The sequence below is a fragment of the Streptomyces sp. NPDC048506 genome (assembly GCF_040651315.1).
In the GTDB taxonomy this organism is placed as follows: Bacteria; Actinomycetota; Actinomycetes; order Streptomycetales; family Streptomycetaceae; genus Streptomyces.
Genome location: NZ_JBEZIX010000037.1, coordinates 1 through 57,671, shown reverse-complemented (window position 1 = coordinate 57,671; position 57,671 = coordinate 1). Strand labels below are relative to the sequence as shown.

30 protein-coding genes and 2 pseudogenes (1 of these 32 running past the window's edge) are annotated in these 57,671 nt (G+C 72.8%); 15 read left to right on the top strand and 17 right to left on the bottom strand.

The window, feature by feature from the left end:
• The 5 genes from AB0C96_RS27605 to fabD all read right to left on the bottom strand — a co-directional run.
• Positions 1-7,786, bottom strand: partial view of an SDR family NAD(P)-dependent oxidoreductase gene (locus AB0C96_RS27605; protein ID WP_362920883.1) — the 5' portion only. 15,728 nt of this gene lie to the left of the window's left edge; the window shows 7,786 of its 23,514 coding nt (coding positions 1-7,786); it begins with the start codon at positions 7,784-7,786; its stop codon lies off the left edge, out of view.
• A 64-nt stretch (positions 7,787-7,850) separates the two neighbouring features.
• A complete protein-coding gene (locus tag AB0C96_RS27600; RefSeq protein ID WP_362920882.1) occupies positions 7,851-17,492 on the bottom strand; it encodes an SDR family NAD(P)-dependent oxidoreductase in 9,642 nt (3,213 codons plus the stop codon).
• Complete coding sequence (gene asnB, locus AB0C96_RS27595) at positions 17,489-19,483, bottom strand: asparagine synthase (glutamine-hydrolyzing) (RefSeq protein ID WP_362920881.1); 1,995 nt, start codon at positions 19,481-19,483, stop codon at positions 17,489-17,491. The genes AB0C96_RS27600 and asnB overlap by 4 nt, the downstream gene beginning before the upstream one ends.
• A 4-nt stretch (positions 19,484-19,487) precedes the next feature.
• Positions 19,488-19,742: an acyl carrier protein gene (locus tag AB0C96_RS27590; protein ID WP_362920879.1), complete on the bottom strand. Its 255-nt coding sequence runs from the start codon at positions 19,740-19,742 to the stop codon at positions 19,488-19,490.
• 9 nt (positions 19,743-19,751) lie between these two features.
• The gene (fabD, locus tag AB0C96_RS27585; protein ID WP_362920878.1) at positions 19,752-21,584 is read right to left on the bottom strand and encodes an ACP S-malonyltransferase; all 1,833 of its coding nucleotides are present in this window, start codon (positions 21,582-21,584) and stop codon (positions 19,752-19,754) included.
• A gap of 398 nt (positions 21,585-21,982) precedes the next feature.
• Between fabD and AB0C96_RS27580 the strand changes: the two genes are divergently transcribed.
• A complete protein-coding gene (locus tag AB0C96_RS27580) occupies positions 21,983-25,519 on the top strand; it encodes a BTAD domain-containing putative transcriptional regulator (protein WP_362920876.1) in 3,537 nt (1,178 codons plus the stop codon).
• Between the two features lie 138 nt (positions 25,520-25,657).
• Here AB0C96_RS27580 and AB0C96_RS27575 read toward each other — a convergent pair whose 3' ends face one another.
• Entirely contained in the window at positions 25,658-27,979 is a 2,322-nt protein-coding gene (locus AB0C96_RS27575) for a LuxR C-terminal-related transcriptional regulator (RefSeq protein WP_362920875.1), read from the bottom strand.
• A gap of 376 nt (positions 27,980-28,355) precedes the next feature.
• Here AB0C96_RS27575 and AB0C96_RS27570 point away from each other — a divergent pair, with 376 nt between their 5' ends.
• The 7 genes from AB0C96_RS27570 to AB0C96_RS27540 all read left to right on the top strand — a co-directional run bounded on the left by AB0C96_RS27570 (position 28,356) and on the right by AB0C96_RS27540 (position 36,128).
• The gene (locus tag AB0C96_RS27570; protein WP_362920873.1) at positions 28,356-28,838 is read left to right on the top strand and encodes an ATP-binding protein; all 483 of its coding nucleotides are present in this window, start codon (positions 28,356-28,358) and stop codon (positions 28,836-28,838) included.
• Positions 28,839-29,107: 269 nt separating this feature from the next.
• Positions 29,108-30,565: a solute carrier family 23 protein gene (locus AB0C96_RS27565; protein WP_362920871.1), complete on the top strand. Its 1,458-nt coding sequence runs from the start codon at positions 29,108-29,110 to the stop codon at positions 30,563-30,565.
• Between the two features lie 102 nt (positions 30,566-30,667).
• Entirely contained in the window at positions 30,668-31,600 is a 933-nt protein-coding gene (locus AB0C96_RS27560) for a xanthine dehydrogenase family protein subunit M (protein ID WP_362920869.1), read from the top strand.
• On the top strand, positions 31,597-32,091 hold the full coding sequence (locus AB0C96_RS27555) for a (2Fe-2S)-binding protein (RefSeq protein WP_362920867.1): 495 nt from the start codon (positions 31,597-31,599) through the stop codon (positions 32,089-32,091). Before AB0C96_RS27560 ends, AB0C96_RS27555 begins: the two co-directional genes overlap by 4 nt.
• Positions 32,088-34,562 (top strand): aerobic carbon-monoxide dehydrogenase large subunit, encoded by a 2,475-nt coding sequence (gene cutA, locus AB0C96_RS27550; protein ID WP_362920866.1) that lies wholly within the window; start codon positions 32,088-32,090, stop codon positions 34,560-34,562. The genes AB0C96_RS27555 and cutA overlap by 4 nt, the downstream gene beginning before the upstream one ends.
• Entirely contained in the window at positions 34,559-35,194 is a 636-nt protein-coding gene (locus AB0C96_RS27545; protein ID WP_362920863.1) for a carbon monoxide dehydrogenase subunit G, read from the top strand. The genes cutA and AB0C96_RS27545 overlap by 4 nt, the downstream gene beginning before the upstream one ends.
• 31 nt (positions 35,195-35,225) lie before the next feature.
• Complete coding sequence (locus tag AB0C96_RS27540) at positions 35,226-36,128, top strand: carbon-nitrogen hydrolase family protein (protein WP_362920862.1); 903 nt, start codon at positions 35,226-35,228, stop codon at positions 36,126-36,128.
• 92 nt (positions 36,129-36,220) lie between these two features.
• Here the strand turns inward: AB0C96_RS27540 and arcC are convergent, their stop codons facing one another.
• The 5 genes from arcC to AB0C96_RS27515 all read right to left on the bottom strand — a co-directional run bounded on the left by arcC (position 36,221) and on the right by AB0C96_RS27515 (position 44,679).
• Positions 36,221-37,174, bottom strand: a complete 954-nt coding sequence (arcC, locus tag AB0C96_RS27535) for a carbamate kinase (protein ID WP_362920860.1) — start codon at positions 37,172-37,174, stop codon at positions 36,221-36,223.
• Positions 37,175-37,213: 39 nt separating this feature from the next.
• Positions 37,214-38,458 (bottom strand): CoA transferase, encoded by a 1,245-nt coding sequence (locus tag AB0C96_RS27530; protein ID WP_362920858.1) that lies wholly within the window; start codon positions 38,456-38,458, stop codon positions 37,214-37,216.
• 208 nt (positions 38,459-38,666) lie between these two features.
• Positions 38,667-40,535, bottom strand: coding sequence for a hydantoinase B/oxoprolinase family protein (locus tag AB0C96_RS27525; RefSeq protein ID WP_362920857.1), 1,869 nt, complete (start codon positions 40,533-40,535; stop codon positions 38,667-38,669).
• 4 nt (positions 40,536-40,539) lie between these two features.
• Positions 40,540-42,672 (bottom strand): hydantoinase/oxoprolinase family protein, encoded by a 2,133-nt coding sequence (locus AB0C96_RS27520; protein ID WP_362920855.1) that lies wholly within the window; start codon positions 42,670-42,672, stop codon positions 40,540-40,542.
• Between the two features lie 249 nt (positions 42,673-42,921).
• Positions 42,922-44,679 carry a PucR family transcriptional regulator ligand-binding domain-containing protein gene (locus AB0C96_RS27515; protein WP_362920853.1) on the bottom strand — a complete coding sequence of 586 codons (1,758 nt, stop codon included), beginning with the start codon at positions 44,677-44,679 and terminating at the stop codon, positions 42,922-42,924.
• 94 nt (positions 44,680-44,773) lie between these two features.
• Between AB0C96_RS27515 and AB0C96_RS27510 the strand changes: the two genes are divergently transcribed.
• Genes AB0C96_RS27510 through AB0C96_RS27500 form a run of 3 tightly spaced genes read left to right on the top strand, consistent with a single transcriptional unit; the run spans position 44,774 to position 48,707 of the window.
• On the top strand, positions 44,774-45,805 hold the full coding sequence (locus AB0C96_RS27510; protein WP_362920851.1) for a DUF2877 domain-containing protein: 1,032 nt from the start codon (positions 44,774-44,776) through the stop codon (positions 45,803-45,805).
• Positions 45,802-47,289: an FdrA family protein gene (locus tag AB0C96_RS27505; protein WP_362920850.1), complete on the top strand. Its 1,488-nt coding sequence runs from the start codon at positions 45,802-45,804 to the stop codon at positions 47,287-47,289. The genes AB0C96_RS27510 and AB0C96_RS27505 overlap by 4 nt, the downstream gene beginning before the upstream one ends.
• Complete coding sequence (locus tag AB0C96_RS27500) at positions 47,286-48,707, top strand: DUF1116 domain-containing protein (RefSeq protein ID WP_362920848.1); 1,422 nt, start codon at positions 47,286-47,288, stop codon at positions 48,705-48,707. The genes AB0C96_RS27505 and AB0C96_RS27500 overlap by 4 nt, the downstream gene beginning before the upstream one ends.
• A gap of 41 nt (positions 48,708-48,748) precedes the next feature.
• Here the strand turns inward: AB0C96_RS27500 and AB0C96_RS27495 are convergent, their stop codons facing one another.
• Positions 48,749-49,852, bottom strand: a complete 1,104-nt coding sequence (locus tag AB0C96_RS27495; protein ID WP_362920846.1) for an XdhC family protein — start codon at positions 49,850-49,852, stop codon at positions 48,749-48,751.
• A 234-nt stretch (positions 49,853-50,086) separates the two neighbouring features.
• Between AB0C96_RS27495 and argG the strand changes: the two genes are divergently transcribed.
• Positions 50,087-51,541: an argininosuccinate synthase gene (gene argG, locus AB0C96_RS27490; protein ID WP_362920844.1), complete on the top strand. Its 1,455-nt coding sequence runs from the start codon at positions 50,087-50,089 to the stop codon at positions 51,539-51,541.
• Positions 51,542-51,903: 362 nt separating this feature from the next.
• On the top strand, positions 51,904-52,344 hold the full coding sequence (locus tag AB0C96_RS27485) for a nuclear transport factor 2 family protein (RefSeq protein WP_362920842.1): 441 nt from the start codon (positions 51,904-51,906) through the stop codon (positions 52,342-52,344).
• Positions 52,345-52,473: 129 nt separating this feature from the next.
• On the opposite strand, the gene AB0C96_RS27480 is transcribed toward AB0C96_RS27485, so the two are convergent.
• From AB0C96_RS27480 to AB0C96_RS27465, 4 genes and pseudogenes are all read right to left on the bottom strand, one after another.
• Positions 52,474-53,055 (bottom strand): HAD family acid phosphatase, encoded by a 582-nt coding sequence (locus AB0C96_RS27480; RefSeq protein WP_362920840.1) that lies wholly within the window; start codon positions 53,053-53,055, stop codon positions 52,474-52,476.
• A 65-nt stretch (positions 53,056-53,120) separates the two neighbouring features.
• A pseudogene (locus AB0C96_RS27475) lies at positions 53,121-53,240 on the bottom strand (IS5/IS1182 family transposase); the annotation flags it as partial.
• Positions 53,241-53,298: 58 nt separating this feature from the next.
• Entirely contained in the window at positions 53,299-53,898 is a 600-nt protein-coding gene (locus tag AB0C96_RS27470) for a Type-2Aa cytolytic delta-endotoxin (protein WP_362920839.1), read from the bottom strand.
• Positions 53,899-54,316: 418 nt separating this feature from the next.
• The gene (locus AB0C96_RS27465) at positions 54,317-55,315 is read right to left on the bottom strand and encodes a DUF5937 family protein (protein WP_362920838.1); all 999 of its coding nucleotides are present in this window, start codon (positions 55,313-55,315) and stop codon (positions 54,317-54,319) included.
• A gap of 67 nt (positions 55,316-55,382) precedes the next feature.
• Here AB0C96_RS27465 and AB0C96_RS27460 point away from each other — a divergent pair, with 67 nt between their 5' ends.
• Together AB0C96_RS27460 and AB0C96_RS27455 are read left to right on the top strand one after the other, a co-directional pair.
• Positions 55,383-56,291, top strand: coding sequence for an aldo/keto reductase (locus tag AB0C96_RS27460; protein WP_362920836.1), 909 nt, complete (start codon positions 55,383-55,385; stop codon positions 56,289-56,291).
• 52 nt (positions 56,292-56,343) lie between these two features.
• A complete protein-coding gene (locus AB0C96_RS27455) occupies positions 56,344-57,495 on the top strand; it encodes an IS630 family transposase (protein ID WP_362920922.1) in 1,152 nt (383 codons plus the stop codon).
• A 41-nt stretch (positions 57,496-57,536) separates the two neighbouring features.
• Here the strand turns inward: AB0C96_RS27455 and AB0C96_RS27450 are convergent.
• Positions 57,537-57,671, bottom strand: a pseudogene (locus AB0C96_RS27450) (IS5/IS1182 family transposase); the annotation flags it as partial.

The window sequence follows — 57,671 nt, the reverse complement described above, 5'->3', positions numbered from 1 at the left end:
CGGGCCGGTCCGCGCGCACGGCCGTGATGAGCGAGGGAGCGGAGGTGGCCGGGTGGGTGATCGCGTCGTCGTCGTAGATCCCGTCGATGCTCCGGGGGTCGGTGGCCTTGAGCAGTGCGAGCTGCCGGTAGGGGGAGGCCAGCAGCGCGTCGAACGCCGCCATGCCCTCGTCCGGTTCGATCGAGCCCAGGCCCAGCCGGGCCATCCGCTGTCGGTAGCCGTCGGCGGTGACGGCGCCGACGCCGGCCCAGTAGCCCCAGTTCATCACCTTGACCGGGCAGTCGAGCCGGGTGGACAGGTGCTCGGCGAAGGCGTCGGCGAAGGTGCAGCCGGCCGCGTAGTTGGCCTGCCCGGGTGCCTTGAAGAAGGCCTGCATCGAGGAGAAGAACGCGACGAACTCCAGCGGCTGGCCGGCGAAGGCGTCGGCGAGGTTCACCGCAACGTCCGCCTTGGCCGCGTAGGTCGCGCGGAAGCCGTCCTCGTCCATGCGGGCGAGGGTGCGGTCACCGAGGACGATCGCGGTGTGCAGGACGCCGCGCACGGGTCCGTGCCGCCGCACGATCTCGTCGCGGGCGCGGCGCAGGTCGTCCGGGTCGGTCGCGTCGGCCTGAATGTAGTCCGGCTTCGGGCCGTACGCCGCGAGGGCGTCCTGCCGGGCGGCGATGGCGGCGTCCAGCGGCCGACGGCCGATCCAGACCACCCTGGCCCCGTGACGGTACATCATGTGCTTTGTCCACACGGCGCCGATGCCGCCGGCGCCGCCGATGGCCACGATGACGCCGTCGCCCGCGGGCGGGGCGGTCGCGGTGGCCGGCCCGGACAGCTCCAGCAGGCGTTGCCGGTACCACTCGCCGCGCCGGTGGGCCAGCGGCTCGCCGCGGGGGTCGGCGGGCAGCGCCAGCAGCGCCGGCCACGGCACCAGGGCGCCGGCCTCGACGTCGGCCACCCGTACGCGCCAGTGCGGGTACTCCTTGGCGAGGGTGCCGCAGAGGCCGTGCACACCGGCCTGGGCCGGGTCGGCGCCGGTGTCCCCCGGCAGCAGGCGAGCCTGCCGGGTGACCACGGTCAGCCCGAGTTCACGGGCGTCGGCGCCGCCCGCCAGGAGCGCCTTGACCAGGCGGAAGACGGCGAGCGTGGCCTGGCAGGACTCCGCCCGCGACGCTGCGGGGTCGGCTGCCGGAGCGAGCCAGAAGACGTGGTCGGCGTCGGCGGGCAGCCGCGCGGCCAGGTGGTCGGCCGACTCGTCGTCGTGGGCGTCCAGGACGACGGCGTCGGGGTGGTGGCGGCGCAGTGCGGCCTGTTCGCCGGCGCTGCCGCCGATCAGCACGACGCGGGCCTGCGGGTGGGGCCGGCGCGGGGCGGCGTCCGCGGGCAGGGCGTCCCACACCGGTGCCAGCAGCGTCGCACGCGGGGCGTCGCCGACGGCGGGTGCGGTCAGGTGGCGGAAGGAGCAGCCGCGCAGGCTCACGGCGGGCCGTCCGTCGTCGTCGTAGAGGTCGATGTCCACTTTGGTCACGTTCCGGTCGGCCGCGGGGGCGTAGCCCTCGGTGTGGCGCAGATGGGCCCACATGCGCGCGGTGGTGGGGGCGAGGACGTCGACGGCGTCCAGCGCGAACGGCAGCGACGGGGCGCCCGGCCGTTCGGCCAGAGTGCCGGTGGCGTCGCCGTGGAGCCCGACGACGGCCTGGACGGCGCTGTCGAGCATCGCCGGATGCAGGACGAACCCGCCGTCCGGGGTGCCGCCGGGCAGCACGAGGCGTGCCAGGACCTCGCCGTCGCCGACGGCCAGCGTGTCGATGGCGCGCAGCCGGTCGCCGTGGCGGATGCCGACGCCGTCCAGGGCGTCGCGGCACTGCCGCCCCGACAGGGTGCGCCGCCCGCAACGGGCCCGCAGCGCCGCCAGCGGCTCCGGCGCCGGCCGGCCGGGCGGGACCAGGCGGCCCTGGGCGTGCACGGCCGAGTCGTCGCGCAGCACGCGGAAGGCGTCGCCGTCGAGGTCGACGCGCAGTTCGGCGCCGCGCTCCCCGACGGGGAACGGCTCGGGCCAGACGACGTCGCGCAGGCCGAGCGGTGCGAAGGAGTCGCCGGTGGCGGCCCGGCACGCGACTTCCAGCGACAGCACGCCGGGCAGCACCGCCCGGCCGGCGACGTGGTGGTCGGCCAGGAAGAACTCCTCGCCGCTGAGCCGGATCCGGTACGCGGCCGGGTCGGTCTCCCCTTCTGCCGCCGAGCCCGCGGCGGCCTGCGGGGCCGGGGCACCGGTCCAGTAGCGCTGCCGCTCGAACGGGTAGGTGGGCAGCGGCACTTGACGGCGCGAGGCGGTCGGGAAGCTCTCGGTGAACCGGTCGGCCTCGCCGCGGACGTAGGCGTCGGCCAGTGCGGCCGGCGTCAGGGCCCGCCCGCCGTCGCCGGGGCGCGGGTCCGCGGTGGTCTCCCCTTGTGCCACCGCGTCATCGGGCATGCCGCTCAGCCAGGCACGCAGACGGGCCGTCAGCTCCGGCAGTCCGGCGGCGACGACGGCCAGCCGGTGCGCGAAGTGGTTGCGCCCCGCGGCCAGGCTGTAGGCGACGGCTCCGGCGGGCAGGCCGGGTTCGCGCTCCAGGTGGGTCAGCAGCCGCTCGACCACGGCGCGCAGGGCGGCCGTGGTGCGTGCCGACAGCAGGAAGGCGTGTGCTCCGCCCGTTTCGGCGGGCCGGGGGGCGGGGTCCTGCGGGTACTCCTCCAGCACCACATGCGCGTTGGTGCCGCTGGCCCCGAACGAGCTGACCGCCGCCCGGCGCGGGCCGCGGGCGGGCGCCGGCCACGGCTGCGCGGTGGTGGTGACGGTGAACGGGCTGCCGTCGAGCGCGACGGCCCGGTTGGCCGCGCGGAAGTGCAGGGACGGCGGGATCTGACGGTGCTCCAGGGCCAGCAGCGCCTTGATGACGCCCGCGATGCCGGCGGCGAACTGCGTGTGGCCCAGGTTGGTCTTGATCGAGCCGAGGATGGCGCTCGCGGCCGGGGCACCCTCGAACGCGCGGGTGAGGGCGCGGAATTCGATCGGGTCGCCCAGCTGGGTGCCCGTGCCGTGTGCCTCGACGAGCTGGATGCCGCCGGGCCGGACGCCGCATCCGGCGTGGACCTCGCGCAGCAGCTGCTCCTGCGACGCCGCGCTGGGGGCGGTGATGCCGTTGGTGGTGCCGTCCTGGTTGATGCCCGACCCGCGGACGATGCCGTAGACGTGGTCGCCGTCGCGGCGGGCGTCGGCGAGCCGCTTGAGGACGACCGCGCCCGCGCCCTCACCGGGTACGAAGCCGTCGGCCCGGCTGTCGAAGCTGTGGCAGCGGCCGTTGGCCGAGAGCATGCCCGCGCGGGACGCCGACTCGTACAACCGCGGGGTGGTCTGGATGAAGACTCCGCCGGCGATCGCCATGTCCGCGGTGCCGGCGCGCAGGTCGCGGCAGGCCAGGTGCAGCGAGACCAGCGAGCTGGAGCAGGAGGTGTCGACGGTGAGGGCCGGGCCCGTGAGGTCGAGGTGGTAGGCGATCCGGGAGGCGACGACCGAGCCCATGGTGCCCCACAGCGCCTGAGCGGGCGGGTTGGCGTCGAGCTGGTCGTGGTAGTCCCCGCTGTAGCAGCCGACGTACACCCCGCAGTTGCGGTTGCGCAGGCGTTCCCCGGTGTAGCCGGCGTCCTCCAGTGCGTTCCAGCACTGTTCCAGGAAGATCCGCTGCTGTGGGTCCATGGTGGTCGCCTCGACCCCGGAGATCGCGAAGAACACCGGGTCGAACCGGTCGATGTCGCGGACGAAGCTGCCGGAGCGGCAGGTGACGTCCGGGCCGAGCGGCCAGCGGGTCACCGGTTCGACGAGGTCGTCGCCGGCCATCAGGTGGTCCCACAGGGCGCGCGGGTCCTCGGCGTCGGAGTAGCGGGCGGCCATCCCGACCACGGCGACCGCGGCGTCCGTCGCCGGGTCGGCGGACGGCCCGGTCTCGGGGGACGCCTGGGGCGCCGGGGACGTCTGGGGGCGTGGCGCGGCGCCGTGGGCACCCGCGATGAACGCGTGCAGGCGCTCGACGGAGCCGTGATCGAACAGGTCTGTCGTCTCCAGCTCGGTGCCCAGGGCGGTGTTGAGCGTGTGCACCAGGTGCACGCCGAGGATGGAGTCCAGCCCGTAGTCCGCGAACGGGCGGCGACGCTCGATCTCGGCGACCGGCATCTGGAGGGCCTCGCCCAGTGCGTCGAGCAGGACGCGCTCGACGTCCTCGGCCGCGGGGGCGGCGGCCTGCGGCGCGGGGGCGGCGGCCGGCTGCTCGTTCGTGGCCGGACCGAACCAGAAGTGCCGGCCCGCGAAGGGATATCCGGGCAGGTGCACACGCGCGGGCGCGTCCTGGCCGGGGTGCAGGCGGGTCCAGTCCAGCGGCATGCCCTTGGCCCAGAACGCGGCCAACTCGCTCCACTCGCCCGCCGCGATCCACCGGTCGGCGAGCTCGCGCAGCTCGTCCTTCTCCGCCAGCGCGGCCAGCGTCTCCCGGGTGACCTTCACCTGGCCCCGGTACCAGGGGCCCTCGGCCGGTGGACCGGCGAGGAAGCCGAGCAGCTGTTCCCGCCACTGCTCGGGGGTCTCGGCGACGAAGCACAGCCGCTCGTCCATCGCCTCGCGGCCGGTCTGGAGCGTGGCCGCGACGGCGGGTAGGTCCACGTGGCCGGTGGCCTGGAGCCAGGAGGCGAGTCGGTCGACCCGGGCGTGCAGGTCCTCGGGGGTGCGGGCGGACACCGGCAGCAGCACCGGGCGGTCGGGGGTGGCCGGTGCGGTCGGCGTGCCGGAGGTGCCCTGGTACTCGGCGACGATGACATGGGCATTGGCTCCGCCCGCGCCGAAGGAGGAGATCCCGGCCGTGCGCGGTCCGCCGCCCTCGGGCCGCGGCCAGGGGGCCGCGGAGGTCTGGAGGGCGAACGGGGTGGCCGCGAGGTCGATGTCCGGGTTGGGCTGCTCGGCGTGCAAGGTGGGGACGAGCTCGCGGTGCCGCAGTTGCAGGACCACCTTGGTCAGGCCCGCGATGCCGGCGGCGGCTTCGAGGTGGCCGATGTTGGACTTGACCGATCCGAGGGCGCACCCCCCGGAGCCCACGGCATCGGGGGCGAAGGCCTGCGTCAGACCGTCGATCTCGACGGGGTCGCCGAGCCGGGTGCCGGTGCCGTGCGCCTCGATGCAGCCGACGTCGGCCGCGGACACACCGGCGTGGTCCAGCGCCTCACGGATCAGCGCGGCCTGCGCCCGCGGGTTGGGCACGGTGTAGCCGTTGGTGCGCCCGCCGTGGTTGATGGCGGACCCGAGGACGACCGCGTGGATCGGGTCGCCGTCGGCCTCGGCCCGGGACAGCGGTTTCAGCAGCACCGCGCCCACGCCCTCGCCGGGCAGGAACCCGTCTCCGCCGGCACCGAAGCTGCGGCAGTGCCCGTCGCCGGCGAGCATCCGGGAGCGGCACAGTTCGACATAGGTGGAGGGGTGCAGGTAGAGGTTCACCCCGCCGGCTACGGCCAGTTCGCAGGCGCCGTGCCGCAGGTGCTCGCAGGCCTCGTGGATGGCGGTCAGGGACGCCGAGCACATGGTGTCGACCGGCATGCTCGGGCCGCGCAGGTCCAGCAGGTAGGACACGCGGTTGGCCAGCGACCCGAACGACGTGCGCGGTGCGGGCGGTAGCCCGTCCGTCGCCGGCGGCCGGTTGCGGTCGAAGCCGGTCTTGGTGATCCCGGCGAAGACGCCGACCCGCGAGCCGTGCTGCTCGGCGAGCCGCTGCCGCGTGTAGCCGGCGTCCTCCAGCACCGACCACGCAGTCTCGACGAAGAGCCGCTCCTGCGGGTCCATGTCGGCCGCGTCGCGCGGTGCGATGCCGAAGAAGGCGGCGTCGAACCGGGCGAAGTCATCGAGGAACGCGCCCCACTTGCTGTAACTGGCGCCCTGTTGCACGGCGCGCTGGGCGTCCGGTTCGTAGAAGCCGTCCAGGGACCACCGCTCGGCGGGGATCTCGCGGACGCTCTCGCGGCCCGCGCGCAGGTTCTCCCAGAACGCCTCCAGCGTCGGCGCCTCGGGGTAGCGCCCGCTCAGGCCGATGATGGCGATGGGCTCGTCCGCGGCGGCCGGCCGTCGCGGCGTCACCAACTCGACGGCGGAACGCGGCGGTTCGGGGCGCGTCGCCGGTGCCGCGGTGGTAAGGGGTGCCTGGCCGGTGGCGGGTGGCGCGGCGACGGGCGGAGCCTGCGTCGGGGCGGATGCCCCGGCCCGGGCCGCCGGGTCGCCGAGCCAGCGGTGGCAGCCGTCGGCGTGCTGCTCCACCAGGTGGCCGGCGAGCTCGTTCAGCGTCGGGTACTGGTAGAGCAGCGTCTTGGGCAGGGCGCCGAACCACCGCGCGAAGCGGCGGTTGAGCCGGGTGACGGCCAGCGAGTCGATCCCGAAGCCGTCCAGCGGCGCGGCGGCGTCCAGCCGGGCCGGGTCCAGCCGCACCGTCTCGGCCACCAGCTCCTTCAACCGGGGCAGCAGCCGCGCCCGGAGGTCCTGCGACCGCGTCGCTCCGTCGCCCACGTCGCTGTCCACGTCGCTGTCCTCGTCCTCCGTGTCCATGACCATGAGGTGTGGTGTGCCGAGCGCCAGCGCGCCGTGCAGCGCACGCAGCGCGGTGTCCGTGCCCAGGGGGCGGCCGAAGCGTGCGGTGAGCGCGGGCACCTCCTCGGCCGGGACGCTCATGCCGCCCTCGCGCCACAGCGGCCAGCCGATCGAGACGCTGAGGCCGTGCCGCTCGCCCGCGGCGGCCAGTGCGGCGCGGTGGGTCTGGTAGGCGTCGAGGAAGCCGTTCGCGGCCGCGTAGCCGGCCTGCCCGGCGTTGCCGAGCGTGCCCGCGCCGGAGGAGAACGCCGCCAGGAAGTCCAACGGCAGGTCCCCGGTGGCCTCGTCGAGGTTGACCAGCCCTGCGACCTTGGGCGCCAGGACCCGTTGGGCGTCCTGGTGGGACGCGCGGATCAGATAGCCGTCGTTGATCGCGCCCGCCGCGTGCACGACGCCGTCGAGCCGGCCGTACCGGTGCACGATGTCGCTGACCAGCGCCGCCACGGCAGCGACGTCGGTGACGTCCACCCGGTGGTACTCGGCCCCCGGGCCGGCCTCACCCGCTGCGGAGCGTCCGCAGGCCACGATCCGGGCACCGGGGGCGTGCCGCGCGACGTCGGCGGCGAGCAGCCGCCCGACGCCACCCGCTCCCCCGCTGATCAGGTAGACGCCGTCGGCCCTCCACACCGGGGCCGCCACCGCCCGCGGGGCCGCGACCCAGTCGCGGACCTGGCGGCGGCCCCCCGTGTAGCGCAGGTGGTCCTGCCGCTGCCCCGACTCCGCCCGCAGCAGCTCGGCGAGTTCCTCGCCCGAAGGCCACCGGGTGAACTCGATCAGCTGACCGCGCAGTCCGGGGTCCTCCTGCGCGGCCGTGCGCAGCATGCCGATCAGACCGGCGTAGCCGTACGGCGTGCCTTCCCGGCAGACGACCTGGACACCGCGCGGGCCGCCGGACGGCAGGTGCAGCAGTCGCTGGAGCTCGCCCAGCAGCCGCGTCGCCGCGTGCTCATAGGCCGCGACGGGGCCGTCGGTGCGGCTCTCCACCTCGGCGAGGGACACGCGCGGCAGGTGCCGACGCAGGGCGGCCGCGGCCCCGTCGGGGGCGTCGCACAGCACGACCAGCCGCCGGTCGGGTGCCGATGCGGACTGCCCTCGCAGGGGTTCGTCGCGCCACATCGGCACGCGAAGGATGTCTCTGCTCACGTTCACTTCCGTTCCACGTCGCCGGGCGGCCGGGCCACCTGGTCCAAGGAGTCAGGGGAAAGCGTCAGTTCCCGCTCAGGGCGCTCGCGTCGGCGCGGCCGTCGAGGACCGCGTCGAGCAGTGCCGCGCGGGCACCGGCCTCGAAGACGGGCTCAAGCGCGGGCGGCGGGGCGGGGGTCCGCTCGCTCTCGGGCACCCAGTAGCGCTCGCGGGCGAAGGGGTAGCCGGGCAGCCGCACGGTGCGCCGTTCCCCGGCGGGTCGCATCGCCTGCCAGTCGACCGGTGCGCCTTCGCACCACAGGGCCACGACGGTGTCGAGCCGCCCGTCGCGCAGGGCCAGGGTCACCTCGGGGTCCTGCTCCACCCGGCGTCGCACCCCGGCGCCACGTGCGCGCCCGGTGCCACCCGTGTGCCAGCCGGCGGGCGGGCCCCCGGCGAGGTAGCGGTCCAGTACGCCGAGCACGTCGTCGACGCTTCCGGCGACGAAGCCCAGGCGTCGTTCCATGGCCTGACGGCCCACCTGGAGGGTGAACGCCAGGTCCGCCGGGTCCGGGGTGCGTCCCTCGCGGCGCGCCTCGGCGAGGGCGTCGCGCAGGCGTCCGGCCGAGGCGCGCAACCGGTCGTCGTCGCGGGCCGAGAGCACGATGGCCTGGGGCGCCGCCGTGCGGGTCGGGCCGGTCCGGGGTGCCGGCGCGGGCGCGGCCTCGAGGACGACATGGGCGTTGGCACCGCCGAAGCCGAAGCTGCTCACCCCGGCCCGCAGCGGCCGGGCCCGCCCGGTGCCGTCGGTGCGCGGCTCCCAGCGGCGCAGCTCACGCACCACCTCGAAGTCGCCGGCGGCGAGCGGCAGATGGGGGTTGAGCCGGTCGCAGTGCAGGGTCGGCGGCAGCTCGCCGTGGCGCATCGCGAGCAGCACCTTCAGCACCCCGGCCAGGCCCGCGGCCGCCTCCGCGTGGCCGATGTTCGTCTTCACCGAGCCGAGTGCGCACGGCCGGTGTCCCGGCGCCGGCCCGCTCCGGGCGGCCCGCAGCGCGCGGTAGGCGCTGTCGAGGGCGTTGACCTCGACCGGGTCGCCGAGAGCGGTGCCCGTACCGTGCGCCTCGACGTAGCCGATGCTGTCCGGGTCGATGCCGCGCATGGCGTCCTGGATGAGCGCGGCCTGCGCCTTGCCGTTGGGGGCGGTCAGGGAGCCGGCGCGGCCGCCGTGGTTCTCGGCGCTGCCCCGGACGACTCCCCAGACGGCGTCGCCGTCGCGCTGCGCCTGTGCGAGCGGCTTGAGCAGCACCGCGGCGACGCCCTCGGAGCGGACGTAGCCGTCCGCGTCGGCCGAGAAGGACTTGCAGCGGCCGTCCGGACTGAGCATCCCCGCCATGTGCGCCGCGGCGAACGTGTCGACGCTCAGCAGGAGGTTGACCCCGCCCGCGACGGCCATGTCGCAGCGGCCGGACCGGATGCTCTCCACCGCGCGGTGCAGCGCGACCAGCGAGCTGGAGCAGGCGGTGTCGACCGGTTCGCTCGGGCCGTGCACGTCCAGGACGAAGGAGATCCGGTTGGCGAGCATCGAGTGCGCGTTGCCGGTGGCGGTGAAGCCGTCGGGCGCCACGCCGCTGGCGTTGAGCAGATGGTGGTAGTCGCTGCCGGAGACGCCGAAGTAGACCCCGGTGTTCTCCGGGAGCCGCGCCGGGGCGTAGCCGCCGTTGTCCAGCGCCGCCCACACGGTCTCCAGCGCCAACCGGTGTTGCGGGTCCATCAGTTCGGCTTCCAGCCGGGAAAGGTGGAAGAAGTCCGCGTCGAAGCGGTCGACGCCTTCGATGCGGCCGGCGAACTTCGGGAAGTCCGCCCGGGCCAGCACGCCTGCGTAGCGCGCGTCGAACCGGTTGCCGGGGTAGTCGCCGACCAGGTCGTCGCCGGCGCGCAGCCGCTGCCAGAAGGTGTCCAGGTCGTCCGCGCCGGGAAAGCGCCCGGCCGCGCCGACGATCGCCACGGCACCGTCGTCCGGCACGGGCACGGGCACGGGCACGGGCGCCGGCGCCGACGCGGGCAGCGGTGCGGGCGCCGGCGCGGCCGGCGGCACGGGTGCCGAAGCGGGCACGGGTTCCGCCCCGGCCGGGACCGGCTCCGCCTCCTCGGGGTCGGCCGGGAGCCTCAGTTCGGCGCCGTAGCGGTCCCTCAGGTGCTCGGCCAGGCTGCGGATGTCGGGGCACTCGAAGAAGAGCGCCGGGGTGACGTCGGTGCCGAGGGTGGCATTGAGTTCCGCGGCCAGCTTGGCGAGTGCGATGGACTCGAAGCCGTACGCGTGGAAGTGGGTGTCGGCGTCGATGTCGGCCAGGTCGAACTTGAGCAGGTCGGCGACGGTCTCGCGCAGCGACTGGAGGAGTCCCGCCGGCACGCCGGCGGTCACCGCGGGCACGACCGACGGCCCGGCCGTGGCCGGCCCGGGCACCGGCTCTGTGGCCACCGGCTCTGTGGCCACCGGCTGTGTGGGCACCAGCTGTGTGGCCACCGGCTGTTGCTCCTGCGGACCCGCCGGACGCCGCAGTGCCGGGTGCGGTGTCCCGGGCAGGGCCGGCAGCGCCCGCCCGGCCTCGATGTGCAGGGCCGGCGGGAGCGTGCCGTCGGTGAACTCGGCGTCCTCGACCCGGCCCAGCACCCGCCCGTCCCGGTCGACGAACGTCGCGTGGAAGACGTCGTCGGACGTGCGGTCCAGCACGATCGCCCGGGTGTGAACCAGCTGTTCGCCCTGCACCGACCCGACCCGCGCCACGGTCGCCGCCGGGCGGCCCAGCGCGTGCTGGACGCCCTGGAGCAGCCCGGCCAGCACCCACGCCGGGATGTGGACCTGCCGCTTGTGGGGGTCCTGGCACATGCTCGGCGCGGCCACCCGGACCAGCAGCCGGTGCGGGCCGAGCTCGGTGACGCCCTCGACGCTGCGTGCGTACGGCCGGGGGTCGAGGCCCGATGCGGCGAGCCCGGCGTAGAAGGCGTCGCCGTCGAGCGTCGAGGGTCCGCCCGGCTGCGGCACCGGGACGGTTCCGGCGGCGGTGCCGGCGGCGGCCCCGGCCGGCTCGACATCGACGGCGAACCGCACGGTGTCGTCGGCCTCGTGCCGCAGCTCCACGCGGTGGGCGCCGGATCCGGACGTGCCCAGCCGCCAGACGAGCGTATCGGGTACGTCCGTGGGCGACGGCAGCGCTGCCCAGTGGGCGTTCCGCAGCCGCAGCGGCCCCCCCAGCCCGGCGAGCCGGGCGAACGCCAGCGCGGCGTCCAGCAGCGCCACGGTGGCGTAGTGACGCGTGCGGCCGACGGTGTAGACGTAGTCGAGCAGTTCGTCCCCGCGCAGCCGGAGGCTGTAGCGGACCCCGTGCAGGTCGGAACCGTTGACGCCGACCCACGGGTGCGCCCGCCGGGTGAAGGCCAGCGGCCGCAGCACGCTGGGCGCGTCGTCGTCCTCGGGGTACCAGCAGCGCACCTTCTCGAAGGGGTAGGCGGGCAGCGCCAGCTTGGCCGGGCGGTGTCCCGCCGGCCACAGCCGGTCCCAGTCCACGCTCGCGCCGGCCGCCCAGTGCTGCGCCAGCCCGGCCAGGTCCGCCCCGCCGAGGGCCCGTTCCACGGTCGCCGCGTCGACGGTGCGCCGTCGCCTGAGCGTGCTCACGGTGAAGTGCACGCCGTCGGGAACCTCGGGCTCCGGCGCGGCCCAGTCCACCGCGGACAGCCGCGCCAGCCGGGTTCGTGCGTCGGCGGAGTCCTCCGCGACGAACGCCAGCCGGCACGGCAGCTCGTTCTTGCCGGTCTGAAGGGTGTACGCGAGCGCATCCAGGCCCGGTTCGCCCTGCCGCACATGGTCGTGCACGTCGCGCAGCACGGTGCGCAGGGCCTGCGGCGTCATGGCGGAGAACACCAGCAGCTGCGGACGGCCGCTGTCGGGTGCGGCGACGACCTGCCCGTCGTACTCCTCGACGACGAGGTGCACATTGATGCCGCCGGCACCGATGGAGGTGACGCCCGCCCGGCGCGGTACCTGCACGCCGCCGATCGTGGGGCGCTGCCAGGTGTCGCGGTGGCGCTGCACGACGAACGGCGTGGTGGCGAAGTCGATCGCCGAGCTGAGCGTCTCCGCGTGCAGGGAGGGTGCCAGCGTGCGGTGCCTGAGCTGCAACAGCACCTTGGTCAGGCCCGCCAGGCCCGATCCGGACAGCAGGTGCGCCACGTTGGACTTGACCGAGCCGAGCGCGCAGAACTGCACGTCCTGGGTGTCGCGGGCGAACGCCAGGGCTGCGCCCTTGATCTCGATCGGGTCGCCGAGGGAGGTGGCGGAGCCGTGCCCCTCCAGGTAGCTGATGGTGCGCGCGTCCACGTCGGCGTCGTCGAGCGCCTTCTCGATGGCACGTGCCTGCTGTTGTGGGCTCGGTACGGTGAAGCCGTTGCGGACCCCGGCGTTGGTCATACCGCTGCCCTTGATCACGCCGTAGACGTGGTCGCCGTCCGCGACCGCCTCGGCGAGCGGCTTGAGCACGAGGGTGCCGACGCCTTCGCCCAGGATCGTCCCGTCGGCGCCGAGTCCGTAACTGCGCACCACCTCCGCGGTCTTGGAGGTGAAGTGCGCCTGCGAGGTGGCGATCAGGTCGAACGGGTGGAGCATCAGGTTGATGCCGCCGACGACGGCCATCCGGCACTCGCCGCTGCGCAGCATGCGCACCGCCTGGTGCACACACGCCGACGAGGACGAGCACATGGTGTCGAGGAACACCGACGGCCCGGTGAAGCCGTAGTGGTAGGACAGCATGTTGGCCATCACGCCGATCTCGCTGCCACTGGTCGCGGCGCCGCGCATCAGCGTGTTCTGGAAGCCGTAGAGCCCGTAGCTGTTGTTCATCGAGCCGACGAGCACGCCGATGTCGCCGTCGTAGCGGCGCCGCAGCGTCTCCCGCGAGTAGCCGGCGTCCTCCAGTGCCGCCACGCCCGCCTGGAGGAAGAGGCGGACCTCCGGGGACAGCAGCTCGGCGTCGCGCTGCGAGATGCTGAAGTAGCGCGGGTCGAACGCCTCGACGTCCCGCAGGAACGTGCCGGTCCTGACGACCGTCTTGCCTTGGACGTCACGCTCGTCGAAGTAGATGTCGCTGTGCCGCCAGCGCGCCGCGGGGACCGGTTCGAAGCTGTGCCGGCCCTCGCTGAGCAGTTCCCAGAACTCCTCCAGCGTGTCGGCGCCCGGGTACCGCCCGGCCATGCCGATGACCGCGATGTCGTGCCGCCGCGGGTCGGCCCACGATGCGGCGGAAGGCGCCGCGGCGGCGGGTGCCGGCAGGGCCGCGGCGGTCGCAGGCTCCTCGACGGCCGTCGCCTCGGGGTTCACGGCCTGGGGAGCGTCCTCCTCGGGGATCACGGCCTGGGGAGCGTCCTCCTCGGGCGTCGCGTCCCCCGGTATCAGGTCTTCGGGGGCGAAGAGCCCGGCGAGCCGGTCGCGGTGCTCGGCGACGAGATAGCCGGCCACGCCCCGCAGGTCGACGTGCTCGAAGAAGAGCGTCTTGGGCAGCGAGCCGAAGGTGTCCTCCAGCCTGCTGGTCAGGTCGACGATGGAGATCGAGTCGATGCCGTAGGTCTCCAGCTTCTCGTCTGCCAGGATCTGCTGCTCGTCCTGGAGCGTCACCTCGGCGAACAGCTTCCGCAGGAAGTCCTGGGCGTGCTGGAGGAGTTCGCCGTCGTCCGCGGCGGGCGGCGCCCCGGCGCCGCGGTGCGGTGCGCGCTCCGCGGCACGGTCCAGGCCCGCGTAGACGCGCAGGGCGGCCCGCTCGCCGTAGAGGACCACGCGTCGCACGGGTGCGTCGGCGTGCAGTGCGCGCTCCAGTGCGTCCAGGCCGACCTCGCTGGGCAGCGGCACGGTGCCGGTGCGCTTGCGCAGATAGGCCAGGCTGGCGTGGTCGACGCGCATGCCGCCGTCGGCCCACAGCGGCCAGTCGACCGAGCGGGTCACCTGGCCAGCTGCCTGCCGCCCGGCCGCGAACGCGTCGAGGAAGGCGTTGGCGGCGGCGTAGTCGGCCTGTGCGGCGTTGCCGAACGCACCGGCCACCGAGCCGAACAGCAGAAGGAAGTCCAGCCCGTGCTCGCGGGTCGCTGCGTCGATGTGCACGGCACCGTCCACCTTCGGCGCGAGCACGGCGGCGGTGCCGGTGAGCGGCTTGTTCGCGAGGTAGCCGTCGTCGAGGACACCGGCCGCGTGGAACACGCCGTCGAGCCGCCCGTGTTCCGCGCGGATGGCCGCCACCGTCTCCCGCACGCTGTCCGCGTCCGTGACATCGGTCCGGCGGTACTCCACCGCGCCCTGGGACAGGCCGGCCCGCAGCGTTTCGACGGCCGGACTGTGCGCCGACCGGCCGCTGACGACGACCGTCGCGCGCCGGTGCCGGCACAGGTGCTCGGCCAGGAGCCGGCCGATGCCGCCGGCACCGCCGGTGATCCAGTAGACGCCGCCGTCGCGCAGCAGGCTTCCGCCCGTCGCGGCCCGGTCGAGTTCGACGGTGCCGTGGCGCAGGCGACGGTCGTCACGGTCGTAGGCGACCTCGGTGTCGTCGTCGGTGGCCGCCTCCGCGCGGACGATGCGTTCGAACCGGGCGGTGTCGCGGGGGTCGTGGTCGTCGAGAAGCACCAGGCGGCCCGTGAAGGAGGGGTTCTCCTGGTGCGCGGTCTTCAGCAGGGCCGCCAGGGGTGCGTAGACCGGCGACTCCGGTGCTCCGGGTGCGATCACGAGCACCCGCCGCTCCTGGCCGAGCAGTCGCCGGACGTGCGGGTAGCAGGCGGCGAAGGCCGCCTTCATCGCCGACGCGTCGTCGGCGTCCGCCGGGACCGCCAGGTGCTGCACGTCCATCCCCAGCCGCGCGGCGCTCGCCGCGACCAGGTCATGGTCGAGTGCGGCGTTCAACACCGTCACCGGGCGGTCCGGTCCGGCCTGTGGAGCCGGGGACGGCGTCCACGCGCCGGTGACTTCCAGGAGCTCCCCCTCGGGGGCCGGGTCCGTCGCGGGCCGGGCGGCGGGCAGCTCCCGTGCGGTGTAACCGGTGAGTCGCACGCACAACCGGCCGTGCTCGTCGAACAGGTCGATATCGGCCCGGGTGGCGCCTGCCCCGCCGCCGGCGGGACGCAGCCACGCCCACATCGTCCGGGTCGTCGGCGCGTGCACGGTGAGGTCGTCGAGTGCGAACGGCACCGCCGGCGCGGACGGGTTGCGCCAGCCGCCGTCGGCCGGGCCGAGGGCCAGGGCCGCGAAGAGCGCGCTGTCGAGGACGGCGGGCTGCAACGCCATGCCGTCCGGTGTGCCGGCGGGCAGCCTCAGCTCGGCCAGCACGCCGTCCGGTCCGCGGTGCAGGGCGTGCAGGCCGCGCAGCGCGTGGCCGTGCTCGATGCCGCTGGCCCGCAGCGCGGCGTAGCCCTCCGCGACGTCGACGGACTGCGGGAAGCGTGCGCGCAGTACCGCGGGATCGGTCGTCTCCGCCCCGGCCTCGCCGTACTCGACCCGGCCGCCGGCGCAGGTCCGGCCGTGCTCGTCGGTGACGGTGTAGTCGTAGCCGGCACCGGCGGGGGTGAGCCGCAGCCGTGCGGTCAGCGCCGTGTCGCCGACGGCGAGTGGCCGGGTCCACACCGCATTGCGGATGCGGGGGGCGAGCCCCGCCCGGGTGCCCGCGACGGCCTGTTGTCCGGCGGCCGCCACGACGAGTTCCAATGCCACCACGCCCGGGACGATCCGGGTGCCGGCCACGAGGTGGTCGCGCACGAAGCCCTGTGCCGCATCGAAGTGCAGCGGGAACGACCAGCCGCCGTCGACGAGTTCGCCCTCGCCGAGCGGCCGTGGGGCGGTGGTGTCCGTCCTCGGCTCGGGCCCGACGGTGGGTTCGAACCAGTGGTGTGTCCGTGCGAAGGCGGTGCCGGGAACGTGCACCCGTCGGCCCTGCTCCGGCCACTGTGCCCAGTCCAGCGGCAGGCCCTGGGCCCAGGCGGCCGCGAACTTGTCCAGGCGGCCGGTCTCCAGCCAGCGTGCGGCCAGTGCCGCCATGTCGTCCGCGTCCAGCCCGTCGGGCACGTCCGTGCCCGCCCGGCCGCGCGGGCAGCTCGCGGGCGGTTCCTCCCCGTCGGCGACGCCCTCCAGTTGGGCCGCCCACTCCTCGACGTCGCTCGCGTGGAACACCACCCGCTCGCGCATCGGCACCCGGCCCTCGCGCAGTGTGCGTGCGACGTCCGAGAGGGACGGTGGGGCGTTCTGCCGGATGCGGTCACGGGCCCAGCGCGCGAGCCCGGCGCAGGTCTCGCGCAGCCGGTCCTCGTCCTTGGCGGACACCGGAAGCCACTGTGCGGCGCCGTCCTCGGCAGCCTCGACCGGCTCCGGGGCTTCCAGCAGCACATGGGCGTTGGTGCCGCCGAACCCGAAGGAGCTGACGCCGGCCCGCAGCGGCACCGGCTCCTCGGGGTGCCAGTCGGTGAGGCGGTCCACGACGTACAGGGGGCTGCCGTCCAGCGTGATGAGCGGGTTGAGGGTGCGGAAGTTGACGGTTGTGGGCAGCTTGCGGTGCCGCATGGCGAGGATGACCTTGAGCATGCCCGCGATGCCGGCGGCCCCCTCCAGGTGGCCGATGTTGGTCTTCACCGATCCGACGCCGCAGCGGTGTGCCGGGGCGGCCGGCGCGTCCCCGGCACGGTCCTCGCCCAGTGCGGCGAAGGCCTGCTTGAGACCGCTGATCTCGATCGGATCGCCGACGGGCGTGCCGGGGCCGTGGGTCTCGACGTAGCTGACGGTCTCGGGGGCGATCCCCGACCGGCGGTAGACGTCGGCGATCAACTGGGCCTGCGCGGCAGGGTTGGTGACGGTCAGTGAGCTGGTGCGTCCGCCGTGGTTGGTGCCGATGCCCTTGATCACCGCGTGCACGGCGTCGCCGTCGCTGCGGGCGTCGGATGCCCGCTTGAGCAGGACGATGCCGCCGCCCTCGCCGCGCACATAGCCGTTGGCGTCCGCGTCGAAGGCCCGGCACAGCCCGTCGGGCGAGAGCATGCCCGCCTTGGCGAAGGCGATGAAGTGGCGGGGCGACCAGGTCAGGTTGACCCCGCCGGCGAGCGCCAGGTCGCACTCGCCGGACTTCAGGGCCTGCACGGCCTGGTGCACGGCGACCAGCGAGCTGGCACAGGCGGTGTCGTTGACGACGCTGGGGCCGCGGAGGTCGAGGTGGTGGGAGACCCGGTTGGCGATGATCGCGTAGGCGGCACCGGTGGGGTAGTAGGCGTCGATCTCCGCGACCTGCTGCTCGATGAGCTCCGCGTAGTCCCAGTGGCACACACCCATGAAGACGCCGGTGCGTGAACCCGCGAGGTGGTCGGCCCGGTAGCCGGCGTCCTCCAACGCGTGCCAGCTCAGCTCCAGGGCCATCCGCTGCTGGGGGTCCATGGACCGCGCCTCGCGGGGGGAGATCTGGAAGAAGTCCGCGTCGAAGCAGTCGACGTCGTCGACGAAGCCGCCCCAGACGCTGTTGGTCTTGTTGAACTCGCGGCGCGGGTGGCCGAAGTGGTCCTCCCTGCGCCAGCGGCGCTCGGGCACCTCGCTGATGAGCGAGCGTCCCGCGGCCAGATGGTCCCAGAACTCCTCCGGGGTGCGGGAGGCGGGCAGCCGCAGGGACAGGCCGATGACGGCGATGTCCTGGTCGTCGGCGGGGCCGGCGATCTCCTTCTTCATCCACGTTCTCCGTCCTGGGCCGACCGGGCGCCGCTGCGCCGGTCGACGACGTTCAGGGGGACTCCGAGCGGAGCCCGGCGGCGGGCGTGCCCGCGCACGTACCAGTGGTGCAGCCAGATCGTGGAGGCCAGGAAGACGAACGCCTGGTTCTCCTTGGTGCCGATCCGGTCGGGGGGGCTGTCGAAGACGCGGTCGGTCAGGCGGCGGACGAAGCGCGGGTCGAGGACGCCGATCTGGTCGAGGGTGCCGGCGTCGGTCAGCAGCTCGCGGTAGTCCGGGCGGGAGCGGACGAACGCGGCGCTGTCCGGGGCGCGGTAGGGGAACTTCCCCTTCTTGACGATGCGTTCCGGCAGCACGTCGGCGTAGGCGCGCTTGAGGAGGTACTTCTCGTCGAAGGGGTCGCCGAAGCGCAGGTTGACGGAGGCGGCCCGGCGCACCACGGCGGGGTCGAGGAAGGGGCAACGGTTCTCCACGCCGTGGGCCAGCGCCATGCGCTCGCCCTGGGTGGAGAGGAGGTAGCCGCCGAGCAGGGTGCGGAACTCCAGCCACTGGGCCCTCTGCACCGGGGAGAGCGCCGCGTAGCCCGGCTCCCGCGCCACGAGTTCCTTGACGGCCGCGAACGGGTCGCCCGCGTCCTTCAGCAGGCGGGCGGCGAACCGGCCGTTCTGGAAGCGCATCTGGTGGGAGAACAGGCCGGGCAGGTCCTCCTCGACGAACTGCCGGTAGAGCCCGAGCATCCGGCGGTGGCCGTCCTCGTCGCCGAAGTGGCGCAGATAGGGGTAGAGCTGACCCATGCGGCGCAGGCGGGTGTCGTCGTCCAGCTCGTGCCAGGCCGAGAGCAGCAGCACGTCCTTGAAGATGCCGTAGCCCAGGAACGCCTCGTCCGCGCCCTCGCCGCTGAGGACGACCTTGACGCCTTCCGCGCGCACCTGCCGGGCCAGCAGGTACATGGGCACGAAGGCGGTGCGGAAGGCGGGCAGCTCGGCGTGCCGGACCGCTTCGGGGAAGTTCTCGACGACGTCGGCGTCGCTCACCCGCACCGTGGAGTGGCGTGTGCCGAGGTGCCTGACCAGGTCGTCCTGTTCGGCCGACTCGTCGAACTCGGCGTCCTCGAACGCGAGGGAGAAGGTCCGCAGCTGCCGGCCGGTGCGCTGCGCGGCGAGGTGCGCGACGATGGACGAGTCCAGGCCGCCGGAGGCGTAGACCCCGACCTCCACGTCGCTGCGCAGCCGGACGTCGACCGCGGCTTCGAGGTCCGCGCGGACGAGTTCCACGGCCTCCTGCTCGGTCCCCGGCGCCGGGCCACCGACCAGGTCCGGCCCGAGCGTGGCCCAGCGGCCGCGGCTGGTCTGGTCGCCCCGGATCGTCAGGTACGCGCCCATGGGGATCTGCTCGATCCCCTGGTAGACGGTCTGCCCGGGCAGCGGGGTCCAGGTGGCGAAGACGGAGGACAGCTGTGCTGCGTCGAAGGCGAACCGGAAGCCGGGGTAGGCGAGGAACGCCTTCATCTCGGAGGCGAACAGCACGGCGCCCTGGTGGCGGGCCACGAACAGCGGGCGCTTGCCGTAGCGGTCGCGGGCCAGGTGCAGTTCGCCGGTGGTGCTGTCGTAGAGGGCGAACGCGAAGGCGCCGTTGAAGCGCGGCAGGCAGTCGCGGCCCCAGGTGGCCCAGGCGTTCAGTACCACCTCGGTGTCCGAGGCGGTGCTGAAGGTGACGCCGTGGGAGGACAGTTCGCGCCGCAGTTCGCGGTAGTTGTACAACTCGCCGTTGTAGCAGAGCCAGTAGCGGCCGTCGGCGCTGCCCATCGGCTGTGAGCCCGTCTGAAGGTCGATGATCCGCAGCCGCACCGTGCCCATGGCGAGCCGGTCGTCGAGGTAACAGCCCGCCTCGTCCGGGCCGCGGTGCTCGATCTGTGCGAGCATGCCGTCCATCAGGCTCCGGTGGTCCTGCGGGGGCAGGGGGCTTCGGTAGAAGCCGGCGATGCCGCACATCGGGTCACCGGCCCTCGGCGGCCCGCGTACGGGCCGCGTCGATGAACTCGACGATGCCGGACAGCGACACCATGACGTTGCCGAGGATCTCCTCGCCGCCGAGGCGCACGCCGTACTCCCGCTCGATGTGCCCCATCAGCGAGACATAGCCGTAGGAGTCGAGGATGCCCGCCTTGAACAGGTCGGTGTCCTCGGTGATGTCCGAGTCGAACTCGAACATGAACCGCTCTTCCATGTGCTTCTTGAGTTCGTGCTTCATGGCTGTCCGTCACCCTCGGTTCTGTCGGTTCCGTGACGCGCGCCGGTCTCCGGCGGGCGTGAGCTCGTCGCCGCCGCGGTGCGGCGTCGGGGGGATGTCGAGCCCGGATGCGACGATCCGGGCCAGCGCGGGCCAGTGCGCCCGGATGAAGAAGTGGTCGCCGGGGAAGCGGTGCGTGGTCAGGGGCCGGGTGCTCTCCTGCTGCCAGGCCTCGACGTCGGCCTCGGTGAACCACTCGTCCTCGCCGGTCATGGCGGTGATCGGCACGTCGAGCGGGGGAGCCGCCTGGTGCCGGTAGGCGCCCAGCGCGGCGAAGTCGGCGCGCAGGATGCGCTCGTAGAACACCATCAGGTCCGGGTGCTCCCACAGCTCCGCCGGGGTTCCGCCGAGCTGCTTCAGGTGCGCCCAGAAGGCGTCGGTCGGCAGCTCCCAGGTGTGGCGCTCGCGGCTCGGCAGCGACGGTCCGCTCTCCCCGGAGACGAACAGGTGGACCGGCGCGGGCAGCCCTTCCGCGCGCAGCCGCCGGCACAGCAGGAACGCCAACCGGGCGCCGAGGCTGTGCCCGTACAGCGCGTACGGGGCGTCGAGCGCGTCCCGCAGCTGCCGGAAGAGGTCGTCGACGATCGCGGCGGGCTCGCGCAGCAGCGGCTCGGAGATGCGCCGTCCCCGTCCGGGCCGCTCCAGCGTCACCACGTCGAGGTCCGGGCAGTGCTCGGCCAGGCCCGCGTAGGCGCGCTCGTCGGCTCCGGCGTAGGCGACGCAGAACAGCCGTGGCCGCGCCGGCTCGGCCGGCCCGCGGCCGGGTGCGGTGCGCTGGACGGGTGCCGTCGCGCCCTGCACGGGCAGAGTCGGGTCCGGGCCGGAAGCCGTCGTGTCGGGGCCCGATGCCGTGGCGCCCGGGCCGGAAGCCGTCGCGCCCGGCCCGGATGCGGCAGCGATCTGCCGGACCATGCGGGTGAGGACGCCCGCCCGGCCCACCTCGCGGCAGCGCTCGACGGGCGTGCGCGCCAGCAGGTACTGCACGCTCTCCAGCCACCGCACCGACCCGGGGATCTGCTGGCTCAGCGTCGCGGCGACGTCCTGCCCGGGGTACGGCCGCGCGGTGAGGTTGGCGACCACCGTGGCCCGTAGGGGGGAGAACCGGAAGCCCTTGAGGAACGCGGCGAACTCGTCGCGGGCGGGTGCCATGAACCGGGAGTGGAAGGCGGCGGACACCTTCAGCCGGGCGACCCTGGTACCCCGTTCGTCGAGCGCCCGGTGGGCGCGCTCGATCTCCTCCCGGTCCCCGGAGAGCACGATCTGGGTGGCGGTGTTGACGTTGGCGACGTCGAGCAGGGACAGCCCCTCCTCGACGAGGAAGGAGCGCATCGCGCGCTCGCTCGTGCCGACGACCGCGAGCATGGCGCCGTCCCGGGCCCGGGCCATCAGCTCGCCGCGCTTGGCCACGAGCTTCAGGCCGGTCTCGAAGTCGAAGGCGCCCGCGGCATGCAGGGCGTTGTACTCCCCCAGGCTGTGCCCCAGCAGATACTCGCCCTCGGGCTCGCCCCGCTCCAGCGATTCCCTATAAGACAGTGCGTTGACGACGTAGAGCGCGGGCTGGGTGTAGCGGGTGTCGTCGAGCCGGTCGTCGGGGTCCTCCAGGCACAGCCGCGCGAGGTCGTAGCCGAGCACGGCATCGGCCAGGTCGGTCGTCTCGCGGAACCGGTCGAACAACCCGGCTCCCATACCCCTGCTCTGGGATCCCTGCCCGGGGAAAAGCACGGCATGCGGTCCCGGTGCACAAGCCCTCACGCCGGACCCGCTGTGGCGCTTATTCGAGTCATGGTCCGCTTTCCCATCCATGTACGGGCGCCTGGACGCCCTTTCTGCCGCCGATATGCCGTCATGTGCGCGTCAGGAATTCGCCAATGGCAGTGACGCCAAGCGGCGAATTCCCGTCGTACTGCCGCGCGGCGGCGCCGAGTGGTGCGACGGCGGTGACCGGGAGTGAGACCGTCGCCCCCGGTCAACGGCGGTGTCCGACGCCGGACATGGTGCGTCGGCCCCCTTGCGGCCACCTTGTCGAGGGCTGACGAATTCTTGCCGACGGCTGAGATGGTTTTCCGCCACGCTTGCCGAAATCCCTGCGTAAACCCTGCCGTTCCCTTGCCGCTCACTGAATCGTGATCTTGGAATGCCCCGTTCGATATGCCAGGATTCCCACTCAGCGCCTTAGTGCTGCGAGAACGATTGGGACTGCTATGCCCGTATCCCCCACGCAGATCCAGACGCCGGCTGCCCCGCCCATGGCGGACGGGCCGGACGACCCCCTCCTGCTGAACGTTCTGGGGCCCCTGTCGGCACGCCACGACGGACACGAACTCCCCCTCGGACCACCACGCCGGCGGGCGCTGCTCGCCCTGTTACTCATACGCCTGGGCCGCGTGGTGCCCACCGAGCTGCTCGTCGAGGAGCTCTGGGGCGAGGAGCCCCCGCGCCAGGCGGTCGCCACGCTCCAGAGCCACGTCTCCCACCTGCGCCGAGCCCTCCAGCCGGCCGGCGGGCCGGACCGCCCCTCGATGCTGCGGCACCGGGCACCCGGGTACGTCCTGGAAATCGACCCCGAGCAGACCGACGTCTGCCGCTTCGAACGCCTCGTGGCCGACGGCCGGCGACTGCTGGAGCGCCGCGATCCCGGCGCCGCGCAGGACCGGTTCACCCAGGCGCTGGCGCTGTGGCGGGGCTCGCCGTACGCGGAGTTCGACGGCCATCCGCCGCTCAGCGACGAGGGCTCACGGCTGGAACACATCCGGCTCACCGCCGTGGAGTCCTGCGCGGAGGCCCGGCTGACGCTCGGCGCGGCCGAGGAGGTGGCCGCGGACCTCGACCGGGAGGTACGCCGCCACCCGGCACGGGAGCGGCTCGTCGGCCACCTGATGACCGCCCTCTCCCGACTCGGCCGGCAGGCCGAGGCGTTGGAGGTCTACGAACGGACCCGGGCGCACCTGGACGAGGAGTTCGGCGTGGGCACCGCCGCCGAACTCCGCCGGGTCAGGACCGCGATCCTGCGTCAGGAGCCGGGGTCGGGCGGGCTCGCCGAACCACCCGGCGCCGGCCGCGGCGAGCCGGCCGGACCGGCTGTCGCGAGGACGGAGGGCGACGAGCGGGCGCGCAGGCCCGACGCGTGTGCCCTGGCCCGCATGGCCCCGGAACCCGGGCGGCCCGGGGAGGCCGGGGAGGCCGGCGGAACCGAGGGGCGCACGACGAGCAGCGGATCCACGGGGTGCGCGAGGGCCGAACACTCCGGCACCGGCGCGGGCGGCCCCGCCGCGCCGTGCGTCGCGGCGGGGTCGGGACAGCGGCAGCGACAGGGACAGGGACAGGGACAGCAGGGTGGAACCGCCCTGGCTGCCGCGGAATCAGGGGCGCCGGCAGGAGACGTCCGGGACCCCGGTGTCGGGACGACGGCCGAACCGCCCGGCCAGGGGCGCCCGGGGGCCTCACCGTTCACCGGTCGCAGCCAGGAGCTGCAACGCCTGACGGCCGCGGCGGCGAGCGCGGTCTCCGGGGACGGACACGTGGCCGGCGTCCTCGGTCCCGCCGGCGTCGGCAAGACCCGCCTGCTCCTGGAACTCGCCCCACGGCTGGAGGCCCCGGGCGAGGGCCCGGACGACGCCGGCCCGCAGGTGGTCTGGAGCCACTGCTTCCTGGGTGAGGGGGTCCCGCCGTACTGGCTGTGGACCCAGATCCTCCGGCAGCTCGCCACCAGCCGCCCGGACGCCTTCCGCGATGCCACGGCGCCCTTCGGCGCCCTGCTCGCCCCGCTGATGCCCGAGCGGTCGGCCGGGACCGGCGGCAGACCGGCCGCCGACTCCGACTGGGGTCAGGCCCGGTTCCTCACCTACGACGCGGTCTGCGAGGTCCTCCTCGCCCTGGCCTCGCAGCGCCCGCTCGTGCTGCTCCTGGAGGACCTGCACTGGGCCGACACCGCCTCCATGGACCTTCTCCGGCTGCTGAGCACCCGCAGCCAGGGCCACCCCCTCGGCATCGTGCTGACCGCCCGCGAGTTCGAGGTGGAGTCCGACGCCACGCTGCGGCGGATGCTCTCCGAGATCCTGCGCGGCCCCAGGACCGAGACCCTACGACTCGGCGGGCTCTCCCGGGAGGCCGTCGCCGAACTGGTCGTGGCACAGGCCGGGCCGAGCGTCGACGCGAAGGTCGTCGACGTGCTGCACCAGCGCAGCGAGGGCAATCCGTACTTCGTCATGCAGCTCCTCTCCCTCCTGGGCGACGCCCGGAGCCTGCGCCGCCCGGACGCGGTGGAGGTGCTCCTGACCCGCGTGCCGACCGGTGTGCGCGAAGCGCTGCACCAGCGGTTCGCCGCGCTGCCCGAGCCGGTGCTGCGCGTACTGCGGCTGTGTGCCGTCATCGGCGCCGAGGTCGACACCGATCTGCTGCACCGCACCGCCGACGAGGGCGAACCGGTCGCCACCGCACTGGAATCGGCCATCCGCGTCGGGCTGCTCAGCGAGGACGCCCACCACCCCGGACGGTTGTACTTCGCCCACGTCCTGGTCCAGGAGACGCTCATCGACGAGCTCACCCGCGAGGAACGGCACAGGTTACACGCCCGGATCGCGGAGGCGCTGTGCTCCCGCAGGCCCGGTCGGGTCGGGGACCACGAGATCGAGCGGGTGGCACACCACACCTGGCACGCCAAGGGCGCGCTGCCCGCCGTGCAGGCGCTACCCCGGCTGCTGCGCGCCGCCGAGCAGGCGGAGCAGCACCTGGCCTACGAGCAGGTGGAGACCTGGCTGCGCCGGGCGGTGCACCTGGTCGGGCTGCTGCCCCCCGACGACCCGTCAGCCGTGCGTCTGGAGCAGCGGCTGCACGTCCAGCTGGGCCAGGCGCTGGCCACCACCCGCGGCTACGGCGACGCCGAGGCCGAGACCGCGCTGGCACACGGCCGGGCGCTCAGCGAGGCGGCCCAGGCCCCCGAGGACCCCTCGGTGCTGTGGGCGCTGTGCGCGGCCTACCTGGTCACCGGCCGCTACGAAGCCTCGCGCCGGTTCTCCGGCCTCCTGGGCGACCTCTCCGGCCGGACCGGCGCACCGGTCGCGGTGCTCGGCGCGGCATACGGTGAGGGCATCGTGCTGCACGTGCGCGGCCAACTCTCGCAGGCGGTCACCACGTTGGAACACGGCGTGGCGATGGCGGACCACTTCGCCAGCGAGGGTCACTCGCTGGCGCGCACCTTCCAGCACGACCCGCGGGTCTCGTGCCGCACCTACACCACCTTCACGCACTGGCTCCTGGGGGACCGACAGACCGCCCGGGCGCGCCGCCGCGAGCTGCTGCGTCTGACCGAGTGCGACAGCAGGCCCTCCGACCGTTCCTTCGCCCTCTACGTGGACGCGGTCGTGGCGGCCTGGGAGGGCGACGCCCGCACCGCACGCTCTTCCGGCGCCGAGGGCGCGCGCCTGGCGGACGAGCACGGGCTGCTCTACTGGAAGGCGATGCTCGGCCTGCTCGAAGGGTGGGGGCTGACCCACTCGGGGCAGCAGGACGAGGGCCTGGCGCTGATGCACTCCTCGCTGGCCGAACTGCGGCGCTCCAGAACGCTCCTGCGCCATCCGCTGCACCTGGGGCTGCTCGGTCAGGCCCAGCACCGTGCCGGGCGGACGGAGGAGGCGGAGGCCACCTTCCACGCCCTGCGGTCGGCCGTCTCGCTGCGCGGTGAGCAGGTCTACCTGCATCCGGCGCTGCCCGCCACCGGGCTCCTGCACGACCTCCTGTGACGCGTACGGGGGAGGCGGCCGCGGCCACTTCCTCCACCGCCCCACCCGGGCACCGCATCCGGGCCACCCCCAACGGCACGAGCGCCGCGCCGCGGCAGCGAGGCGCGGCGCTCGTCCCGGGTCGTGTCGGGCCGAGCGCTATCTCGTCTGCTCGCCGCCCGCGGCGTACCGCCGCTCGGCGACCCAAGTGGCCACTTGGACACGGGAACTGAACCCGAGCTTCGCCAGGATGCGCTGCACATGCCCCTCGGCGGTGCGCTGTGCGATCACCAGCCGGTCGGCGATCTCCTTGTTGGACATGCCGTGCGCCAGGAGCTCGGCGATCTGTGTCTCGCGCCGCGTGAGCACCTGGGGTTCGACGGGCGCGGTGGCGCCGCGCCGGGGCGTCTCCGCGGCCCCGCCCAGGGCGTACGCGACGGCCTCCTCCCGGGTCAGACGCGTGCCGCTGCGGAAGGCCTCCTGGTAGTTCCGCTCTCCGAGGGCGCGCCGGACCTGCCGTACGCAGTCGTCGTGCCAGCCCAACAGGACCTGGAATCCGCCGAGATAGGCCACCAGCGGCTCCCACAGCGTCCGGCACGCGCCGAGCAGCCGGGCACCGCGCTCGGCGTCCTCGACGGCCACCGCGGTCCACGCCAGGTACTCGACGGCCGACGCGATGCCGAGCAGATCGCTGAGCGCGTGCTTGTGTCGCAGGGCGTCGCGCAGATGGTCGGTCGCCTGCCGGTGCTGCCCCTGGAGCCAGCCGGCCAGGCCGAGCCATACGAGGCTCCAGGACAGCAGCCAGCGCTCGCCGTGGGCCTCGCTGACGGCCCGGCTCTCCTGGAGGGTGCCGACGGCCGAGTCCAGCTGCCCGTTCATGCAGTACGCCAGGCCCAGGAGGGCCTCGGCGACGTTCTCATGGGGGTTCGGGCCGTCGAGCGCCCGCTCCAGCCGGACGCCCTCCTCCAGCAGGGCCACGGCCGCCGCCGCATCGCCGCCATTGAACCGGGCCATCCCCGAGGCGTAGGTGGCGTGCGCCGGCATCGCCCGATCACCGTGGCGCCGGGCCACGTCACGGCACTCCTCCAACATCCCCAACGCCAAGGACATCTCGCCGACGAGAGCGGCCAGATAGCCGTTGGCCCACAGGGCCGTGGCCCGCTGCGGGCTCGGCTCGGCGTCCTGGGCGAGCGCCCGGTCCAGCCAGAGCCGGCCCTCCCGTTGCAGACCGCACACCAGCCAGTAGATCCACAACGCCCCCGCCATGCGCAGCCCGAGTCTGCCCGCGTCCGGCTCGCCCAGGCAGCACTCCAGCGCCGCGCGAAGGTTCGCGTGCTCATTGCGCAGGCCCGTGAACAGCGCAACCTGCTGCGAGCCGAACCACTGCGCCGCCGCCCGTTCGGCCACGCCCAGGAAGTGATCACGGTGTCGACGGCGCACTGCCGTCTCCTCTCCGCGTTCCCGCAGCCGTTCCGACCCGTACTGGCGGATCGTCTCCAGCAGCCGGTACCGGGCGTGGCCGCCGACGTCCTCCCGAAGCAGGATCGACTTGTCCACCAACCCGGCCACCGCCTCGAAGACGGCCTCACGGGCGACCCCACCGCCCGAGCAGACGCTCTCGGCGGCCGCCAGGTCCACCCCGCCGACGAACACCGCCAACCGGGCCCAGATCACTCGCTCGTGCTCCGAGCACAGGTCGTAGCTCCACTCCACGGCCGCCCGCATCGACTGGTGCCGTGACGACGGAGCCGGGTGCCTGCGGGCCAGCAGCTCATACCGGTCGTCGAGGCGGGCCAGGATCTGTTCCACCGGCAGTGCCCGCATCCGTACGGCGGCCAGCTCGATCGCCAGCGGCACCCCGTCGAGGCGTCGGCACAGCGAGGCCACCGCGCGGTGGTTGTCCGCGGTCACCGCGAAACCCGGGGCCGCCGCGGCGGCCCGCTGCGCGAACAGCGTCACCGCCTCGTAGCCACGCCCCTCACCCACAGTGAACGCCCGGTCCGCGTCCGGCACCGCCAACGGCGCCACCACTATCGTGCACTCGCCGCCGATCCCGAGCGGTTCCCGGCTGGTCGCCAGCACCCGCACCTCGGGACACTCGGGCAACACCCTGGCCACCAGAGCGGCGCAGGCGCCCACCAGGTGCTCACAGTTGTCCAGCACCAACAGCAGCCGCTTGTCCCGCAGATAGTCCACCAGCTCAGCCATGGGATCGGGCCCCGAACCACGCATCCCCAGCGCCTGCGTCACCGACAACGCCAGCAGCTCCGGCTCCCCGAGCTCGGCCAGCGCGGCCAGCCACACCCCGTCGGGAAAGGCGCGCCGCAACTGCCGCGACACCTGCAACGCCAACCGGGTCTTGCCGACCCCGCCCACACCCGTCAGCGTCACCAGCCGCGACGCGGACAGCGCCCGCTTCACCTCGGCGCCCTCGGCACGGCGGCCCACCATGCTCGTCACATCGGCGGGGAGATTGTCCACCACTGCCAGCCCTCACCGCCCCGGTCCCGGGTACGAAGATCGCCCCTCATAAGAAAGATAGCAATGCGTCCTGCGCGAAACGGCTGGTCCGCCGCCTGCCGGGCGCCGGCGACCGCCGCTGGCACGAGGTCCCTGCGCGGTCCCGTCGCCCTCGCCGACGAGCCGTCCGCGGCCGCGTGGCGGGACGTTCCCAGGCACACATCCGGGCTGGTCCCACACCACGTATCCGGGACGGTCCCAGCGCATACATCCAAGACGGCCCCGTGTACGTACCCAAGATGTCCAGGTAGAGGTTCGGGTAGTTGCACCGTAGTGCCAGGGCCCGCCGCTCCCGATGCTGGTGCGGTACCCGAAGTGACGAGACCGGTTGAAAGCCATGAGCACCACTCTCATCCGCAGCACCGCCCCGCGGCTCAGTGCCCCGGCCCGGCCGGTCGCCACGGCCGACCACACGACCCCCCACTCCCGGCAGGCGTCCTGGCCGCTCGGCCACGGTCCGTCCGCGGTGCCCCAGGCCCGGCACCTCACCCGCGGCCAGCTGCGTGCCTGGGGACGGCACGCGCAGATCGACGACACCGAACTGCTGGTGTCCGAGCTGGTCACCAACGCCGTCCGGCACGCACGCGGCCCGATCCGCCTCACCCTCACCGTGCGGTACACAACGTTGCGCTGCGAGGTCGAGGACGCCGACCCGACGCGGCCCCGCCCGCGCCGCACCGACGACTCCGACGAGCACGGGCGGGGGATGGCCCTGCTCGCGCTGCTGACCAGGCGGTGGGGCAGCCGCCCGACCGATGGTGGCAAGGCCGTCTGGTTCGAACTGGCCGCCCCCTCCGAGCCCGGCAACCCCGGCCGGTGACGGACCCGGCCCGGGCAACGCCTCCAGAGCGCCCCACGACTCACGACACCACGCAGGCGAACCCGTCGCCCACGCCGCTGACCACGGCGTGGGCGACATTCGACAACGGGTGGCCCGGGGCTCTGTCAATTGTCTCCCGTGCCCGGCTCCTGAGCCGTCCGTAGCGTTCCCCCATCTCCGACGGTTGCAGATCATCGTGCTCGTCCCCCCGCGCGCCGCGCGGTGGACGTCACCGAGGGCATCGCCCCTGGACACGGAAGGCGGCTCCTATGGCACTCGGCATGAGATGGAAGCTCCATGGGGATGGCGGCACGCCACCCCCCGGCGAGGTCGTCCGCCCGGACGAACGGCTCTCCTGGGGCCGCACGGTGGGCCTGGGGGTCCAACACGTGGTGGCCATGTTCGGCGCGACGTTCGTGTTCCCCGTGGTGATGGGCCTCGATCCCAACCTCGCGATCATGATGTCGGGCATCGCCACGGTCGTGTTCCTGCTGATCGTTCAGGGCAGGATCCCCAGCTACCTGGGGACCAGTGCGGCCTTCGTCGGGGCGGTGGCCACGATCCGAGCGTCGGGCGGCAGCAGCGCGACGGTGACCGGCGCGGTCCTCGTCGCCGGCGCCGTGCTGGCTCTGGTCGGCGTGCTGATCCACCTCGTGGGCGCCCGGCTGGTGAACCGGGCGCTGCCGCCGGTGGTGACCGGCGCGGTCGTGATGCTGATCGGTTTCAATCTGGCGCCGGTGGTGGCGCAGGTGTACTGGCCGCAGGACCAGTGGGTGGCGCTGCTGACGATGACGGCCGTGGTGTCCATGACCGTGCTGCTGCGCGGGTTCTGGTCGCGCATAGCCGTCTTCCTCGGCCTCGTCTTCGGCTACGCGCTGTCCTGGGTGCTGGACAGGACGATCGGCACGATCACGTCGGTGCCGGCGGGCAGTGCGGACGGCAGGGCGGTCGCCCATTTCCGGGTGAACTTCGAGGCGGTGCACCACGCCGACTGGTTCGGCCTGCCGACCATGCACGCCCCCGACTTCAAGACGTCGGCCGTGCTGGTGGCTCTCCCCGCGGTGATCGCACTCGTCGCGGAGAACGCCGGTCACGTCAAGGCCGTCTCGGAGATGACCGGGACGGACCTGGACGGCAGCCTGGGCCGGGCGATCGCCGCGGACGGTCTGGGCACGGTGATCGCCACCTCGGTCGGCGGCTCCCCCACGACGACGTACGCCGAGAACATCGGCGTCATGGCGGCCACCCGCGTCTACTCCACGGCCGCGTACTACGTGGCCGCCGGCGTGGCGGTGGTGTTCGGCCTGTGTCCCAAGTTCGGCGCGCTCGTCGCGGCGACCCCCGGCGGAGTGCTCGGCGGGATCACCGTCGTGCTGTACGGGATGATCGGCCTGCTCGGGGCGAAGATCTGGGTCGAGAACAAGGTCGACCTCACCGCACCGCAGAACCTCGTACCGGTGGCCGCCGGACTCGTCATCGGTATCGGCGGGGTGTCCGTGCGGATCTCGGACGACTTCACCATCGGTGGCATCGCGCTCGGCACCCTCGTGACCCTCGTCGGCTACCACGCCCTGCGCCTCGCGGCCCCCGCCCACCGGGGCGAGCCTGCGGGTGGTGCCACGAGCCGGGCGGCCCGCACGGCGGGACACCAGGACCTCCGGGGCGATCCGGCGCCGGCCCTCCGGGCGGTCGAGCCCGCACCGGGGACGGCGCAAGAACTCGACTAGGGCCTCTCCTCCGGCGTTCCCGTTCGTGCCCCGGCACGCCGGGACCGCCGGAGGGAGAACCCGTACGCGGCACCGACCGGACCCGACAGGAGAGGCAGCACCGTGAAGCCGCCGGCTTTCCAGTACCACGCCCCGCGAAGCCTGCCCGAGGCGCTTGAGATCCTGAACCGCGTCGGCCACGACGCGAAGGTCCTCGCCGGTGGCCAGAGCCTCATCCCCATCCTCAACATGCGACTGGCCGCGCCCGGCCACCTGGTCGACATCAACGGCCTGTCCGAACTCTCCTTCGTGCGAACCGATGTGGGCGGGGTCCGGGTGGGCGCGCTGGCACGGCACTCCGAGGTCGAACACGACGGCGCCGCCCACTCCGCGGTACCCCTGCTGCGCCAGGGCCTGCGGCATGTGGCGCACCCCGTGATCCGCAACCGCGGGACGACGGTGGGCAGTCTGGCGCACGCGGACCCTTCGGGTGAGATGACGGCGGTCCTCACCCTGCTCGACGGCTCGGTGGAACTGGCCCGCCAGGGCGGCGTCCGCACCGTCGGCGCGGCCGAGTTCTTCGTCGGTCCGCTGGAATCGTGCGTGGAGCCCGGCGAGATGGCCGTGTCGGCGTACTTCCCGCGGCCGCCGGAGCGTACCGGCACCGAGTTCGTCGAGGTCGCGCGCAGGCACGGGGACTACGCGATGTGTGGAGTGGCCGCCGCCGTGACCCTCGACGAGGACCTGCGGATCGTTCGCGCCCGCGCCGTCTGCCTGTCGGTGTCGCCGGTGCCGCTGCCGCTCGACCTCACCGAGGCGGTGGCGGGCGCCGCCTTCGACACGGCGCGCTGGGACGCCGCCGGGGAGCTCGCGGCGGAGCGGATCGATCCGGAGCCCGACATCCACGCCTCCGCCGACTACCGGCGCCACCTCGCCCGGGTGCTCACCACGCGGGCGGTACGCGCCGCCGCCGTCCGGGGCGCCGAGTCCGCCGCCCGGCCGGCCGGCATCGACGACGACACCAGCGACGACCAGCAGGAGGGCGGCCACCGATGACCGAGGAACTCCACGAGATCCGGCTGCGGGTGAACGGTGTCGTACGCACCGCGACCGTCCCCGCACGCCGGCTGCTGTCCGACTGTCTGCGCCATGACCTGGGGCTGACCGGCACCCACGTCGGCTGCGAGCACGGGGTGTGCGGGGCCTGCACGGTCCGGGTCGACGGTCGCCCGATGCGCTCCTGTCTGATGTTCGCGGTGACCGCGCAGGGAGTTGAGATCACAACGGTGGAGGGTCTGACCCGCCCCGACGGGAGCATGCACGCGGTGCAGCGCGCGTTCCGGGAGTGCCACGGATTGCAGTGCGGGTTCTGCACCCCGGGCTTCCTCACCGTGATCGCCGCCTACCTGGAGGAGCATCCGCAACCGACGCCGGACGAGGCCCGCGAGGCCATCTCGGGCAACCTGTGCCGCTGCACCGGATACCAGAACATCGTCAAGGCCGTACTGCGCGCGGCCGAGATACTGCGTGCGGAGGCGGCGCGATGACGGCCACCGAGACCGGGCCCACGCCCACACCCGGCCTGATCGGCACGCCGCTGGAGCGCACCGAGGACCTGCGCCTGGTCGTGGGCAAGGGGCGCTACCTCGACGACCTCGGGCACCACGCGTACGAGGCGGCCTTCGTCCGCAGTCCGTACGCACGCGCCCGGGTGACCGGCATCGACATCCGCGACGCGTTCGAGGTGGACGGCGTGGTGGCCGTCTACGTCCACGACGACCTGCCGGGCAGGATCGCCGAGCCGCTGCCGCTGCTGATCCCCCATCCGGCACTGACCCACGGCCGCACCGCGTATCCACTGGCGAAGGATTTCGTGAACCATGTCGGCGAGGCCGTCGTCATGGTGGTGGCCCGCGACCGGTACACGGCCGAGGACGCCTGTGAGCGCATCTCCGTCGACTACGAACCGCTGCCCCCGGTCGTCGGCATCGAGAACGCGTTCCGCGCCGATCACCGGGTGCACCCGGACGTGCCGGGCAACGTCGCCGCCCACCTGGTCCAGGAGACCGGTGACGCCCGCGCTGCCGTCGCCGCCGCACCGCACACCCTGGAGCTCCACCTCGACATCGAGCGCAGCGCCTGCGTACCCATGGAAGGCCGCGGGGTCCTGGCGCGTTGGGACGAGGCCGACGGGTCGTTGCGCGTGTACAGCTCCACGCAGACCTCCACCGGTGTGCGGGCGGCCGTGGCGGCCAAGCTCGAACTGCCGCTGGCGAAGGTCGAATGCGTGACCCCCGACGTGGGCGGCGCCTTCGGTGTGAAGATCGTGCACCCCTGGCCGGAGGAGGTACTGGTGCCGTGGGCGGCCCGGACGCTGGGCCACGAGGTCAAGTGGACCGAGGACCGCCGCGAGCACTTCGTCTCCTCCGCCCACGAGCGCGGCCAACTCCAGACCGTCCGGGTGGGGTTCGACGACCGCGGCCGGGTGCTGGGGCTCGATGTGGAGATCCTGCACGACAACGGCGCCTACACCCCGTACGGCATCATCGTGCCCCTCATCACCTCCACCCAGCTCCTCGGCCCGTACAAGCCGGGTGCCTACCGGGTGGAGTTCCGCAGCCTGTACACGAACACGGTCATCGTCACGCCCTACCGCGGAGCCGGCAGGCCGCAGGGCGTCTTCGCGATGGAACGCACCATGGACGCCATCGCCGACCGCCTCGGTCTGGACCGGGCCCGGGTGCGCGCGGAGAACTTCATCCGGCCCGACGAGATGCCCTACGACCACGGGCTGCTCTTCCAGGACGGGCGCCCGCTGATCTACGACTCCGGGGACTTCCCCGCCTCGTTGGACACGTTGAAGGAACTGGTCGGCTGGGACGCGTTCGAGGTGTACCGGGCGAAGGCCCGTGCCGAGGGCCGCCGGGTCGGCATAGGCATCGGCTGCTACGTCGAGGGCACCGGCGTCGGCCCCTACGAGGGCGGCCATGTGCAGGTGGAGACGAGCGGGCGGGTCAATGTGGCGACCGGCCTGACGAGCCAGGGGCAGGGCCACGAGACGGTGTTCGCCCAGATCGTCGCCGACGAGCTGGGCGTGCCCCTCGCGGACGTGCACGTGACGACCGGGGACACCCGCCGGTTCGGCTATGCGGTGGGCACGTTCGCGTCCCGGGCCGCGGTGATGAGCGGCAACGCCATCGCGCTCGCCGCCCGCGCGGTGCGCGCCAAGGCGTTGCGCATCGCGGGGACCGCGCTCGGGGTCGCTCCCGAGGAGCTGGAGATCGTGGCCGGCGTGGTGCGCACGGCCGGCGATCCGGACCGGGCGATGCCGCTGGGCGCGGTCGCGGTGCTGTCCAACCCGCTGCGGTACGCCTTCGACGAGGCGTCCAGGGCGGCGACGCAGTTCGGCGCGCACTGCGACCTCAGCAGGCCGCCGGTGGCCGACGGCGACGAGCCCGGTCTGGAGGGCCGCGCCTACTACTCCCCACCGCGGGCCACCTTCGCCAACGGCATGCACGCGGCGGTGGTCGAGACCGACCCGGAGACCGCCGAGATCAGGGTCCTGCGCTACTGCGTGGTCCACGACTGCGGGCACCTGCTCAACCCACTGATCGTCGAAGGACAGGTGCACGGCGGCGTCGCCCAGGGCGTGGCCGGAGCGTTGTACGAGCGCATGGAGTACGACGACAACGGCCAGTTGCTGAACGCCTCCTTCATGGACTTCCTGATGCCGTACGCGAGCGAGGTACCCGAGGTCGAGATCGACCATCTGGAGACGCCGTCCCCGTTGAACCCGCTCGGTCTGAAGGGCGCGGGCGAGGCCGGGGTGATTCCGGCGGCGGCCGTGCTCGCCTCCGCGATCGAGGACGCCGAGGGTTTCGCGATCACCCGCATGCCCATCCAGCCCTCCGAACTGTTCCACCTCCGCCGACGCTTCGCCGCCGGGGAGATCCCGGCGCTGCGCCGCGGCGGGCACCACCCGCACCACGAGAACGACGAGGAGCACCCCGAGCCATGAAGGTCAGCGGAAACGCCACACTCAATGCGACCATCGACAAGGTCTGGGACGCGCTGAACGACCCGGCCGTACTCGCCCGCACCATTCCGGGCTGCGAGAAGTTGGAGGAGACCGGCCCGTACGCGTACCGGATGACCGTGACCATGGGCGTGGCCTCGATCAAGGGCACGTACCTCGGTGAGGTGCAGCTGATGGACCAGCAGAAGCCGGGGTCGTTCACGCTCAAGGCGTCCGGGGCCGGCGGGCCGGGTACGGTCACCGCCGAGGCGAAGGTGCAGCTCACGGATCTCGGCGACGGACGCACCCTGGTGGACTACGACGCGGACGCGGTTGTCGGCGGCATGATCGGCGGGGTCGGGCAACGGGTGCTCACCGGGGTGGCGAAGAAGACCGCCGGTGTGTTCTTCAGGACCGTGGACCAGATGCTGGGCGGTCAGGAACCCGCCGGGACCGTGGCCGCGCCGCCGGCGGCGGCCGGCACCGCGCAGCCCTCCGCCGTCACCCGGCCCGTCCCGACGCCGACCGGCCCGTCCCGGGTCCCGGACGGGGACTTCGCCAAGGGCGCGCTGTTCGGCGCGGCCGTGGCCCTGCTCGGCGCGCTCGTCGGCGGCGTCATCAGCCGACTTCTCTGAGGGACCGTCGATCATGGAAGGAGACAGCGGAATGCGGGCATTCACCGCGGCGGCCGTCCAACTCGCCCCCGGGAGCGGGCCATTGGCCGTGGGAGTCGTCAAGGACAACGTCGCGCGGGCGGCGGAGTGGGTGACGCGCTGTGTGGAGTCCACCGGAGCCGAGTTGGTGGTGCTCCCGGAGAGCGTCACCACCGGGTTCACCCCGGCGCTGTCGGCCGAGGAGCTCTGGGACCTCGTCGACGAGCTGCCCGGCGGCGCGCTGTGCGAGCCGCTGTGCGACCGCGCCCGCGAGCTCGGTGTCCACCTCGTGTGGGGCGCCTACGGGCGTGGCGAGCGGCGCGGCGTGGTGTACAACTGCGCGGTGCTCGCCGGGCCCGGGGGCCAGGTCCTGGGCGTGTACCGCAAGACCCATCCGTTCGGGCCCGAGCTGCGCGAGCGCGGCGGCTGGGTGACGCCCGGCGACCGCGTGACGGTCGTGGACACCCCGCTCGGCCGGATCGGCATGATCATCTGCTTCGACGGGGACTTCCCCGAGCTGAGCCGGGTTCAGGCGGTGCAGGGCGCGGAGATCCTCTGCCGGCCGTCCGCGCTGCTGCGCTCGGCGGATCTGTGGGAGCTCACCTGCCGGGCCCGCGCGTACGACAACCACGTGTATGTGATCGGCGCCAACGCGACGGGCGCGGACCCGGCCGGGGTGCTGTACTTCGGCAACTCCCTGATCGTCACGCCCGGAGCCGAGGTCGTCGCGCGCGGGTCCACGCACGAGGGGTGGGTCTCGGCCCGACTGGATCCGCAGCGCGCGCTCGCCGCGCTGACCCCGGGTTCGAGCGTGCCCCAGGTCTTCGACCACCTGCGCGACCGCAACCTGTCCTTGATCCGGCGCTACGCCGACGACCTGGCGGGCCCGGCGCGGACCTCGTTCCCGCACGGATAGCGACCGCCGTGGACACCACGGCCGGAACGGAAGGGGCCACCCGCCGCGGCGGGTGGCCCCTTCCGGTTGTCGTGATCCCCTCTGCGACGGGCTCAGCCGGCCGCTGCCACCACCGTGCCCGCCGTGCCCGCCACCGCCTCCGTGATCCGGTCGAGGGTGGTGATGACGGCGCGACCGCCGTGCTCGGCGAAGCGCAGCGCCGCCTCGACCTTGGGGCCCATGCTGCCCTCCGTGAACTGCCCGGCCGCGGCGTGCTGCCGCAGCTCCCGCGCGGTGGTCCGGGCGATCGGGCGCTCGCGTTCGGTGCCGAAGTCGAGCATGGCGTGCGGCACATCGGTCGCGATGACCAACGTGTCCGCGCCGACGGCGACGGCCAGCAGCGCCGCCGTCAGGTCCTTGTCGAGCACGGCCTCCACACCGCGCTCGGTGCCGTCGGCGCCGTGCGCCACGGGGATGCCGCCCCCGCCGGCGGCGACGGCGACGAAACCGGCCCCGAGCAGGGTCCGCACCGCCCGTGCGTCGAGCACCTCCAACGGCTCGGGGGAGGCGACGACGCGCCGCCAGCCGGCGGCACCGCGGTCCACCCAGTGCTGCCCCTGCGCCACGCGGTGCAGCGCCTGGGCACGGGGCAGGTGGCGGCCCACCGGTTTGGTGGGCCTCCCGAACGCCGGGTCGGCCGGATCGATCAGCGTACGGGTGACCACCGCGGCGACCGGGACGGGGATGCTCCGGCGCCGCAACGCGCTCTCCAGGGCGGAGACGATGGTGAATCCGAGGGTGCCCTGCGTCTGCGCCCCGCACCAGTCGAGTGGCACCGGCGGGACGACGTGCGCGGTGAGCTCGTTCTTCACCAGCAGATTGCCGACCTGCGGCCCGTTGCCGTGGGTCAGCACGACCTCGGCCCCCGAGGCGACCAGATCGGCCACGCACTCCGCGGCGATCGCCACGGCCGCGCGCTGTGCCTGAGGGGTCGCCGTGCCGTCGGGGCCGGTCATGGCGTTTCCGCCGAGCGCGACGACGACGCGCCTGTTCTCGGGTTCTCGCATGCGTTGCGCTCTCCTGTCCTGCGTGCCAGATCCTGGGTGTCAGAGGTGGGAGGTGTACGGGCGGCCGTCGGCGGGGGCTCCGGGAGGGTCCCCGGCGAGCCCGTCGTGCCCGCCGAGGCCGCCGGCGCCGTCGAGTCCGTCCAGCCAGCCCAGGACGGCTCGGGTGTGCTCGCCCAGGACTGGTGGCGCGGCGTGCCGCTGTGGCGGGTCCCCGTCGAACCGGACCGCCGGACCCGGCAGTTCGACCGTGCCCAGGGTGGTGTGGTCGACCTCCACCACCAGGCCCTGCGACCGAGTCTGCGCCCAGTCGTACACCCGGTCCAGGGTGCGGACCTCGCCCGCCGGAATCCCCGCGGAGCACAGCTCGGCCAGCAGTTCCGCCACTCCCCGGTCGGCGAACGCCGCGTTGATCACCGTTGCGAGTTCCTCGGCGTTGACCACCCGGTCGGCGTTGACCGCGAAGCGCGGGTCGTCGACGGCCAGCCCGACCAAGGGGGCGAACCTCGCCCACAGGCCCTCGCTGCCCACGGCGACCTGGACGATCGCGTCGCGGCAGCGGTAGGAGCCGTACGGCTGGAGGGAGGGGTGCAGATTGCCCTGGGCCCGGCCGACCCGGCCCGCGACGGTGTAGTTGGTGCCCTGGAAGGCGTGCACTCCCACGAGCGCCGCCAGCAGCGAGGTGCGCACCACGCGCCCCCGACCGGTGCGGGCGCGCTCATGCAGCGCTGCCACGACGCCGTAGGCGCCGTACATGCCCGCGAGCAGGTCGCCGATGGGCACCCCGATCCGTGTGGGTGAGTCCGGGTCCGGGCCGGTCAGGCTCATCAGTCCGGCCTCGCCCTGCGCGATCTGGTCGTAGCCGGGTCGCCCGCCCTGCGGACCGTCGTGGCCGAATCCGGTGATGGACAGCAGGACCAGCCGGGGGTTGAGCCGGTGCAGCTCCTCCGCCGGAAAGCCGAGACGGTCCAGGACTCCGGTGCGGAAGTTCTCCACGAGGACGTCGCTCCGTTCGACCAGGCGGGCCAGCGTGTGACGGCCCTGCGCGGACTTCAGGTCGAGGACCACCGATTCCTTGTTGCGGTTGCAGGACAGGAAGTACGTCGACTCCCGGGCGTCGGCCGGACCGACGAACGGCGGTCCCCATCCGCGGGTGTCGTCACCGCCGTCGGGGTGCTCCACCTTGATCACACGTGCCCCCATGTCGCCCAGCATCATGGCGGCGTGGGGGCCGGCCAGCGCCCGGGACAAGTCCAGTACGACGAGGCCGGAAAGCGGTCCGCTCACTTCGGGTCATCCCTTCCTCAGGGTCGGAGAATCCGCATGCGCGCGGGCTTGGTCACCGGGGACCGCCCGCCCACGGGCGGTGTGTGGAAGGCCGGTCCGGCGGGGCACGTGCGTGGTGGCGCCCCGCCGGACCGGCGGCACGGGGCCGGGCCCTGCCGTCGGACTCCCGCCTGCCGCACGGCGGACGACGGGAGTTCGACGACGGGCCCTAGCGGAAATCGACGTCCGCGTACGGGCGGCCGCCCGACAGCGAAGCGAACCCCGGCCCGCGGTCGAAGAACGGCCGGACCTGCGGGCGCTGCGCTCGCAACCCGGCCCGCAGTGCCGCGGTGGCGTCCTCGTCCGCCCGGAGGTCGTCGCCGTCGCCGACCACGACCACCCCGTAGTCCTCGTAAGCGCCCTGCGCCGACACCTTGCCCCAGCGCACGTCGCGCACGACCGACTCCGTCCTGCGGTCGAGCGGGTCGCCCCAGCCGCCACCGCCGGTGGTACGGATGCGGATGACCTCACCGGCACGGACCGGCTCGTCGTCGACCAGCCCTTCCATGACGCGCTCGTGGGGACCGCCGGGGTCGATCACGACCTCGAAGGGCCGCCCCGCCCTGCCGTCCTTGACGCCCCAGCAGGACAGGATGGAACGGTCGGCGATCGACATGAAGGAGGCGTCCTGGAGCATCCGGATGTGCTTCTCGTATCCGAGGCCGCCGCGGAACTCGCCGGGGCCACCGGAGTCGACGGCCAGCCCGAGGCGCTCGACCCGGAACGGGAAGCGCGCCTCGGTGAACTCGGTGGGCAGGTTCCGTGAGTCGGGCACCACATGGATGGTGTCCTCACCGTCGGCGTAGTAGCGGCCGCCGGAGCCGCCGCCGAGCACTTCGCGCATCAAGTAGGCGTGTCCCTGGGCGTCCTGGCCGTACACGCCGGTGTAGCGGATGGTCTCCTGGTCGGCGGGCATCCGACCGTCCACGGCCTTGGCGAGCACGCCGGCCAGCACGCCCAGCAGGCGCAGGATGACGAACGTGCGCGCATTGGTCGGCGCCGGGAAGACCGGCGTCAGCAGGGTGCCCTTCTCCGGGAACTTCATCTCGATGAGCGGCACGACGCCTTCGTTGACGTCGAGTTCGGCCATCCGCTCCGGGGTGTCGGCGAGGTTGCGCAGGATCGGGGCGAGCCACTTCTTGAGGAAGTTGCCGTCCGCGTAGTCGCCGCAGTGGTTGATCGGGCCCTTCGCCTGCGGTGACGTCCCCGTGAAGTCGATAATGATCTTCTCGGGGGTCTTGGTGAGGGTGATCCGCTGCGTGTGCAGCCTGGGCTCGTCCACGCCGTCGTGTTCGGCGTAGTCCTCCCACACGTACTCGCCGTCCGGGATCTTCGCCAGGATCTCCCGCCGGTACGTCCGTGTCGTCTTGTCCAGGAGCGCATCGAAGCACGCCTCGACCGTCGTCCGCCCGTAGCGCGCGAACAGTTCGGTCAGGCGCCGTGAACCCATCAGGCACGCCGAGCACTCGGCGTCCAGGTCCGCCGCCAGCGAGTCCGGCATCCGCGAGTTGCGCGTCATGATGCGCAGGGCGGCCGCATTGGGCACGCCCTGGTCCCACAGCTTGATCGGGGGGACCATCAGGCCCTCCTCGTAGACGCTGGTCGCGCCCGACGGCATCGAACCCGGGCAGCAGCCCCCGATGTCGTCGTGGTGGCCGAAGGCCTGGACGAACGCGACCACCTCGCCCTCGTGGAACACCGGCACGGTCACGCACAGGTCCGGCAGGTGGCCGATACCGCCCTCGGACTCGTACACGTCGTTGTGGAAGAACACATCCCCGGGCCGCATGGTCTCCAGCGGGAAGTCGCGGGCGACGGGGTGCACCAGCGCCGAGTACGAGCGGCCGGTGAGCTTGCGCAGCGCACGGTCGTGGATGCCGGCACGGAAGTCGTGCGCGTCCCTGATCATGGGTGAGCGCGAGGTGCGGGCGATCGCCGTCTCGACCTCCCTCTCGACCGAGGCGAGGGTCCCTTCGACGATCTCCAGGACGACCGGATCCACCGACGGGACCGGCGGCTGTGTGGTCTGCGCGGTCATGGCCTCAGGCCCCCTTCTGTGCGGCCCGCGTCACCACGACGTTGCCGTGTGCGTCGACGCGGGCGGTGAACCCGGGATGTACCGGGATGGTCGATCCGAACTCCTCCAGAATCGCCGGGCCTTCGACGAGGTCGCCCGGCGCGAGATCGGCCCGCCGGTAGACCGTGGTGTCGACATGGCCCTCGGCGGCGTCGAAGCAGACCGGCCGTACGCCGCTCAGCGCACGGGTGACGTCGCCGTCGCCCGCCGGCAGCTCGCGCAGGGCCGGGCGGCGGATCGGGCCGATGCCGGTGACCCGCAGGTTCACCCACTCCACGGCCTGGTTCGGGTCGCTGCGGAAGTCGTATCCGTACAGCTGCCGGTGTGCGTCGTGGAACGCCGTCGCGACGGTGTCCGTCAGCTCGGGGTCCAACGGGCCGTCGGGAACCGGAACCCGAACCTCGAAGGCCTGCCCGAAGTAGCGCAGGTCGGCGCTGCGGGCGTACCTCTGGTCCGCGGGCGGGAACCCTTCCTTGTCGAGCGCCTCGGCGGCTCGCGCCGTCAACTGCCCGTAGACGTCGGCCAGTCGATCGTGGTCGAGCTCCGTATGACGGCACACCGCAGTCTGCACGTAGTCGCAGCGCACATCGACGGTGAGGAGCCCGAACGCGGAGACGTTGCCCGGGTCTCGCGGCACGATCACCCCGGCCAGGCCGAGGATGTCGATCAGTCGGCACAGCAGCAGCGAGCCGGACCCGCCGAAAGTGGCCATCATGAAGTCGCGGACGTCCAGACCGCGTTTGACCGTGATCTGCCGCAGCGCGTTCGCCTGGTTCCAGGCGGAGATCTCCAGGATGCCGGTGGCGCACTGCTCCAGGCCCAGCCCCAGCTCGTCGGCGAGCTTGCGCACGCCCTGCCGGGCCGCCCCCACGTCGAGCGGAATCTCACCGCCGAGCAGGTGCGGCGGAATGCGGCCGAGCAGTACATGGGCATCGGTGATCGTCGGTTCGGTGCCGCCCCTGCCGTAGCACAGCGGACCGGGGTCGGCACCGGCCGAGCGGGGACCGACCTTCAAGGTGCCTTCCGGGGAGATCCAGGCGACCGAGCCGCCCCCCGCGCCGACGGTGACGACGTCGATCATCGGGATCCTGGACGGGAAGCGGCCGACGGCACCCTCGGTCGTCAGCGTCGGCTCGCCGTCCAGGACGACGGAGACATCGGTCGACGTGCCACCGCCGTCACAGGTGAGAATCTTGTCGAAGCCCGCCGTCTGTGCGATCAGCGCCGCGCCCAGCGCACCCGCGGCCGGGCCGGACAGCACGGTGGTGATCGGCTGGTGCACGACCTCCTCGGCGGACAGGATGCCGCCGTTGGACTTCATGATGGCGAACGGCACCACCTGCGGCGCAGGCCCCGCACCCGCGCCGACGGATGCGTCCAGGCGGTCCTTGATGCCTGCGACGTACCGGGCCACCCGTGGTTTGACCGCGGCGTCGACCAGCGTGGTCATCGCACGCTCGTACTCCCGGTACTCGCGCAGCACCTCGGAGCTGAGGGAGACGACGGCCTCGGGGTGCTCCTCGCGCAGGATCCTGCGCATCCGCTGCTCGTGCGCGGGGTTGGCGTACGCGTGCAACAGGCACACCCCGAGCGTGGTGATGCCCTGATCGCGGAACCAGCGGGCGGTTTCGCGAGCGCCCGCCTCGTCGAACGGTCGCACCTCGTTGCCCTGGTGGTCCATGCGGCCGCCGAGGGTGCGTACCCGGTCGACCGGGACGATGCGCTCCGGCTTGACCCAGAAGTAGGAGTTGCCGTAGCCGTCCGGCACCGCCTGACGGGCGATCTCCAGGATGAACTCGTAGCCCTCGGTGGTGATGAACCCCAGGCAGTCGATCTTGTCCTCGAGGAGCTGGTTGGTCGCAACGGTGGTGCCGTGCACCACCCCGGTGACATCGGCGCCGGTCGCGCCCATGAGGCCCAGCACCTTCTCGACTCCGTACAGGAAGCCGTCGGCCGGGTCGGACGGGGTCGAGGGGGTCTTGGTGGTGATGACATCGCCGGTGTGCTCGTCAACGGCTACGACGTCGGTGAACGTTCCCCCGGTGTCGATGCCGATGCGTATGCGGCGCCGGGAACTCGCGTGCGCGGCTGGCGTCACGGATGCGCTCCTCTCGGGCGGGAGGGTGGCGGAGGTGATGGCCGCGGTATGCGCCGCCCGGATGGCGGCTCGCGGTGCCAGCGATTCAACTTCGCGGCGATCCCGCGGGAATCGGCAACTTGTGCCAAGACCCTCAGCAAGAGTTGGTGATGCGGACTCTCCTCGGGAGGGTCCGCCGAGTGCGGTTGCTCGGGCCGACGACGCCGCGCGAGCGGGAGCCACGGCGGCCCGGCGCCGTGCTCCCGGTCGTCACAGACCGCGCATGCGCAGCACCTGGAGCGCCAGCGCGAGGTTCAACCGCAGATGGGGATCGGTGGTGAACGGCCCCAGAAGGCGTTCGAGTTTGCCGATGCGGTAGCGCAGCGTGTTGTAGTGGAAGTGCAGTGCGCGCGCGGTCTCCGCCACGTTGAGGTTGGTGTCCAGCAGCACCTGGAGCGTCGTCCGCAGGCCCGCCGCCTCCTGGTCGTCCCGCGTCGCCAGTTCGCGCAGCGTCTCCCGCAGGAAGGCGGACAGCTCCGCGGAGTCGGGTATCAGGCTGAGCAGTCGGTAGACGCCGAGGCTGTCGAAGTCCGCGATCGCCCCCGGCCCGTGCATCTGGCGCCCCACCCGGGCCGCTCGCCGCGCCTGTTCATACGCCTGCGGCAGCAGGGCCGGACGCTCGGTGACCCGGCTGACCCCCGTGCTGAACGTGCGGCGCCCGCCCCCGCCGTCGCCGGAGACCTGCGCCACCATCTGCCGTACGGTGCGGATCGCGGCGGCCGCGTCGACGGCGCCCATCACGACGACGACCTCCTGGCTGAAGCCGCCCACCGCGGCACCGGGGTCGTGCTCGCGCACGACCATGCTCCAGGCGGTGGCGAACCGTTCGTGCAGGGGGCGCAGTCCGCGTGGTTGCGGGCCGGGGTCCTGACCGGGGTCGAGTTCGGCGACCACCACGACGACCGGCCGGTCGACGTCCCAGCCCAGCGACGCGCAGTGCGGCACCGCGTGCTCCGGCTCGCCGGCCCGCCCGGCCAACAGGTCGCGCAGGAAGTCTCCTTGGTACTTGCTCTCGACCGCCGCGACGGCCAGCTCCTTGGTGATCACCAGCGCGGCGGTGGCCGCGGCCCGCTCCAGGACGTGCACATCGCTGCCGTCCACCGGCCGCTCGCCGGCGATGAGCACGATCCGGCCGTGGTCCAACGCTCCGGCCCGTACGGGCACCAGCGCCACGCGCGCACCACGCTCTTCCAGGCTGTGCAGCCCGTGCTTGAACCGCTCGACGCGAAAGCGCCCACTGGGATCGAAGCACTCCTGCACCTGCGGGCAGCCCTGCGGCGGATCCGACTGGGCGAGCACCCGCCCGTCCGGAGTGGTCACCAGCACGCTGCCTCCCAGCAACGTGCTCAACTCGCAGGTCAGGGCGGTCAGTCCGCCGCCTGCGAGGACCACGTTCGCCAGTGCCCGATGAGCCTCCTCGGAGCGTTCGAGGACCGCCGCCTGCCGGTTGAGGATGTCGGTGAGCACGCCGTTGACGAGGTCGTCGCATGCCACGTCGCCCGGCAGGCGGACGATCGGCAGGCCCAGGTGATCCGCCGTCTCCAGCATCTCGGGCGGGAGCTCGTCGGCTCCGCGGCCGAGTGGGACGGCGACCGCCGCGACCTGTCGCCGCTCCAGCTCGGCAACGAGCCTGGCGGCGTCCTGCGCGGCCTCAGTGAGCGGACGGCCGGTGGCCAGCAGCATTTCGTACGGCTCGATCCGGGGCAGGTCATCGACGACGTCCACGGTGCGCAGCCGGTGCACCACGCGGTCGAGCCCGCGTTCTCCGGCCATCAGGCGGGCGCCGGAGAGGCACGGCGAGCCGAGCACCTCGCGGACCGGGATGCCGCGGGTGAGCAACCCGCCGCTCGCGACGCGTGCGCCGCCGGCCCCCGCGCCGCTGTCGGTACCACCGCCGGCCGGGACCGCGGAAGCACCCGTTGGCAACTCCTGCGAAGGAACGGCCTGATCATTGGCAACCTTGCCCATGGGGGGACCTTAGCGACCCCATTACGTTCGCAACAGATCCCGAGCCGACCGATCCGCGGCCTCCCCGCCCGAGGCCCCCGAGGAGGTGCCAGCCTTGGCCATCACCACCGTCACCGAGTCGGCGGGACGGCAGACGGTTCTGCCCGGAGCCGCCGCACGGATCGTGCGGGCCCCCCTGGAGGGCCCCACCAGGCCCGCCCGCCTGCTCGCGGTCTTCCCCGCCGCGGTCTATGTGACCGCGGCGGACGGCACCGTCCTCGCTCTCCTCACCACGGACGCCGTGCGGCTGCCCAACGCCGTGGTCCTGGTGGCCGACCGCAACCGAGCGCCGCTGACCGCCGTCGTGCACGACGGTGACACCGCCGACTGTGGCGCCGGCGTCCTGCGGATCGGCGGTCTGCGCGTGCGGGTGGCCCGTTGGTGGACGCCACCTCGCCCGCACCCACCGCACGACCGTACGGCGCTGCGGGTCGGCGCCGCCGAACTGGGCGCGCTCTTCCGCAGCACCGCGGGCCCGCGGCCGGGCCTCCCCGACCACGGCCGTGCCGTGCTGACGGAGCTGGCCCGGCACGCAGCTCGCGACGAGCGCCCGGCCGCCCGCGCGGCCGCCGCACGCCTGCTCGGGCTGGGGCCCGGACTCACGCCCAGCGGCGACGACGTCCTGAGCGGCTTCCTGCTGGCGCTGCGCCACCTGGTGCCGCCGGCACCGGCCGGCCGAGCCGGACGCCGCGGCGGATCCCCGCGCGCCCGTGAGCCGGACGAGGCCGACGGTGTCACCTGGCTCGGGACCCGCGTCACGGCGCTCGCCCCCGGGAGGACCACCGACCTGTCGGCCGCCCTGCTCGGCCACGCCGCACGCGGCGACGGCTGCCCGCAGGCCGTTGAACTGATCGAGGCCGTCGCCGGACACCGGCCCGTCGCCCCGGCCCTGGCACGGCTCCTGGCGGTGGGGCACACCTCGGGGGCGGATCTCGGCCTCGGTGTGCTCGCCGGGGCACGGGCCGTCCTGGCCCGCCGACCGCCCCGCCGACCGGCGGAAAAGCCAGAACAGCCGGAACAGCCAGAACAGCCGGAACAGCCGGAACAGCACTCCGTAGCAGAGCCGACAGGAAGGAGAACCCCGTGACCAGCGCGCTGGAACTGCGTCGCGGTATGTACCGCGACTCGGTGCGTCTGATGCAGGTGAGCCGATCGGTCGGCGCGGTCGACGGCGTCGACCGCGCCCTCGTGGCCATGGCGACGCGCCTGAACCTGGACCTCCTGGACGGCATGGGCTTCGACGTGCCCGAGGAAGCCGGGCCCAACGACCTGGTGATCGCCATCCGGGCAAGCGACCAGGACGCGCTGCGCCGGGCCCGCGAACACCTCGAACAGGAGCTGGCCGCCCCGTCCCGGGGTTCCGTCGCCACCGGCGGCGCGGCCACGAGCCATACCTTCCGCACCATCGGCGCGGCCAAGGACGCCGCCACCCTGGCGCTGCTCTCCATTCCGGGTCCCCACGTCTTCGCCGAGGCAACCGATGCGCTCGACGCCGGCCTCGACGTCATGATCTTCAGCGACAACGTTCCGGTCGCACACGAGGTTCGGCTCAAGGACCGGGCGCGCGAGCGCGGTCTGCTGGTGATGGGTCCCGACTGCGGGACCGCCGTGGTGGGCGGTGTCGGCCTCGGCTTCGCCAACGTCGTACGCGGCGGCCCGGTCGGACTCGTGGCCGCCTCCGGCACCGGCAGCCAGCAACTCATGTGCCTGCTGCACTCGGCCGGTACCGGAGTCAGTCACTGCCTCGGCGTCGGTGGACGCGACCTCTCCGAAGCGGTGGGGGCGCGGTCCACGCTCCAGGCCATGGCCCTGCTCGACGCCGACCCCGACACCCGCCTGATCGTCGTCGTGTCCAAGCCCCCGGCGCCGTCCGTGGCCGTCGACGTGGCGCGGTACGCCGCCGAGCTCACCACGCCGGTGCAGCTCGCGTTCCTCGGCCGCGGCCGGGACGATCTGACCGCCGCCGCGGAGAAGGCGCTGACCGCCCTCGGGCTCACGGACGGGGACGGCCACCCCACCAGCTGGCCCTCCTGGCTCCCCGAGCAGTCGCTGGTCCCGCGTGACGGCGTGCTGCGGGGCCTGTTCTGCGGCGGGACGCTGTGCGACGAGGCGATGGTCATCGCTGCCGGGGCCCTGGGACCGATCGGTTCCAACATCCCGCTGGAGCCCGGTTGGGCACTCCCTGCCGACCTCCGGTCCGACGGCCATCTGATGATCGACTTCGGCGACGACGGTCTGACTGCCGGGCGCCCGCACCCCATGATCGACCCGAGCCTGCGCCTGGAACGGCTCGCCGCCGAACTCGCCGATCCCCGGACCGCCGTCCTGCTGCTCGATGTCGTGCTCGGTCACGGCGCGCACGCCGACCCCGCCACCGCCGTGGCCGACGTGATCCGTGCGGCCGGCCCGGGAGCGCCCCCCGTCGTCGTCTCGCTGTGCGGGACCGACGCCGATCCCCAGGGGCTGTACGCCCAGGCCCGGGTGCTGGCCGGGGCAGGCGCCGAGGTCCACCTCTCCAACGCTGCGGCCGCCCACCGGGCAGTGGCACTCGTCGAAAGGCACCAGCCGTGACCGACCCCTCCCCCGCCGGACGTCTCCTCGGCCGCGAGCCCCTGGTGGTCGCGGCCGGGGCCGACCTGCTCGCCGAGGCCCTGACCGCACAGGCCGTACCGGTCACCCGGGTCGACTGGCGCCCGCCCCTGCCGGGCTCCGCCGAGGACCTGGCCCGGGTGCTGGCCGACCCGCGCCGCGAGGAGGCGAACCGCATCGCCGTCAGCCGGGTGCTGGCGGCGACCGCGCAGCTCGTGGACGTCCGTCCGGCCCGGGAGGTACTCGGTCTGGGGCCCGGGCAGTTCCTGCACGCCGGGCCGCCCGTCGACTGGGAACGCGCCTCGGGGCCGATGCGCGGCGCGCTGGTCGGAGCCATGCTGTTCGAGGGCCTGGCGGCCACCCCGGAAGAGGCCGAGCAACGACTGGCACGGGGAGCGGTGGAGCTCGACAGCTGCCATCACCACGGCGCGGTCGGGCCGATGGCCGGTGTCGTCAGCCCGTCGATGTGGATGTGCGAACTGCGGGACGAGGTGCACGGCACGCGCGCCTGGTGCTCGCTCAATGAAGGCCTGGGCAAGGTCCTGCGTTACGGCGCCTTCGGGCCCGAGGTCGTCGAGCGCCTGCGCTGGATGGCCACGGTCCTCGGCCCGCTGCTGGGCGCGGCCGTCCGCGCCCACGGTCCGGTCGACGTCCGGGCGATCATCGCCCAGATGCTCCAGATGGGCGACGAGGGCCACAATCGCAACCGCGCCGGGACACTGATGCTGCTGCGCGAACTCCTCGCCGAACTGATCGAGTCCGACGCCCCCGCCGCCGACATCGCCGAGGCAGTGCGCTTCATCAGCGGCAACGACCACTTCTTCCTCAACCTGGTCATGCCGGCCTGCAAGCTCGCACTCGACGCCGGGCGCGGTGTGCCGGGTTCGACGCTCGTCGTGGCGATGGCCCGCAACGGCACGGACTTCGGGATCCAGGTCTCCGGCACCGGCGACCGTTGGTTCACCGGTCCCGCACAGGTTCCCGAGGGTATGTACCTGGGTTCCTACGGTCCCGGCGACGCCAACCCCGACATCGGCGACTCGGCGATCACGGAGACCGCCGGCATCGGTGGCTTCGCGATGGCGGCGGCACCCGCGATCGTGCGGTTCGTCGGCGGCCAGGTGCAGGACGCGCTCGACGCCACCCGCCGCATGTACGACATCACCCTGGCCGAGAACCCGGCGTACCAGGTGCCCGTGCTGGACTTCCGCGGCACGCCGACCGGCATCGATGTCACCAGGGTCGTCCGCACCGGCGTGCTGCCGCAGATCAACACCGGCATCGCCGGACGCGTCGCGGGAACCGGCCAGGTCGGTGCCGGGCTGGTGACACCGCCCGCCGCGTGCTTCACCGCGGCCCTGGGCGCACTGGCGCGAGACGCGCCGCCTCTGGCGCGGTGACCGAAGGGACGGCCGGGAGCACCGGCCGTCCCCTCGCACGCTCAACGGCCTCCGTGGATACGTCCGTCCGTCTCGACCAGACGCTTCCCCGAGCCACCCCGCCGGCACTGCACGATCTCCGCGAGTACCGCTATGGCCGTCTCCTCCGGGGTGCGGGCGCCGAGATCGAGTCCGATGGGCGAGTGCAGTCGGGCCAACTCGCGCTCGGTCAGGCCCTCTTCCCGCAGACGGACGAGCCGGTCCCGGTGCGCACGCCGGCTGCCCATCGCCCCGATGTACCCGGCCTCCGTGCGCAACGCGCGCACCAGCACGGGCACATCGAACTTCGGATCGTGCGTCAGCACGCACACGGCAGTCCGGGCGTCCACCGGGACGGCGGAGAGATAGCGGTCGGGCCACTCGACGACCAGATCGTCCACACCGGGGAAGCGCTCAGGCGTGGTGAACACCGGCCGGGCATCACAGACGGTCACCCGGAACCCGGCGAGCGCACCGGCCCGCGCCACCGCCGCCGCGTAGTCGTTGGAGCCGAACACCAGCAGCAGCGGCCGGGGAACGTGCGCGTGGACGAACACGACGTCCCCGGGCGGCGCGGCGCTCACCGCGGCGATCCGGCCGCCGCCGGCACCCGGGACGAGCAGCCCGCTCTCGCCACGGCCGAGCAGCTCCCGGGCGGCGTCCGCGAGCGGCCCGGTCCCGCCGGATCCGGCGGGACCGACCAGGGCTCGCATACCGACACGGTCGGCCTCGTGCGACGAGACAACGGTGGCCGCGGCCATCGGAGTGCCCGCCCGCACGGCGGCGACCAGGGCCGGGAAGTCCGGTCGACGGGCCGGGTCGATCGGCTCGACGAACACCTCCAGGGTGCCGCCGCAGGTGAGACCGGCCATCAACGCGTCCTCCCGGGTGACCCCGTAGCCGGCCAACTCCGGCCGTCCCGAGGCGATCACCTCCCGCGCCAACGCGTAGACCGCACCCTCCACACAGCCCCCGGACACGCTGCCGAGCACCTCGCCCCCGGCGCCGACGGCCATGACCGCACCGACGTCCCGGGGTGCGCTCCGCAGCGTGGCGACCACGGTGGCCAGGGCGAAGGTCCGCCCGTCGGCATACCACCTCTCCAGATCGTCGAGCAGATGCCGCATGCCTTTCCTCCCTCCGCCGGCCGGCCCGGACGATCAGTACATGCCCCGGGACCGAGCCCGGTCGATGGCAACTTGTGCCAAGATCCCGCCCCTGCTCCGACGCCCCCTCGATCCCCGGAGGGGACCCGAGCTCGGCCGGGAACCACACCGCATGGCGGCGGGCGTGGATCGTGCGCCGCGGGCATCACACCGACGGGTGTTGCATGATCATGCGCGATTATGCATACTCTTCCCATGTCTAAGGTCCTCACCTCCCTTCCCGCCGGCGAGCGCGTCGGCATCGCCTTCTCGGGCGGCCTCGACACCTCGGTCGCGGTCGCGTGGATGCGCGACAAGGGCGCCGTCCCGTGCACCTACACCGCCGACATCGGCCAGTACGACGAGCCCGACATCGCCTCGGTGCCCGGCCGTGCGAAGACCTACGGCGCCGAGATCGCGCGCCTGGTCGACTGCCGCGCGGCGCTGGTCGAGGAGGGCCTGGCCGCGCTCACCTGCGGGGCGTTCCACATCCGCTCGGGCTGGCGGGCCTACTTCAACACCACGCCGCTCGGCCGCGCCGTCACGGGCACCCTGCTGGTCCGGGCGATGCTTGAGGACGACGTACAGATCTGGGGCGACGGGTCGACCTTCAAGGGCAACGACATCGAGCGGTTCTACCGGTACGGCCTGCTCGCCAACCCCAACCTGCGGATCTACAAGCCGTGGCTGGACGCGGACTTCGTGACCGAGCTCGGCGGCCGCAAGGAGATGTCGGAGTGGCTCCTCGCCCACGACCTGCCCTACCGGGACAGCACGGAGAAGGCGTACTCCACCGACGCCAACATCTGGGGCGCCACCCACGAGGCCAAGACCCTGGAGCACCTGGACACCGGCGTGGAGACCGTGGAGCCGATCATGGGCGTGCGGTTCTGGGACCCCGCCGTCGAGATCCTCACCGAGGACGTGACGATCGGCTTCGAACAGGGCCGCCCGGTGACGATCAACGGCAAGGAGTTCGTCTCCCCCGTCGACCTGGTCATGGAGGCGAACGCCATCGGCGGCCGCCACGGCATGGGCATGTCGGACCAGATCGAGAACCGGATCATCGAGGCCAAGAGCCGCGGCATCTACGAGGCGCCCGGCATGGCCCTGCTGCACGCGGCGTACGAGCGCCTGGTCAACGCGATCCACAACGAGGACACCCTCGCCCAGTACCACAACGAGGGACGGCGCCTCGGCCGGCTGATGTACGAGGGCCGCTGGCTGGACCCGCAGGCGCTGATGGTGCGCGAGTCGCTCCAGCGCTGGGTCGGCGCGGCCGTCACCGGCGAGGTGACGCTGCGGCTGCGGCGCGGTGAGGACTACTCGATCCTCGACACCACCGGCCCGGCGTTCAGCTACCACCCGGACAAGCTGTCCATGGAGCGCACCGAGGACTCGGCGTTCGGCCCGGTGGACCGGATCGGCCAGCTCACCATGCGCAACCTCGACATCGCCGACTCGCGCGCCAAGCTGGAGCAGTACGCCGGGCTCGGCCTGATCGGCACCGACAGCCCCACGATCGGCGCCGCCCAGGCGGCTGCGACTGGTCTGATCGGCACCATGCCGGAGCTGCCGCAGGGCGGCGCCGAGGCCATCGCCTCCCGCGGCGAGGTCTCCGACGACGACGAGATGCTGGACCGGGCCGCGATGGAGTTCGGCACGGACTGACCAGCCCCGCCGAACGGACGGTTCGGCACCCCCTAGGGATGCACCCCCGGGGCATGCACCCCCGAGGGATGCACCATCGGGGGATGCACCACCGAGGGATGCACCATCGGGGGATGCACCACCGGCGAGGCCGGCTCGGCGCTCACAGCGTCGGGCCGGCCTCTACGGTTGCCCACCGTGCGCCCGCGGTCTCGTCGACCTCGTCGACCTCGTCGACCTCGTCGACCTCGTCATCGGGGTGACTGGCCGGATCGACCCTTGTGGACGCGGGAGGAGGATCGGATCCCGTGGGCGGAACTCCCGCTCGCTCTACGCTCGTTGAGCCATTCGCGCAACAGTTGTTGAACGCAGGGGGAGGCACCATGAGTGAGCCGGGATCGGTGGAAGGCCCGCTGGAGGTCTTGGAGCGGCGGCGAGCGGTGGTGGTCGCCCGGGACATGGAGGCGTTCGCGGACCTGTTCGCGGAGGACGGCGTGATCGAGATGCCGTTCGCCCCTGAGGGGGCGCCTTCCCGGTTGGAGGGTCGGGAGGCGATTCGGGAGTTCTCCAGGCTCACCGGTCAACTGCCGTTGGAGATCTCCGATCTACGCATTCGGCAGGTCCACCAGACCTCGGATCCCGAGGTCGTGATCGTCGAACTGACGACGGTGGGACGTGCCACCACTACCGGACGGCCCTTCGAGGTGCCCTGTATCCAGGTCTTCCGGATCCGCGACGGCCAGATCGTGTTGTTCCGCGACTACGTCGGCAGCCGGTTCATGCCGGACCTGGCAGCCGGCGGGAACCATCCCGCCGAGTCGTGACCTCGGCGGGATGGCCGCACGGAGCTCGGTGTAGCGGCCGTTCGCCACGACCTGCACGTCGTGCCCAGCCGGCAGGTCCCGGCGGGCGGATCGAGCCGGCCTCTGCCCCTCCCCAGGCGGGCGCTCCCGTCAGCTCAGCGCACCGTCGTAGTCCGGCAGCTTGAACCCCTTCTCGTAGTGCCCGCCCTCGAAGTCGGTGCTGCGGTTCCCGACGTTGGCGACGAGCGTGTACCCCTCTCCCTCGTACTTCTTGCGGCAGCCGAGTTTGACCTGCGCCTTGCCGGGGCTGTGCCCACGGGGCTTGAGGCAGAGCCCGTCGACGGTGTAGCCGGCCGAGCTGAGCTGCCGGGTCGTGGAGTCATGCGAGTCGGCGCTGCGGTAGGACGCGAACAGCACCGCCGCGCCATGGCGGTGTGCGTACTGGGTGGCGTGCAGGATGGCCTTGATGGCCTTGCCCTCGTCGTAGTGGGTGGCCAGGGACGTGTTGTCGATGTCCAGGACGACCGCGGGCTGCTCGCCCTCACGGACGCCGTTCAGGCGCCGCTCCAGATAGCTCTGGAGGTCGGCCGCGACGGGGGCGACGTCATCGAGCCATTCGCTCTTGCTCGGCAACGCATCCGAACGGGGTGCGCCGTGCGCCGCCGTGGGAAGAGCTGCCAGGGCGCACATCATCGCGCCGACTATGAGGGCGGTTTTCCTACCCTTGTCCATGATCGCCTGCTCCTTGTGCGCCCAACTGGGCGCTGTGGGGGGTGAGTTCGCACGGTGAGAGTACCGGACCGCTGATCTGCGGAGAGGCTCTCCCGGCTACCGCGGAAGGGCACTCGGACGACGGGGCCGGCGCCTTGGTAGCCCTTGTCCGCCCAGCACCGCACACCCGCCTCGGCGAACGCATCCGCCGGGCCTTCCCTCCGGCGAACCGGGGCGTGGCGCGGCGCCACGCCCCGGCCGACGTCAGACAGCGGCGGTCCGGACTGCTTGTCGCACGGCGACCGCGTCGACCCGAATCGCGCAGCGTGCGATGTCGTCGACGGTCAGAGTGCGCACCTCGTTCCCGGGCAGCGCGACGGTCACGTGGACGCAGAAGGCGAGGGCATGGACGAAGCCCTCGGTCTCCTCGTCCTGGAGCGCGAACAGCAGGTTGTAGTAGTAGCTCGTGCTGTCGGTGGCGTCCCCGTGGAACGACAGGTGGGTGCCCTCCTGGTCGCCGAGACCGACGAACACGTCCGCGAGCGCGGCCTCGGCCTTTGCCCAGAAGGCGGGGTTGCCGAAGGGCTGCGCCAGCCCCTGGCGGACGGCCTCCCTGAGCGAGAGCACCATGACGCCGACGGGGGCGGTCTCCTGGAGCCCCCAGCCGCGGATGATCTTCACCGTCGAGCTGTCCGGAACGGCCTCCGCCGCACGGCGGATCTCACCGAAATCGTGGTCCACGGTCGCCGGGGCGATCGCGTACTGGAACGCGCCGGCCATGTCCTGCGTCTGCGCCAGGGCATCGGGGCCCACTTCGAAGACCGTCCGGAACGTGGTCTTCACTGCGTCGGGCTGCTCGGCCATGACTGCTCCTCACATGCGGGAATGAACATGTCGCGCCGACGGGCAAGTATGCCGACGTGCCCCACGGGCCGATGAGCCGGCCTCCGCCCACGTGGGGCCTGGTAGGCCTGCGCCCCGGGCAGCGGCGGGACGCCGGACGGTGGCGCGGGGAGGCCACGAGAACATGCACCCTCCCCGTGACCGACAGGAGGGTTAGCCCGATACCCCGGCTCCGCGAGCGACGGCCAACGACGCAGGCAGCAGGCAGCGATGGACAGGTTGATCGCCGATGGACACCGCAGCACACGAAGCTCCTGGTGGGCACGGTGGGTCTCGATCGTGGCACCGTGTACCAGGAGCTTCGTCGTTGACCGGCCGCCTACCCCAACCAGGCGGCTTAGTGGTCGGCTCCGTAAGCCCTTCGGGGGTTGACGTGAGGTCAGGCGGAGGCGGCTTGGAGGAGAGTTTCCGCTGCGGTAGTGCGGGCGTAGAGGACGGAGCGGCCGGCGCGGTGGGCGCTGACGAGGCCGGCGTTGCGTAGCGCGGTGAGGTATTGGGATACCCCTGCAGGGGAGAGTCCGGTGCGGTGGGCCAGCTGTGTGGTGGAGGCCGGCATTTCCAACTCGGCCAATAGCAGGGTCCGCGAGCGACCCAGTACGGCGGAGAGAGAGTCGGCTTGGGTTGCGGGGCGCGGCTGCCATAGCGTGCCGATACCGCGTGCCGGATAGGCGAGTTGGGGAGGGTCCGGCGGCGTCGTTCGGGTGCGCAGCCCTGGACCGGTGAAGGCCGAGGGGATCAGCAGCAGTCCCGTGCCTGCCGTCGTGCGGGTCAGTGGCTGCTTTCGGCGGGCCATCCGCAGCGCATCGCCGTCCCAGCGCAGCGACGTGTGCAAGTCGTTGAGGAGGTGGCCCGCACCATGCTCGGCGATCTGGCGGGCACGGTAGAGGATGTCTGCATCCAGGACTGCCCGGATCCGTGCCCAGTAGGGGGCCAGCGCCAGCTCCCAGTACGCTTCGATCTCTTCTGTGACCTTTGCCAGGCGGGTCTGCGGATCTGCATGCAGGGTCCGCAGCCGGGGGCCGAGGCTTCCCTGGTGACGGGCCAGGTGGTCGAGGTCCTGACGTACCCGGTCGGCGGGAGATGCCCGAATCGCGTCCCGCTCCGCGGCCGGGGTCGGGGCCGGTCCGGCGGGGGCCGGGTTGAGAAAGTCGGGAACGTACCCGCCGGTGGGCGGGATCAGCTCGGCCAGCCAGCCCCGGTCAAGACCGGCGGCCACCATCCGCGGCCGTACCTGGTCGGCCCAGGGTCGGTGGACTGGATGTGCGGCGGCGGACCTCAGCAGTCGGAAGCTGGGTGCGATCTCCCACATCGGTGAGACGGCGAACCGCACTTGCGCCAGATCGCTCGTCGAGAACGCCAGCTCTGCCAGGACAACCACTCCTCGATAGATTCAAGAATGCATGAATCAATGGCGGGCCAGCCTACCGTGCGTAGATCATCCCGCCATGACCTCACAGACGATCACCGCGGCGGCATCGGGCACCTGGAAGCTCGGCGACCTGGCAGTCAACCGGGTCGGTTTCGGCGCGATGCGCCTGCCACAGCGCGGCGAGGCGTTCACTGCCGATGCCGTCCCACGCGACCGTGACCAGGCGATTGGCGTGCTACGCCGCGCGGTCGAGCTCGGTGTGAACCACATCGACACCGCCGCGTTCTACTTCTCACCGTTGCGCTCCGCCAATGAGCTGATCAATCAGGCACTGGCTCCCTACCCTGACGACCTCGTCATCACTACCAAGGTCGGACCGGACCGCGACCCCTCGGGCCAGTGGCTAGCGCATGCCACCCCCGAGCAACTGCGCGGCCAGGTCGAGGAAAACCTGCGCCAACTCGGCCGCGACCACCTCGACGTGGTGAACCTGCGCATCGTCGGCACCGACTCCATCGCCGAACGCTTCGGCGCACTCGCCGAACTGCGTGAGGCCGGACTCATCCGTCACCTGGGCCTGTCCAACGTCAGCCCCCACCATCTCGCCGAGGCCGAGACCATCGCACCGGTGGTCTGTGTCCAGAACATGTACGGCATCGGCGCATCGCCCGAGCAGAAGGAGTTCCTCCGTATCTGCGGTGAACAACGCATCGCGTTCGTGCCGTTCTACTCGATCGCCGGCACGGGACGCACCGCTGGCGCGACCACCGACCACAGCCCGGAGGTGCACGCCGTCGCCCGCGCCCGCGGCGTGAGCGCAGCCCAGATCCGGCTGGCGTGGACACTCCACCAAGGCCCTCACGTTCTGGCCATCCCCGGCACCGGCGACCTCGACCACCTCGTCCAGAACGTTGCCGTCGGCTCCCTGCACCTGTCGGAGGAAGAACTCGCGGTCCTGGACCCCCTCCCCAACGAGACGGCATGAGCAAGCCCCCCCATCTCGCTGTGCTCCACTTCTGTTGATCGGCCTGCCTGCCTTGCCAGTTCCTGCCGCCCGCCCCATAACCCTGACCGCCTCCGAGCGGCAACGTTTAAAGAAGGCGGCCTACGTTCGCAAGACTCCGCACCAGGCCAGGGTCCGGTCACAGATCGCGCTCCTGGCGGCCCAGGGCAGGTCCAACGCACGGATCGCTGTCGAGGTGGGAGTGCACGTGGACACCGTGCGCACCTGGCGCGGCCGGTTCGCCGACGGCGGCCTGCCGGCCCTGGCCGACCGTAGGCGCAGCGGGCGCCCAGCCCGCTTCACCCCCGTGCAGGTCGCCGAGGCCAAGGCCCTGGCCTGCCAGCTCCCGGCCGAGACCGGGGTGCCACTGGCGCGCTGGTCGTGCCCGGAACTGGCTGCCGAACTGACCGCACGCGGCGTCACCGACACCGTCTCACCATCCACCGTGCGCCGCTGGCTTCGCCAGGACGCGCTCAAGCCCTGGCAGTTCCAGTCCTGGATCTTCATTCGGGATCCGGACTTCCGCGCCAAGGCCCAGCGCATCCTGGACCTATACGCCCGAACCTACGAAGGCGAACCCCTCGACGCGGACGAATATGTGATCTCCAGCGACGAGAAGACCTCGATCCAGGCCCGCTGCCGCTGCCACCCAACCCTCGCCCCGGGACGGGCCAGGGCAATGCGCGTCAACCACACCTACGGCCGCGGCGGTGCAGTGGCCTACCTGGCCGCCTACGACGTCCACCGGGCGAGAGTCTTCGGCCGCTGCGAGGCCACCACCGGCATCGCGCCGTTCATGGCATTGGCTGAACAGGTCATGACCACCGAGCCCTACGCCAGCGCCAGACGCGTCTTCTGGATCGTCGACAACGGCTCCTCTCACCGGGGGAAGAAGGCCATTGACCGTCTGACCAAGGCATTTCCGAACGCAGTCATGGTCCACACCCCTGTCCACGCCTCCTGGACGAACCAGATCGAGATCTTCTTCTCGATCGTCCAGCGCAAGATCGTCTCACCCAACGACTTCACGGACCTGGCCCAGGTCCGGGACCGGCTCCGAGCATTCGAAGACCGCTACAACACCACGGCACAGCCGTTCCAGTGGAGGTTCACCACTTCCGACCTGGACGATCTGCTGGCCCGGCTCGACCGACACCACGAATCCTCCATCGCTCTGGCAGCATGATCAATCCCCGAAGGACTTCCGGCGCCGACCACTTAGAGCTCCTAACGCAATGTGACTTGCAAGCGTCGCCAGCAGATGAGTGAGCAGGCGAGTTTGAGGAACGCTTCGTGGATGTCGTCGCGGGTTTCCCAGCGGATGCGCAGGCGGCCGAACCAGTGCAGGAGCGCGATTGTCTG

Coding starts and splice junctions, on each gene's coding strand:
- AB0C96_RS27600 (WP_362920882.1), bottom strand. CDS start 17,492: ATGAAGAAGGAGATCGCCGGCCCCGCCGACGACCAGGACATCGCCGTC.
- asnB (WP_362920881.1), bottom strand. CDS start 19,483: ATGTGCGGCATCGCCGGCTTCTACCGAAGCCCCCTGCCCCCGCAGGAC.
- AB0C96_RS27590 (WP_362920879.1), bottom strand. CDS start 19,742: ATGAAGCACGAACTCAAGAAGCACATGGAAGAGCGGTTCATGTTCGAG.
- fabD (WP_362920878.1), bottom strand. CDS start 21,584: ATGGATGGGAAAGCGGACCATGACTCGAATAAGCGCCACAGCGGGTCC.
- AB0C96_RS27580 (WP_362920876.1), top strand. CDS start 21,983: ATGCCCGTATCCCCCACGCAGATCCAGACGCCGGCTGCCCCGCCCATG.
- AB0C96_RS27570 (WP_362920873.1), top strand. CDS start 28,356: ATGAGCACCACTCTCATCCGCAGCACCGCCCCGCGGCTCAGTGCCCCG.
- AB0C96_RS27565 (WP_362920871.1), top strand. CDS start 29,108: ATGGCACTCGGCATGAGATGGAAGCTCCATGGGGATGGCGGCACGCCA.
- AB0C96_RS27555 (WP_362920867.1), top strand. CDS start 31,597: ATGACCGAGGAACTCCACGAGATCCGGCTGCGGGTGAACGGTGTCGTA.
- cutA (WP_362920866.1), top strand. CDS start 32,088: ATGACGGCCACCGAGACCGGGCCCACGCCCACACCCGGCCTGATCGGC.
- AB0C96_RS27545 (WP_362920863.1), top strand. CDS start 34,559: ATGAAGGTCAGCGGAAACGCCACACTCAATGCGACCATCGACAAGGTC.
- AB0C96_RS27540 (WP_362920862.1), top strand. CDS start 35,226: ATGCGGGCATTCACCGCGGCGGCCGTCCAACTCGCCCCCGGGAGCGGG.
- arcC (WP_362920860.1), bottom strand. CDS start 37,174: ATGCGAGAACCCGAGAACAGGCGCGTCGTCGTCGCGCTCGGCGGAAAC.
- AB0C96_RS27525 (WP_362920857.1), bottom strand. CDS start 40,535: ATGACCGCGCAGACCACACAGCCGCCGGTCCCGTCGGTGGATCCGGTC.
- AB0C96_RS27515 (WP_362920853.1), bottom strand. CDS start 44,679: ATGGGCAAGGTTGCCAATGATCAGGCCGTTCCTTCGCAGGAGTTGCCA.
- AB0C96_RS27495 (WP_362920846.1), bottom strand. CDS start 49,852: ATGCGGCATCTGCTCGACGATCTGGAGAGGTGGTATGCCGACGGGCGG.
- argG (WP_362920844.1), top strand. CDS start 50,087: ATGTCTAAGGTCCTCACCTCCCTTCCCGCCGGCGAGCGCGTCGGCATC.
- AB0C96_RS27485 (WP_362920842.1), top strand. CDS start 51,904: ATGAGTGAGCCGGGATCGGTGGAAGGCCCGCTGGAGGTCTTGGAGCGG.
- AB0C96_RS27480 (WP_362920840.1), bottom strand. CDS start 53,055: ATGGACAAGGGTAGGAAAACCGCCCTCATAGTCGGCGCGATGATGTGC.
- AB0C96_RS27470 (WP_362920839.1), bottom strand. CDS start 53,898: ATGGCCGAGCAGCCCGACGCAGTGAAGACCACGTTCCGGACGGTCTTC.
- AB0C96_RS27460 (WP_362920836.1), top strand. CDS start 55,383: ATGACCTCACAGACGATCACCGCGGCGGCATCGGGCACCTGGAAGCTC.